33 protein-coding genes are annotated in these 45655 nt (G+C 70.6%); 19 read left to right on the top strand and 14 right to left on the bottom strand.

Translation table 11 applies throughout. From position 1 onward, the window contains the following. Positions 1–52: 52 nt before the first annotated feature. Positions 53–2242, bottom strand: coding sequence for an MMPL family transporter (locus ACWFR3_RS30730; RefSeq protein WP_453737918.1), 2190 nt, complete (start codon positions 2240–2242; stop codon positions 53–55). Between the two features lie 231 nt (positions 2243–2473). Here ACWFR3_RS30730 and ACWFR3_RS30725 point away from each other — a divergent pair, with 231 nt between their 5' ends. The 3 genes from ACWFR3_RS30725 (at position 2474) to ACWFR3_RS30715 (ending at position 5988) form a co-directional block, all read left to right on the top strand. After that, complete coding sequence (locus tag ACWFR3_RS30725; protein ID WP_453737917.1) at positions 2474–3745, top strand: sensor histidine kinase; 1272 nt, start codon at positions 2474–2476, stop codon at positions 3743–3745. Further along, entirely contained in the window at positions 3730–4380 is a 651-nt protein-coding gene (locus tag ACWFR3_RS30720) for a LuxR C-terminal-related transcriptional regulator (protein ID WP_453737916.1), read from the top strand. Before ACWFR3_RS30725 ends, ACWFR3_RS30720 begins: the two co-directional genes overlap by 16 nt. 87 nt (positions 4381–4467) lie before the next feature. Further along, positions 4468–5988, top strand: a complete 1521-nt coding sequence (locus tag ACWFR3_RS30715; protein ID WP_453737915.1) for a DUF1996 domain-containing protein — start codon at positions 4468–4470, stop codon at positions 5986–5988. Between the two features lie 47 nt (positions 5989–6035). On the opposite strand, the gene ACWFR3_RS30710 is transcribed toward ACWFR3_RS30715, so the two are convergent. Then, positions 6036–6464, bottom strand: a complete 429-nt coding sequence (locus ACWFR3_RS30710; protein WP_453737914.1) for a hypothetical protein — start codon at positions 6462–6464, stop codon at positions 6036–6038. Between the two features lie 198 nt (positions 6465–6662). Between ACWFR3_RS30710 and ACWFR3_RS30705 the strand changes: the two genes are divergently transcribed. Next, positions 6663–9788 carry an alpha-N-acetylglucosaminidase gene (locus ACWFR3_RS30705; RefSeq protein ID WP_453737913.1) on the top strand — a complete coding sequence of 1042 codons (3126 nt, stop codon included), beginning with the start codon at positions 6663–6665 and terminating at the stop codon, positions 9786–9788. A gap of 70 nt (positions 9789–9858) precedes the next feature. Next, positions 9859–11775 (top strand): hypothetical protein, encoded by a 1917-nt coding sequence (locus ACWFR3_RS30700; RefSeq protein ID WP_453737912.1) that lies wholly within the window; start codon positions 9859–9861, stop codon positions 11773–11775. A 29-nt stretch (positions 11776–11804) separates the two neighbouring features. Here ACWFR3_RS30700 and ACWFR3_RS30695 read toward each other — a convergent pair whose 3' ends face one another. The 5 genes from ACWFR3_RS30695 to ACWFR3_RS30675 all read right to left on the bottom strand — a co-directional run bounded on the left by ACWFR3_RS30695 (position 11805) and on the right by ACWFR3_RS30675 (position 16821). After that, positions 11805–12323 carry an N-acetyltransferase family protein gene (locus ACWFR3_RS30695; protein ID WP_453737911.1) on the bottom strand — a complete coding sequence of 173 codons (519 nt, stop codon included), beginning with the start codon at positions 12321–12323 and terminating at the stop codon, positions 11805–11807. Next, a complete protein-coding gene (locus ACWFR3_RS30690) occupies positions 12320–13024 on the bottom strand; it encodes a TetR/AcrR family transcriptional regulator (protein WP_453737910.1) in 705 nt (234 codons plus the stop codon). The genes ACWFR3_RS30695 and ACWFR3_RS30690 overlap by 4 nt, the downstream gene beginning before the upstream one ends. Positions 13025–13101: 77 nt before the next feature. Next, positions 13102–14172, bottom strand: a complete 1071-nt coding sequence (locus tag ACWFR3_RS30685; RefSeq protein WP_453737909.1) for a PDR/VanB family oxidoreductase — start codon at positions 14170–14172, stop codon at positions 13102–13104. Position 14173: 1 nt separating this feature from the next. Next, on the bottom strand, positions 14174–15106 hold the full coding sequence (locus ACWFR3_RS30680) for a metal-dependent hydrolase (RefSeq protein ID WP_453737908.1): 933 nt from the start codon (positions 15104–15106) through the stop codon (positions 14174–14176). 56 nt (positions 15107–15162) lie between these two features. Beyond that, entirely contained in the window at positions 15163–16821 is a 1659-nt protein-coding gene (locus ACWFR3_RS30675) for a SpoIIE family protein phosphatase (protein WP_453737907.1), read from the bottom strand. A gap of 327 nt (positions 16822–17148) precedes the next feature. On the opposite strand from ACWFR3_RS30675, the gene ACWFR3_RS30670 reads away from it, so the two are divergent. From ACWFR3_RS30670 to ACWFR3_RS30660, 3 genes are all read left to right on the top strand, one after another. Next, positions 17149–18798, top strand: coding sequence for a glycoside hydrolase family 13 protein (locus ACWFR3_RS30670; RefSeq protein ID WP_453737906.1), 1650 nt, complete (start codon positions 17149–17151; stop codon positions 18796–18798). 25 nt (positions 18799–18823) lie between these two features. Continuing rightward, positions 18824–19858 (top strand): LacI family DNA-binding transcriptional regulator, encoded by a 1035-nt coding sequence (locus tag ACWFR3_RS30665; RefSeq protein ID WP_453737905.1) that lies wholly within the window; start codon positions 18824–18826, stop codon positions 19856–19858. A 75-nt stretch (positions 19859–19933) separates the two neighbouring features. Next, positions 19934–20791 carry a phosphatase PAP2 family protein gene (locus tag ACWFR3_RS30660; protein ID WP_453737904.1) on the top strand — a complete coding sequence of 286 codons (858 nt, stop codon included), beginning with the start codon at positions 19934–19936 and terminating at the stop codon, positions 20789–20791. Here the strand turns inward: ACWFR3_RS30660 and ACWFR3_RS30655 are convergent. Further along, on the bottom strand, positions 20779–23772 hold the full coding sequence (locus tag ACWFR3_RS30655) for a bifunctional [glutamine synthetase] adenylyltransferase/[glutamine synthetase]-adenylyl-L-tyrosine phosphorylase (protein ID WP_453737903.1): 2994 nt from the start codon (positions 23770–23772) through the stop codon (positions 20779–20781). The two genes, ACWFR3_RS30660 and ACWFR3_RS30655, sit on opposite strands and share 13 nt — an antisense overlap. A 117-nt stretch (positions 23773–23889) precedes the next feature. Here ACWFR3_RS30655 and ACWFR3_RS30650 point away from each other — a divergent pair, with 117 nt between their 5' ends. Both ACWFR3_RS30650 and ACWFR3_RS30645 read left to right on the top strand, forming a co-directional pair. Next, positions 23890–24402, top strand: coding sequence for a pyridoxamine 5'-phosphate oxidase family protein (locus tag ACWFR3_RS30650; RefSeq protein ID WP_453737902.1), 513 nt, complete (start codon positions 23890–23892; stop codon positions 24400–24402). Between the two features lie 72 nt (positions 24403–24474). Further along, positions 24475–24909 carry a VOC family protein gene (locus ACWFR3_RS30645; RefSeq protein WP_453737901.1) on the top strand — a complete coding sequence of 145 codons (435 nt, stop codon included), beginning with the start codon at positions 24475–24477 and terminating at the stop codon, positions 24907–24909. Positions 24910–24980: 71 nt separating this feature from the next. On the opposite strand, the gene ACWFR3_RS30640 is transcribed toward ACWFR3_RS30645, so the two are convergent. The 3 genes from ACWFR3_RS30640 to ACWFR3_RS30630 all read right to left on the bottom strand — a co-directional run bounded on the left by ACWFR3_RS30640 (position 24981) and on the right by ACWFR3_RS30630 (position 31616). Continuing rightward, positions 24981–25535: a hypothetical protein gene (locus tag ACWFR3_RS30640; RefSeq protein WP_453737900.1), complete on the bottom strand. Its 555-nt coding sequence runs from the start codon at positions 25533–25535 to the stop codon at positions 24981–24983. Positions 25536–25539: 4 nt separating this feature from the next. Continuing rightward, positions 25540–30027, bottom strand: a complete 4488-nt coding sequence (locus tag ACWFR3_RS30635) for an RHS repeat-associated core domain-containing protein (RefSeq protein ID WP_453737899.1) — start codon at positions 30025–30027, stop codon at positions 25540–25542. A 227-nt stretch (positions 30028–30254) separates the two neighbouring features. Next, entirely contained in the window at positions 30255–31616 is a 1362-nt protein-coding gene (locus tag ACWFR3_RS30630) for a glutamine synthetase family protein (protein WP_160504710.1), read from the bottom strand. A gap of 306 nt (positions 31617–31922) precedes the next feature. Here ACWFR3_RS30630 and ACWFR3_RS30625 point away from each other — a divergent pair, with 306 nt between their 5' ends. Both ACWFR3_RS30625 and ACWFR3_RS30620 read left to right on the top strand, forming a co-directional pair. Beyond that, entirely contained in the window at positions 31923–32585 is a 663-nt protein-coding gene (locus tag ACWFR3_RS30625; protein WP_453737919.1) for a DUF3105 domain-containing protein, read from the top strand. Further along, positions 32582–33205: a DUF305 domain-containing protein gene (locus ACWFR3_RS30620; protein WP_453737898.1), complete on the top strand. Its 624-nt coding sequence runs from the start codon at positions 32582–32584 to the stop codon at positions 33203–33205. Before ACWFR3_RS30625 ends, ACWFR3_RS30620 begins: the two co-directional genes overlap by 4 nt. A gap of 119 nt (positions 33206–33324) precedes the next feature. Here ACWFR3_RS30620 and ACWFR3_RS30615 read toward each other — a convergent pair whose 3' ends face one another. After that, on the bottom strand, positions 33325–34296 hold the full coding sequence (locus ACWFR3_RS30615; RefSeq protein WP_453737897.1) for a hydroxyacid dehydrogenase: 972 nt from the start codon (positions 34294–34296) through the stop codon (positions 33325–33327). 266 nt (positions 34297–34562) lie between these two features. On the opposite strand from ACWFR3_RS30615, the gene ACWFR3_RS30610 reads away from it, so the two are divergent. The 4 genes from ACWFR3_RS30610 (at position 34563) to ACWFR3_RS30595 (ending at position 39444) form a co-directional block, all read left to right on the top strand. Beyond that, positions 34563–35558 (top strand): ABC transporter permease, encoded by a 996-nt coding sequence (locus tag ACWFR3_RS30610; RefSeq protein ID WP_453737896.1) that lies wholly within the window; start codon positions 34563–34565, stop codon positions 35556–35558. Positions 35559–35659: 101 nt separating this feature from the next. Continuing rightward, positions 35660–36523 carry a carbohydrate ABC transporter permease gene (locus ACWFR3_RS30605; protein WP_453737895.1) on the top strand — a complete coding sequence of 288 codons (864 nt, stop codon included), beginning with the start codon at positions 35660–35662 and terminating at the stop codon, positions 36521–36523. A gap of 77 nt (positions 36524–36600) precedes the next feature. Beyond that, complete coding sequence (locus tag ACWFR3_RS30600; protein ID WP_453737894.1) at positions 36601–38238, top strand: extracellular solute-binding protein; 1638 nt, start codon at positions 36601–36603, stop codon at positions 38236–38238. Positions 38239–38373: 135 nt separating this feature from the next. After that, entirely contained in the window at positions 38374–39444 is a 1071-nt protein-coding gene (locus ACWFR3_RS30595; RefSeq protein ID WP_453737893.1) for a LacI family DNA-binding transcriptional regulator, read from the top strand. A 343-nt stretch (positions 39445–39787) separates the two neighbouring features. Here ACWFR3_RS30595 and ACWFR3_RS30590 read toward each other — a convergent pair whose 3' ends face one another. Continuing rightward, positions 39788–40609, bottom strand: a complete 822-nt coding sequence (locus ACWFR3_RS30590) for an alpha/beta fold hydrolase (protein ID WP_453737892.1) — start codon at positions 40607–40609, stop codon at positions 39788–39790. Further along, entirely contained in the window at positions 40606–41391 is a 786-nt protein-coding gene (locus tag ACWFR3_RS30585; RefSeq protein WP_453737891.1) for a DUF998 domain-containing protein, read from the bottom strand. The genes ACWFR3_RS30590 and ACWFR3_RS30585 overlap by 4 nt, the downstream gene beginning before the upstream one ends. A 71-nt stretch (positions 41392–41462) precedes the next feature. On the opposite strand from ACWFR3_RS30585, the gene ACWFR3_RS30580 reads away from it, so the two are divergent. From ACWFR3_RS30580 to ACWFR3_RS30570, 3 genes are all read left to right on the top strand, one after another. Further along, positions 41463–41918 carry a hypothetical protein gene (locus tag ACWFR3_RS30580; RefSeq protein WP_453737890.1) on the top strand — a complete coding sequence of 152 codons (456 nt, stop codon included), beginning with the start codon at positions 41463–41465 and terminating at the stop codon, positions 41916–41918. Between the two features lie 135 nt (positions 41919–42053). Next, on the top strand, positions 42054–43751 hold the full coding sequence (locus ACWFR3_RS30575) for a multicopper oxidase family protein (protein ID WP_453737889.1): 1698 nt from the start codon (positions 42054–42056) through the stop codon (positions 43749–43751). 115 nt (positions 43752–43866) lie between these two features. After that, positions 43867–45624 (top strand): NAD+ synthase, encoded by a 1758-nt coding sequence (locus ACWFR3_RS30570; RefSeq protein ID WP_453737888.1) that lies wholly within the window; start codon positions 43867–43869, stop codon positions 45622–45624. Positions 45625–45655 lie beyond the last annotated feature (31 nt).

Genomic DNA, 45655 nt, shown 5'->3' with positions numbered 1-45655 from the left:
CGGGGGGGGGGGTGGCTTGTAATGTCCAGCCGACCGCCGCCCCTTTTTTTGCTTACACCCTGCCCGAGGGAACCCGCTGGGGAGCAGCCTGAGCAGGTGCCACCGGCTCCCCATGGGAGATACGAGGCAACCAGGAAAGCCCCCTGGGTGTACGCCAGTTCCGCTCCCCCAGCAGCGTCATCAGGGACGGCAACAGCACCATCCGTACGACGGTCGCGTCCAGCAGGACCGCCACGCCCAGGCCCACGCCCATCTGCTGCATGTCCTGCATCGACAGGGTGCCGAAGACCGCGAAGACCGCCACCATGATCACGGCCGCTCCCGTCACCGCGCCCGCGGTGCGCGTGATGCCCTCGCGGATCGCCGCGCGGTTGTCCAGGCCCCGGTCCCGTGCCTCGCTGATCCGCGAGACCACGAACACGTGGTAGTCCATCGACAGGCCGAAGAGGACCACGAGGACGAACAGCGGCATCCAGTTCTCGATCGCCCCCACCTGCTCCGAGCCGATCAGCTCCGCGCCCCAGCCGTGCTGGAAGACCGCGGTCATCACGCCGTAGGCCGCGCCCACCGAGAGCAGGTTGAGGCCGATGGACGTCACCGCGATCACCACGGAGCGGAAGCTGAAGAGCATCAGCAGGAAGGTCACCGCCGCGATGAAGGCGAACACCGGCACGATGCCCTTGCTGAGCTGATCGCTGAAGTCCACGGAGTCGGCGAGGTCTCCGCCGACGTACGCCTGCGCGTCCAGGCCGTCGAAGGCAGCCGGCACCACGTCGTCCCTGAGCTCGTCGAGCGCCTTCTTCGCCTCGGCGCCACTGCCGTCACCGGGCAGCGGTACGTCGATCTCGGCCACGCCCGCGTTCTTGTGGACGGTGAGTTCGGCACCCTTGCCCGCGTCCCGTACGACCTCGGCCAGCGCGTCGCGCATCTCCGGCGACCGGATGTCACCCGCATTGTCCGCCTTGACGACGATAAGAGCCGGGGCCGGACCGCCGGGGAACTCCTTGGTGATCTCCCGGAACGACACCGAGAGCGGGGCGTCCGAGCCGAACTGCTTCTCCAGGCCGAGCGCTTCGGTCTTCATGCCGACGGCGGGCGCCGCGAGGGCGAGGAGCAGGGCCACCGAGGCGACGGCGAAGAACTTCGGCGCGGCGAGCACGGGGCGCAGGATCTTGCGTGCGGTGCCGCCACTGGCGTGCGCGCCCTTCTTGTTCCTGCGGTTGAGGAAGGGGATGCGCCCCGCGTTGATCCGGTCGCCGAGCGCGGAGAGCAGCGCGGGAAGCACCGTCACCGAGCCCAGCATCGCCACGCAGACCACCAGGATCGTGGCGACGGCGAAGCCCTTGAAGAGCAGCAGCCCGGACAGGAACATGCCCGCCATCGCGACCATCACCGTCAGGCCGGAGACGAGCACGGCCCGCCCGCTGGTGGCCGCCGCGATCCGCAGCGCGGTCTCCGCGTCATGTCCGGCCGCCCGCTCGTCCCGCTCGCGCCGCAGATAGAACAGGCAGTAGTCGACGCCGACCGCGAGCCCCATCAGGAACATCACCGAGTACGTCGTCTCGAAGAGGTGCAGCTGGTGGCTGGCCAGCGAGAGCAGGCCGAAAGCCGCCACGCACGCGGTCAGCGCGAGCCCGACCGGGAGCAGCGCCGCGACCACGGCGCCGAAGGCGACCAGGAGGATGCCGAGCGCCAGCGGCACGGCGGTGAACTCCGCCTTGGTGAGGTCGTCCGAGAGCAGGTCGCCGAGCTGCTTCTCGGAGCTCGCGTCACCGAACTGGTAGACGGAGATGCCCTTCCCCGCACCGTCGTCCTTCGCCTTCTGCACCGCGTCGAGCACCGGCTGGACCCGGTCGGCCGCTTCGTCGGAGGCGCCCTTCATCTCGAAGCGCAGCAGCGCGTCCTTGCGGTCCTCGGACGGCAGCGGCGCCTGCATCTCCCGTGTCTCGCCGGTCGCCGTCAGCGCTTTGGAGAGGTCGCTCGCCGCGCCCCGCCAGCCGTCGGCGGTCCTGGAGCTGACCATGACGAGCTCGCCGGCGGGCTCCTCGACGCCCGCGTCGTCCAGGATCGCGGCGGCCCGGCCCGAGTCGCCGACCCCCATCTCGTCGTCGGACGCGGTGACCATGCCGGAGGCCCCGCCGATGGTCGTGGCGAGCACGACGAAGAGCAGCCAGCCGAGGATGGCCGTCTTGCGGTGGTGGGCACTCCACACACCGAGTCGTGCCGCGAGGTTTGGCCTCATGGCGTTTTCGCCCCCATAAGTAAGCGTCGGATAAGACGTTTGATGACGGGGACAACGCTAGAAATCCGGGGCCCGCCCGCCCAGCCGCCGAAGCCCCCACTGTCCGAAGCACAGGGCGAGGTCAGGGGGTGTCGTCAGGTACACCCCTGCTCGGGTGCCGGACCCAATGACCGGCGCCCGCCCCGGCGGCGAGAATGTGCTCATGCCACTGGAAGAGATGGGGATCAGAAAATGACGAGGGTCCGTGAATCCGTGATCGCGGGAGCCCGGGGGCTTTTCCTGTCGGTCATCATGCTCGCCGGTTCGATCACCCTCTTCGTGCTGGCGGTCCTGTCCATCGCCTTCATCCCGCTGGGCATCGGCGTCCTCACGACTCCGGTGGTGCTCACCGGCGTACGCAAGTGGGCGGACCTGCGCCGCGCCCAGGCCCGTGCCTGGTCGGACGTGCACATCCCGCGTCCCTACCGCCCCTTCCCCGCGGACCTGCGCAGTGGCGTCACCGGGCAGGTGGAGCGCACCTCGCTGATGCTGAAGGACCCGGCGACCTGGCGGGACCTGCAGTGGCTCCTCGTCGACATGACCGCCGGCTATGTGACGGTGATCTTCGCGCCGGCGCTGCTGCTCTACCCGCTGTACGGCTACGTCCTCGCCCTCGGCGTCTGGGAGCCGATCTACGACGCGGGCGGCGGCGAGTGGTACGGCTTCATCCACGTCACCTCGCAGAGCGACGCCAACATGGCCGCCCTGCTCGGCACCGCGCTCGGCGTCATCGGCATCTTCACCAGCCCCGCCATCCTCCGCGCCCACTTCCTCCTCACCCGGACGTGCCTGGCGCCCACCGTCTCCATGCGGGAGCGCGAACTGGCCCGGCGCGTGGACCGGTTGACCGAGACCCGGCACGACGCCGTGGACTCCTCGGCCGCCGAACTGCGCCGCATCGAGCGGGATCTGCACGACGGGGCGCAGGCCCGCCTGGTCGCGATGGGCATGGACCTCGGCACCATCGAGGCGATGATCGAGAAGAACCCGGCGAAGGCCAAGGAAATGATCGCCAAGGCCCGGCAGAACTCCGGCGAGGCGCTGACCGAGCTGCGCGACCTGGTCCGCGGGATCCACCCGCCGGTGCTCGCCGAGCGCGGCCTCGGCGACGCGGTGAAGGCGCTCGCGCTGCGTCTTCCGGTACAGACCGACGTGGACGTGGAGCTTTCGGGCCGGGCCGATGAGCCGGTGGAGTCGGCGGCGTACTTCGCGGTGAGCGAGGCCCTGACGAACACCATCAAGCACGCGGGCGCGGACCGTGTCTGGGTGGACATCCACCACGCCGACGGCATGCTGCGCATCGCGGTCACCGACAACGGCAAGGGCGGCGCGTCCGTCGGGGCGGGCTCCGGGCTGAGCGGGATCGAACGCCGACTCGGTACATTCGACGGCGTACTTGCCGTCAGCAGTCCCGCGGGCGGTCCGACCATGGTGACCATGGAGATCCCTTGCGAGTTGTCCTAGCCGAAGATCTCTTCCTGCTGCGTGACGGTCTGGTCCGGATGCTGGAGGCATTCGACTTCGAGATCGCCGCCGCTGTCGAGACCGGGCCCGAACTCACCAAGGCCCTGGCCGAGTTGGAGCCGGACGTCGCTGTGGTCGACGTCCGGCTTCCGCCGTCCCACACGGACGAGGGACTGCAGTGCGCGCTCGCCGCGCGGCGGGCACGGCCGGGACTGCCCGTACTCGTGCTCTCCCAGCACGTGGAGCAGCTGTACGCGCGCGAGCTGCTCGCCGACGGGAACGGCGGGGTCGGCTATCTCCTCAAGGACCGGGTTTTCGACGCCGACCAGTTCATCGACGCCGTACGCCGGGTCGCTTCGGGCGGCACCGCGATGGACCCGCAGGTCATCCAGCAACTCCTGTCGCGCCGGTCGGCGGACCAGCCGCTCGGCAAACTGACGCCGCGCGAGCGCGAGGTGCTCGAACTCATGGCGCAGGGAAGGTCGAACGCGGCGATCGCGGCGGAGCTCGTCGTGACGGAGCGGGCGATCGCCAAGCACACGTCCAACATCTTCGGGAAGCTGGGCCTTTCGGTCTCGGACGACGACAACCGGCGGGTTCTCGCCGTACTCGCCTATCTGGATCAAGGTCGCTGAGAACACCGCCCCGGGGGAATCCCGGAGATTCCCGGGTAATCCCGCGCGTGATTGAACGGGGTCGGCTCCTGTTGCGTACGTAGTCCCATGGGACGCACACCACGACGCACATCACGAAAACGATCAAAACTCGCCGGGCGCGCCATCGCCGCCTCGGCGGCGCTAATCCTGGGCGGCGGCGGAATGGTCGCGGTGAATGTCTACGCGAACGCCGGAGAGAGCTCCGATTCGCCGTCCGCCAGGACACAGGCCGGCGAGCAGCGCGGCAGAATGGGCCTGGCCACCATCAGCTGCCCGGACGTCGGCACCCAGCTGTCCGACGTGCCGGACGGCGCCCGCGAGGACGTCGACCGGCGGCTCGCGGAGCTGGACACCCAGATCACCGCCGCGTACGAGAAGTTCGCCGACGCCCGGAGCACCGAGCAGGCCAAGGCCGTGCTCGAACCCCTCGAGGAGCAGCGGCGGCCGACCATCAAGGGCATCGGCTCCTCGATCGACCAGGCGGGCGGCAGGCCGCCGCAGGGCATGGACGGCATGGCGCCGTGCACCATGCGGGCCGACGATTCGGCAGGGCAGCAGCCTCCGCAGAACGGGGACGACGGCCGGCAGCCTCCGCAGGACGGCGGCGACCAGGAGCAGCCCCCCGCCGACGGCGGTGATCAGCAGCAGCCGCCCGACGACGGCAACGGGCAGGAGCAGCCTCCGGGCCAGCAGAACGGCAACGGACCCGAGGCCGGCGACTTCGTCGACATCAACTCCGTCCAGCCCAACGTCAACCGCCCCGGCAAACAGCGCGGCGCCTCGCGCGGCACCTTCACCACGAAATGCGGGACGAACGAGAACGGCAAGTTCAATCCGGACAATGTCATCGCCGCTCCCGGCGTGAGCAATGGCGCTCACCACATGCACGATTACATCGGAAACCAGGCCACGGACGCCTTCTCCAGCGACAACGATCTCGCGAACGGCGACACCACGTGCCGCAACCAAGGAGACAAGTCCACCTATTACTGGCCGGTCCTGCGGCTGCAGAACGGAGAGGACGAGAACGACGTCGGCGCGGACGGCGGCGGCAAGGACCAGAATGTCGGCCAGATCCAGACCCCGACCTCGGTCACGCTGAAATTCGCCGGGAATCCGACGAGCAAGGTCGTCGCGATGCCGCGCTTCCTGCGCATCATCACCGGCGACGCCAAATCGCTCACCAATGGTGACGCGAACGCCAACGCCTCTTGGAGCTGCACCGGCTTCGAGGACCGGCAGCTGAAGGACAAGTACCCGATCTGCCCCGAGGGCAGCCAGGTCGTGCGGACCTTCAATTTCCAGAGCTGCTGGGACGGCCAGAACACCGACAGCGCCAATCACCGCACGCACGTGGCCTTCGCCGACGAACGGACCGGCGCCTGCCCGCAGGGCTTCAAGGCCATTCCGCAGCTGGTGCAGCGCATCGTGTACGACGTGCCGCCGGGCCCGGGATTCGCCGTCGACTCGTTCCCCGAGCAGCTGCACAAGCCGATCACCGACCACGGTGACTTCATCAACGTCTTCGACGAAGGCCTCATGAAGCGCATGGCCAAATGCATCAACAGCAATAAGCGCTGCAACTGAGCCGAGCCGATCGGCCCAGTGCGCAGGCTCCCCCTACCGCTGCGCGGTCAGCTCGTGTGGTGACCGGAGTGGCCCGAATGCCCCGGGCCTCCGTCCTCGTGATCCCCACCACCGCTACTCCCCGAGTGGTGCGAGGACTTCTCCACCGTCCCGCCGAGCCGGCCGCGCAGCCGCATGACCACTTTCTCCTCGCCGACCGCGATCCACTTCTTGCCGACGAGGTACGTACCGCCGTAATCGGTGGCCTCGTCGAACCATTCGGCCTGGCCACGGGCATTTGTAAAGGTTACTAGGACGTAGCGGCGGGCACCTTTGTCACAGGTGGCCTGCCGCAGTTCGGCCGCGTCCGTCTGGATTTCGGGCTTGCACCGCGCCTTGGCCGCCAGCTGCTCCAGGCTGCCGCTCGCCGTGTCCGGCGGCGCGTCGTCGCCGTCCGAGCCGCACGCCACGAGCATCATCAGCAGTCCCGCACCCATGCCTACCCCCATGCCCGCCCGCATGCGCCTTCGCATGCCCCTGCTCGCGCCCGCAAGCGTCTTTCGCGCTGCCTTCTTCTTCACGCCCGTCCCTCCAGTCCCTTCAGGCGAGGTGAACTCGCCATCTCCGTATGCACCGTTGAGCGCAGGACGCCGCGCGGATACCGTGCGCCGCACCATTCGACCCAGGGGGTACACATGTCCGATCCGTCTCGACGTTCCGTGCTCGGCACCGCCGGGGCCATCGGCCTCGGTGCCGCCGTCGGCGGTGTGACGGTTCCGGCCCACGCCGCCGAGGGGCCCGTCCGGGACCCCGCCCACGCCCTCGATACGGATTCCGCACGCTCAGCGCTCAACAGACTCCTGCCGCATCACGCGGAACAGTTCCGGCTCAGACTCGTCCCCGCGAAGGGCGGCACGGACCGTTTCCGGGTGACCGGTACGACGGGGCGGATCGAGGTGTCGGGCACGACGCCCGCCGTGCTGCTCACCGGGGTCCACTGGTACCTGAAGTACGTCTGCGGGGCCCATGTCGCCTGGAACGGCGATCAGCTCGACCTGCCGCGCAGACTGCCCGCCCCCGCGCGCCCCCTGGAGCGGTCCACCGCGCTGCCGCACCGGTTCGCCCTGAACGACACGAACGACGGGTACACCGCGCCGCACGCCGACTGGGCGTACTGGGAGCGCATGATCGACGTGCTCGCCCTGCACGGCTGCAACGAGGTCCTGGTGATCGCCGGTGCGGAGGCCGTCTACCACCGGGTCCTGAAGGACTTCGGCTACAGCGACGCCGAGGCGCGCGCGTGGCTGCCCGCCCCCTCGCACCAGGCGTGGTGGCTGCTGCAGAACCTCTCGGGGTACGGCGGGCCGCTGTCGCCCGAAGTCATCGCGGACCGGGCCGAGCTGGGCCGCAGAATCGTCGACCGGCTGCGCTCGCTCGGCATGGCGCCGGTCCTCCCCGGCTACTACGGGCACGTCCCCGACGGATTCGTGGCCCGCAACGGCGGGGACGCGCGGGTGATCCCGCAGGGCACCTGGCACGGATTCAAGCGGCCCGACTGGCTCGACCCCCGTACCGCGTCCTTCGGCAAGGTCGCCGCCTCCTTCTACCGGCACCAGGAGCAGCTCTTCGGGGCCGCCGAAAACTTCAAGATGGACCTGCTTCACGAGGGCGGCACTGCAGGGGACGTCCCGGTGCCCGCAGCGGCGCGCGGCGTCGAGGCCGCCCTGCAGAAGTCCCGCCCCGGCGCGACCTGGGTGATCCTGGGCTGGGAGGCCAATCCGCTGCCCGAGCTCCTCGACGCGATCGACCGGCGGCGGATGCTGATCGTGGACGGGGTCTCCGACCGGTTCACGAGCGTCACCGACCGCGAGAAGGACTGGGGCGGCACGCCGTACGCGTTCGGCACCATCCCGAACTTCGGGGGCCGTACGACGATCGGCGCCAGGGCCCACATCTGGAACGAGAAGTTCTTCGCCTGGCGGGACAAGGGCGGCAGCGCGCTGGTGGGCACGGCGTTCATGCCGGAGGCGACCGACCGGGACCCGGCCGCCTTCGAGCTCTTCTCCGAGCTGGCCTGGACGAAGGAGAAGCCCGACCTGAAGGCCTGGTTCGACGGTTACGCGGGCTTCCGCTACGGCGCGCCCGACACCGACGCCCGCCGCGCCTGGCGGGCACTGCGGGAGACCGCCTACCGGCACACCGCCGTCGAGCGGAGCGACCCGCACGACTCGCTGTTCGCCGCCCGCCCCGACCTGGCCGCGAACCGCGCCGCCGAGTACGCGCCGCGTGCGCTGACCTACGACCCGGGCCGCTTCGACGCGGCCCTCACCGGCCTCCTCGGCATCCGTGGCGCACTGCGGGGCAGCGCCGCCTACCGCTACGACGTGGTGGACGTGGCCCGGCAGGCGCTCGCCCACCGGAGCCGGCAACTGCTGCCGCAGCTCCGGGCCGCGTACGGGCGCAAGGACGCGGACACCTTCAAGACGCTGTCCACACTGTGGCTCAAGCTGATGCGCCTCTCGGACGAGTTGACGGCGACCAACGAGGCCTTCCTGCTCGGCCCTTGGGTGGAATCGGCCCGGCGGATGGGCACGAACGACGCCGAGCGCGCCGAGTTCGAGCGCACCGCCAAGGTCCTGATCACGGTGTGGGGCGGCCGGTCGACCTCTGAGGGCGGCAAGCTGCACGAGTACGGGAACCGCGAGTGGGCGGGCCTCATGGCCGACTTCTACGTCCCCCGCTGGCAGAAGTGGCTGGACGAGCTTGCCGACGCCCTCGCGGCGGGGCGCGCCCCGCGTGACGTGGACTGGTTCGCGGTGGAGGAGCCCTGGACCCGCGAGCGCAAGGACTACCCCCTGCGGGGCATCGGCGACGAGTACCGCACCGCTTCCCGGGTGCGGGACGTGCTGGCCCGCGCTCCCTACCAGGGGTCCCTCGAAGTCGTCGCCGATCCGCCGTCGCTGCCGCCGGGCGGCCACGCGCAGGTAGAGGCCGTCTTCCGCAACGTCAACGGCCTGCGGGCCACGGGGCGCGTCGATTTCAAGCTGACCGGGATCGACACGGAGCCCTCGGGCCCCACGTACCTGCCGCGGGTCGAAGCGGCGGGCACGGGCAAGGTGGCGTGGCGGGCGAAAGCACCGGGCACCCCCCTCGACGATCCGCTGCGGCCGCTCCCGTACGAGATCGAAGTGCGGTACGGCCCCGCGGGCGAGCCGCGGGTGACGGCCGTCCACGAGGGCGTGCTCTACGAGGCGGGTCCGGTGGGTCCGGACTGGAAGAAGTACACCAACAACGCGGCGGTCTTCGGGGAGTTGAACGGCCGTTACGCGATCAACGGCGCGGGCGCGGACCTGTGGAAGGGCACGACGGAGTTCGGCACGCTGTACCGCGAAGGCGCGCTGCGCAGCGGTGTGTCGGTGACGGTCAGGGTCGACACGCAGGCGGTCACGGGGCCGTGGGCCAGGGCGGGCATCATCGCGCGCAACGCGATGGGGACACCGGGATCACCGGGCATCGTCGACCTCGCGGTCACGCCGGCGAACGGGGTGGTCCTGTCGTACGACACGAACGGCGACGGCACGCTGGACACCTACAAGCGCATCACCGGGATCAAGGCACCGGTGCTGCTGCGCCTCGGCCGGGAGGGGGACGTCCTGACGGGGTCGTGCTCGACGGACGACGGGGCCAGTTGGCGGGTGGTGGCGAGCGTGAGCGTGCCGGGGGCCGCGGCCTCACAGGACGTGGGCCTCTTCATGAGCGCGACCAACGGGGGTGACGGGGCGCGCGGGACCGTGGAGTTCAGCGGCTGGAAGGTCGGCTGAGGCAGGAGACCCCGGCCGCCGGGGAGGGGTGACGCGGCCCTAGAGGTGACCATCCGAGGATTCGCTCGTTTTGCTGAACGTGTCGTCGAATGTGAAGTCCCCCTCCCCGACCCGGGATCTCTCCGGCGTCGTCGATGTCGAGCAGGCCGAGGCCGCCCTCGTCGAGCACTACCCGCGTCTGGTGCGGCTCGCCTATCTGGTCCTGCCGCCCAGCCTCGGACGCAACCGCAGAGTCCTGACCGCCCACGCGCTGACCCAGCGCGCGCTGCCCCGCAGCCGCAGGTCGGGCGACGGCGAGGACATTCCGGTGCAGCGTTCGCAGGAAGGGCGGGGCGCCGACCCCGGTTACGCGTACATCCGGCTGCGCGTGCTCAGCACCGCGCTCGACGCGGGGCTCCCGCTGAAGCGGACCGCCCTGCCCAAGCGTTCGCAGCTGCCGCCGCTGCTGCCGCAGGTGTGGGGGCTCCGGCTCTTCCCGCGGTCGGGCGGCGCCGACGAACTCGCCCTGGACCAGCGGCTCTCGGCCCTGTCCGGCCCCGCCCGTGCCGCGTACGTGCTGCGCGGCCTCGAACGGCTCCCCGACGGCGACGTACGCAAGGTCCTCGACGCCGCCGGAGTCGACGAGCCGGGCGCCGCGCTTGCCGAGGCCGACGGTGTGGAGGCGGCGTACGACCTGCTCAGGTCCCCCGAGTTCGACCCCTGCTCGCTCCAGGCGCGGCCCACCGATCTGATGCGCCGCAGGCAGCACATGAAGGCCGGGGCCGTCGCGCTCGCCGCCGTCGTGGTGTGCGGGGCGCTCCTGGGCCTGCCGGGCGACGGCTGGGGTCCCGACGGCGCGGCGGCGCCCCCGTACGCGAAGAACCCGGCCGGGGAGGCCGCACTCGATCCGGGGCAGCTGACGACGGTGGCCGCCGGCGCGTGGAAGCGTTCCGCCCGCGCCGACTTCTCCGCGTGGCCCGCCAGGGGCACCCTCACCGGAGACCAGGCCCTGCTGCGGCGCGCCCTGGCCGTCTGGGCGAGGCCCGGCGAGTCGGTGCAGGTCTCCGCGACGACCGGCACTGCCGCGGGTGCGCCCGCCGGGCCCGCGCAACTGCTCTTCGCCGGCGAGGTGGACGCGGCGCGGGTCGTGCTCCTCTACGACGGACTGCGCGTCGTGCGCTACGCCGAGCCCAAGGACGGCACCAGCGGCGCCGCGCTCGACTTCGCCCGGGTGGACGGCGCGACCAGCGCCGAGGCGAGCGCCCTGGTGGTGAGCCGCGTCGACGGCAACGTGCGGTATCTGACCGCGCCCTGGGTGGACGGTATCGGCGTACGCGATCTCCTGAAGCCCGCGGCGAGCGCCAGCGCCCTCAAGCGGGACGGCGAGGGGGTGACCGAGCCGATGGCCAGTCCGGCGCAGGCCCGTGCGTGCTCGTCCTGGAACGCGCTGCAACTGCGGGACGACAAGGGCGTGAACCGGCTCTCCACCGACCTCGGCGAACTCGTCCCCGCCCATCTCACCGCGGGCCGCCCGCAGGCTCCGCGCGAGGCCACGGCCGCGAGCTGGTCCTCGACCGCCTGCTCGCTCGGCGACGCACGCTCCAAGGGCGTGCGCTCCGTGAACTCCTGGCAGTACGCGCGTCAGGCGCTGCCGGAGGGGAACGGCGCCGCGGCCTGGCTCTGCACCCGCGCCGACACCTGGCGGGGTGCCGGAGGCCGGGCCCTCGCGCAGTTCCGGGCGGCGGGCACGGCGGCCGTCACGGGGAAGGCCGAGGACTCGGCGGCGTGCGGGGAGAGGGACCCCTCGGTCCTCGCGGGCGTGCGGTGGAAGTCCCGGGGCGGCAACTGGTACCTGCTCGGGGCCGGCAGCAACGACGTCGTCTCGGTCGGGGCCACCGGCGGGTCGCAGACCCCCGGCAACACCCTGGCCGCACCCCTGGAGCGGGGCGCCCGCGCCGGGCTCACCGGGCGGCTCGCGGACGGCTCGAAGGTGTCGACGCTGCGTTGAGCCGCTGAGGCGCCCATGTCGTCGAGTGGTCAGGCGTCGGACGGGCGGGGCTCCCGCAGGTCCTTCTCCAGGAGCATCACGCCGTACGTGCTCCCGTCCGCCGCCACCTTCCCCGGCAGCTCCCCCACGACCGTGTAACCCGCCGCTTCGTAGTACTCCCGCAGCCGCGGGTTGGTCGACACGCAGTCGAGGCGGCAGCGCTCACGGCCCGCCTCGGCTATGCGCCGTTCGGCGCGCTCCAGCATCGCGCGGCCCGTCCCCGCCGGTGCGCCGCGCCGTGTCATCAGGCGGTGCACATAGCCCGCGACGGGCGGCTGTTCGCCCCAGGCGGGCTCGTCCGCCCACCACACCTCGTACGCGCCGGTGACCATCTCGCCGTCGTAGGCGAGCCAGACCTCGTCCGAGGCGATCCGGTCGCGGAAGTGCTCGGCGCCCTTCTCGCCCGGCTTCCACTGGTCGATCCCCTGCTTGCGCATCCAGCGCGCGGCGCCGTCGTAGAGGGCGACGAGGGTGGGGATGTCGTCTTCGTCGGCAAGGCGGTGGGTCAACTGCTCTGCTCCTGAGGTGCCAGTGCGATGAGGCGGGTGATCAGTTCCGTGAACGGCCCTTCCACGGGCTCCGCGGCGAGGATACGGCGCAGGATCGCCGCCATCTCCTCGTCGTAGGCGGCGCTCACCGCGGCGAGCGCCGCGAAGTCGTGGACCAGTTGCAGTTCCAGCTCGGCGCGCGGGATGCGGCGTCCGTCGAGCCAGATGAGGGCCGTGGACTCGGCCAGGGAGATCCAGGAGCGCACCACCAGTTCGAGCCTGGCGGGCGGGTCCGTGACGCCCAGGTGCGAAAGGATCTGGACGTACGCCGCCTGCCGCACCGAGTCGATCAGCGCGTTGGTGGTCGACGAGCCGACCGCGGGGCCGCCGCGCATCAGGGCGGAGAAGCCGGGGCCGTGGCCGTCGACGAAGTCGAGGAAGCGGCCCATCACCCGCAGCAGGCGCGCGCCGAGCGGTCCTTCCCGCGGTTCCACGAAACGCTCGGCCAGATCGTCGGCGGCACGCTGCAACGCCGCTTCGTACAGGCTGAGTTTGCCGGGGAAGTAGTGGTAGACCAGCGGGCGCGAGATGCCCGCGGCCGCCGCTATCTCGTCGATGGACACGTCGTCGGGCGAGCGGTGGCTGAACAGGTCGAGCGCGACCCCGATCAACTGCTGCCGCCGCTCCTCGACACCCATTCTGCGGCGCACCCCGGTAGTCATGCGAACACCTTACCGAGCAGATCCGGCCGTCCAAGGGGCTGGTCCGCTCCAAACGTTCACATCTCCCGTCACGTACCTCACATGTCCAGGACGATTCGGTCACCGCTCGCCCTCGACACGCAGATCAGCATCGAGTCGGCGCGCTCGGCGTCCGTGAGCAGTTCGTCGCGGTGGTCGATCTCCCCTTCCAGGACGCGCTGTTGGCAGGTTCCGCAGAAGCCCTGCTCGCAGGAGTACGCGGTGTTGGGCAGCTCCGCGCGCACCGCGGAGAGGACCGTGGTGCCGGCGGCCACGGTGAGGGTCCGTTTGCTGCGGCGCAGTTCCACCTCGAAGCTGCCGTTGCCGTCCGCGGACGTGTGCGGCGAGAAACGCTCCAGGTGCAGGTCGGCGCCCGCGGGCAGGGCCGCCGCCACCGCCTCCATCAGGCCCTCGGGCCCGCAGACGTGGACCGCGGCACGGGGCGCGAGGTCCGCCAGGAAGCCGGCGAGGTCCGGTCGGCCGCCCTCGTCCTCGGCGACGACCGTGAGCCGCCCGGCGCGGTCGCCCGCCAGCTTCTCCACGTCCTCCAGGAACGGCATCGAGGCACGGGAGCGCCCCCCGTACAGCAGCCGCCACTCGCGGCCCGCCGCCTCGGCCGCCCGCAGCATGGGCAGGATCGGGGTGATGCCGATGCCGCCCGCCACGAAGACGTACGCCTCGGCGTCGGCCAGCGGGAAGCGGTTGCGCGGCCCGCGCACCTCGACCTCCGCGCCCTCCCGAAGCTGCTCGTGCACCTCGCGCGAACCGCCCCGGCCGCCCTGCTCGGCGCCGATCAGACGGGTCGCGACGGTGTACGAGGAGGTGTCCTCGGGGTCCCCGCACAGCGAGTACTGCCGGACGAGACCCGAGGGCAGGACCAGGTCCAGGTGGGCGCCCGGCTCCCAGGCGGGCAACTTCTCGCCTTCCAGGCGCAGTTGTACGACGCCTTCGGCGACGCTCTCGTGCCGGGTGACAAGAAGCCGCAGCGCGCGGGAGCGCGGGCGGCCCGAGACCGGCTCCTCCAGGGCGGGCAGCGGCCACAGCGGGGAGGCGTCGATGCGGCGCCGCATGGCCCGCTTGGCGAGCACGGCCGCGCCCGTGACGAGCAGGACGGTGCGGATGCGGGGCATGTCAGTGCGTTCCCTTCGGCGAAGGCAGCGATTCCGTCGCGGCTTCGGCGGCGGTGGCCGCCGGGGACGAGGCGAGGTAGGCGACGGCCTGTGCGGTGCTGCCCTCGTGGGAGGGGTGGTAGGCGCGGCTGAGATAGCGGGGGATGGAGCGGATCATGTCCGGCGTCGTGGGCAGCGTGCCCTTCTTTCCGCCCCGGTAGAAGTCCTTGAAGGACGCCTTGCCGCCGATCAGCGTCGGGTCGTTCTCCATGAAGAAGCGCGCGCCGCGCTGCCAGAGGAAGACCAGGGCGGTGAAGGCGGTGGCCCAGGTGCGGGCGCGGCGGCGGTAGCTGCCGTCGACGTGCATGAAGAGCTCGAAGGCGACGGAGCGGTGCTCGACCTCTTCCGCGCCGTGCCAGCGCAGCAGGTCGAGCATGGTCGGGTCGGCGCCCCTGCGGTCCAGTTCGTCGGCGTTCAGGACCCAGTTGCCGAGGAACGCGGTGTAGTGCTCGATGGCGGCGATCATCGCGACGCGCTCCATCAGCCACCACTTGCGGGCCTTGCCGGGCGGCAGGGTCCGGTCGCCGAGCATCTTCTCGAAGAGCCAGTCGACCTGGGCGGTGTAGGGCGTGGGGTCGAGGCCCTGCTCCTTGAGGTGCGGCAGGACCTCGTCGTGGGCCTGCGCGTGCATGGCCTCCTGGCCGATGAAGCCGATCACGTCCTCGCGGAGCCGGTCGTCACGGATGTACGGCAGGACCTGCTTGTACACGTGGACGAACCAGCGTTCGCCCGCCGGGAGCAGCAGGTGCAGCACGTTGATCGTGTGCGTGGCGAAGGGGTCGCCCGGCACCCAGTGGAGCGGGGTGTCCTCCCAGGAGAAGGAGACCTTGCGTGCCTTGAGCGGTATGTGCTCGGACGCGACGGGCCTCGGCTCCCGGCTCTGCGTATTAGACATGGCGTCAATGTACTGACGGGTAGGCCCGTGGGTACAGGTGCGTGCGACGGTTTCTTTCAGTCCGTCCCGAAGCCCGTACGGCGCAGGGCCAGCAGTGCGATGTCGTCCTCCCGCTCGCCTCCGAAGCAGGTGAGGAGCGTGTCGCACAGGGCGCCGACCCCCCTGGGCGCACCCCCGGCCGCCACCCGCAGTTGCTCCATCGACACCGCAAGGTCCGTGCCGCGCGTCTCGATGAGCCCGTCCGTCACCATCAGCAGGCGGTCGGTGCGCGCCAGGATCACCTCGCTCGGCTCCGGCCTGTCGAGGCCGAGCCCCATGAGCGGCCCGCACGCGTCGACGTACTCGGCCGTGCCCTCGTCGCGCACCACGAGCGGCGGGATGTGGCCCGCGTTGGCGATCCGGGTGCGACCGGTGGCCGGATCGACCAGGCTCAGGCACATCGTGGCCGTCACACCGGGGTGGTAGTGCTGGAGCATCCGGTCCAGGCGCAGCGCGAGCACGCCGGGGTCGGGGTCCTCGACGCAGTACGCGCGCAGCGCGTGCCGGATCTCGACCATGACGGTGGCCGCTTCGAGGGAGTGCCCGACGACATCACCGATGCCGGTCAGGACACCGGCGGGGGTGGGAAGCGCCGCGTAGAAGTCCCCGCCGATCTCGGCCTGGCTCGACGCCGGTTCGTAGCGGACGACGACATCCGTGCCGGGCAGCTCCGGTAACTGCGCGGGCAGGAAGCTGCGTTGCAGGGTCAGTGCGATGTGGCGCTCCTCCTCGTACCGCAGGAGGGGTTCCGCGGCGAGGGCGGTGGCGTGGGCGAGCCGCTCGACCAGGTGCCCCGTCTCGCCCGAAGGCCCTTCCTGGTACACGGGGGTCGCCAGGCACACCAGCGTGCGCCCTTCGCGCAGACGGGCCAGGACCAGACCGGCCTCCTCAAGGAGCCCGTCGCACCACGGCCCGGCGACCCCGACCGGACGGAAGAAGCCCCCTGGCCACAGCGGGGCGGGCACGACGGTGCAGCGCACGCCCGAGCGCCCCGACATGACGCGCCGCATCAGCCGGGCCACCGCTTCGTGCGCCGCGGCGTCGGGCAGCGAAGAGGCCGCTCTTCGCCGGGAGAGCCCCCGGTGGATCTCGCCGTCCTGGCCGAGCACGAACACCGTCGCGGGGCCGCCGGTCAGCCGTGCCGTGCCGGTGGCCGCCGCGTCGGCCAGCTCGCCGAGGCAGCGCGCGGACTGCACCTCCAGGATCGCGGCCGCCAGCATCGCGAGCCGTCCGACGCGCAGCTGGGCTTCGGTGCGGCAGCGGCCCCCGCGCGCGGCGGCCCGTACGACCGCCTGGATCTCCTCGGGTTCGGCGGGCACCGTCAGATAGGACTCGCCTCCCGCGTCGAGCCCCCGGCACCGGTCGGCGGGCGGGCGGGCCGCCGCCGAGAAGTGGACGACGGGCAGGGCGGCGATGGGCGGCAGCTGCTTCATGCGGCGGCACAGTTCGTAGCCGCTCATGTCGGGCAGGCCCACGTCGACGAGCGCCACGTCCGGCAGGTCGCCCGCCCGCATCCGTACGTCGAGTTCGATCAGGGCCTCGGCCGCGCTCGCGGCGAGCAGGACGCGGTGACCGTCCCTGCGCAGGACGGCGCTCAGCGCGTACCTGCTGGCCGGTACGTCATCGACCACCAGGACCGTGCTGACCGTATTCACTGCCTTGCCCTTGACGCTCACGCGGGACAGCCCCTCGGCGCGGAACGGGGCAGGCCGACTCGTGCCTGCCTCCTCAAGTTAGCGCTCCGCCGCACGCCCCGGGGGAAGACGGCGACAGCACGACCCGGACCGGTGGAGATCATCGAACTCGCACTGCCCGCAGACCGCTTGTCGCTAGAATCGTCCGCTTCCGCCCGCACGAGCCGCGGCGCGTACTGAACGTGCCCCGCACTCCCCTGCCGCAGGCGGCCGCGGCGATGTGCCCGCCGCCCGGCAGAACCTCGTGACCTTCGCCTTCCGCCGGACGTTCAACGGAGTGCCGCACCTCCCGTACTACTGAGGGACTTCATGACCCAGCACGTCACCGCCGCCCTTCCCGCCGACGCCTCGTCCGACGACTCCGCGCGCCGCGAGTGGTGGCGCGACGCCGTGATCTACCAGGTCTATCCGCGCAGCTTCGCCGACGGGAACGGCGACGGCATGGGCGATCTGCCGGGCATCACGGCCCGCCTGCCCCATCTGAAGCGGCTCGGCGTGGACGCCGTCTGGTTCTCTCCCTTCTACGCGTCCCCGCAGGCCGACGCCGGGTACGACGTGGCCGACTACCGCGCGGTCGACCCCATGTTCGGCACTCTGCCGGACGCCGCCGAGCTCGTACGGGAAGCGCACGCGCTCGGTCTGCGCGTGATCGTCGACGTGGTGCCCAACCACTGCTCGGACCAGCACGAGTGGTTCAAGGAGGCGCTGCGCGAGGGCGGCGGGTCACCGCTGCGCGAACGCTTCCACTTCAGGAGCGGGAAGGGCGATGACGGTCAACTGCCGCCCAACGACTGGGAGTCCGTCTTCGGCGGCCCGGCCTGGACGCGGGTCGATGACGGCGAGTGGTACCTCCACCTCTTCGCGTCCGAGCAGCCCGACTTCAACTGGGACCACCCGGCGGTGCACGAGGAATTCCACTCCATCCTGCGTTTCTGGCTCGACCTGGGCGTCGACGGCTTCCGCATCGACGTGGCCCACGGCCTGGTCAAGGCGGCGGGCCTGCCCGACATCGGCCACGAGGAGCAGGTGAGGCTGCTCGGCAAGCAGGCCGTCCCCTACTTCGACCAGGACGGCGTGCACGAGATCTACCGCAGCTGGCGGCGGATCCTCCAGGAGTACCCGGGCGAGCGCATCGCCGTGGCCGAGGCGTGGACGCCGACGGTGGAGCGCAGTGCGCGGTACCTGCGCCCCGACGAGCTGCACCAGGCCTTCAACTTCGAGTATCTGAGCACCGGTTGGGACGCGGCCGGGCTGCGTGACGTCATCGACCGCTCCCTGACCGCGATGAACGCCGTGGAGGCACCCGCCACCTGGGTGCTCTCCAACCACGACGTCGTGCGCCACGCCACCCGCTTCGCCGACGGGGATGCCGCGCGCGGTCTGCGCCGGGCGAAGGCGGCCACGCTCCTGATGCTGGCGCTGCCCGGCTCGGCGTACATCTACCAGGGCGAGGAGCTGGGCCTGCCCGAGGTGACCGAGCTGCCGGACGAGGTGCGCCAGGACCCGGCGTTCTTCCGCAGCACGGGGCAGGACGGCAAGCGCGACGGGTGCCGGGTGCCGATGCCGTGGTCCGGGCAGCGGGCGCCGTTCGGCTTCGGCCCGGTCGAGGGCGGCCCCAGCTGGCTGCCGCAGCCCGCGGCGTGGAAGGGCCTCACGGCCGAGGCGCAGGACGGCGATCCCGCATCCACCCTGGAGCTCTACCGCGGCGCGCTCGCCGTGCGCCGCGAGCACCCGGCGCTCGGCGCGGGCCGCGACGTGGAGTGGCTCGACGCCCCCGAGGGCGTCCTCGCCTTCCGCCGCACCTCGGCGCGCGGCACGTTCGTCTGCACGGTCAACCTCTCCGCCGCACCCGTCACGGTCTCCACCCCCGGCACCGTCCTCCTGTCCAGCGCGGACGTGACGCCCGGCGCCACCGCGACGAACCTGCCGGCAGATTCAACGGTCTGGTGGGCAGCCTGAGATGTGACCGGTACAGTCCAATCCTGTGACCGCGCGACTGGCCGACATCGCAGCGCAGGCGGGGGTCAGCGAGGCGACGGTCAGCCGGGTGCTCAACGGCAAGCCCGGCGTCGCCGGGGCCACCCGCCAGTCCGTGCTTGCCGCACTCGACGTGCTCGGCTACGAACGTCCGGTGCGGCTCCGCCAACGCAGCGCGGGCCTGATCGGGCTGATCACCCCGGAGCTGGAGAACCCGATATTCCCCGCGCTCGCGCAAGTCATCGGGCAAGCCCTGACCCGGCAGGGGTATACGCCGGTGCTCGCCACGCAGACGCCGGGCGGCTCCACCGAGGACGAGCTGACGGAGATGCTCGTGGACCGCGGTGTCAGCGGCATCATCTTCGTCTCGGGCCTGCACGCGGACACCTCCGCGGACATGCAGCGCTATGAGCGGCTGCGCGCGCAGGGGGTGCCCTTCGTGCTCGTCGACGGCTTCTCCCCCAAGGTGCAGGCGCCCTTCATCTCGCCGGACGACCGCGCCGCGATGCGCCTCGCGGTGACCCACCTCGTCTCCTTGGGGCATACACGGATCGGGCTCGCCCTGGGCCCCAAGCGGTTCGTGCCCGTACAGCGGAAGATCGAGGGGTTCGTACGCACGGTGCAGGATCTCCTCGCACTGACTCCCGGGGAGATCGAGTCCGAGTTCGTCCAGCATTCGCTGTACACGCTGGAGGGCGGGCAGGCGGCGGCATCCGCACTGATGGACCGCGGCTGCACGGCCGTCGTGTGCGCGAGCGACATGATGGCCCTGGGCGCGATACGGACGGCGCGGCAGCGCGGATTCGAGGTTCCCGACGACATCTCGGTGGTGGGATTCGACGACTCCCCGCTGATCGCGTTCACCGATCCGCCCCTGACCACGGTGCGTAAGCCCGTGCCGTCGATGGGGCAGGCGGCGGTACGCACGCTCCTGGAGGAGATCGGCGGCACGCCCGCCCCGCACAGCGAATTCGTCTTCATGCCGGAGCTGGTCGTTCGGGGTTCAACCGCTTCTTCCCCTCGGGGATGCACTCGTCCGTAGGGCGTAGAGAATGCGGCCTGAACCAGACCTTGGGATGATCGGGCGGATGGTCGGTATCTGGCAGACTCTGTGCCTATGGGTGAGATGACTGTGACGACACTGGAAGGCCAGCAGCGGCCCACCACATCACCCATCGCGGGCGAGCAAGAGGACCGCAATGGGCGGGCATTCCTGCGCCGCCTTCGCACGCCCCGACGCCCGCGGCTCTGGTTCGAGATCCTCCTGATCGCGGTGAGTTACTGGACGTACTCCCTGGTCCGCAACGCCGTGCCGGAGCAGAAGTCACAGGCCCTGCGCAACGCCGACTGGATCTGGCAGGCGGAGCAGCAGCTGGGGATCGCCGTGGAGCAGAGCGTCAACCACGCGGTGAACTCGGTGTCGTGGCTCATCGTCGGCATGAACTACTACTACGCGACGCTGCACTTCGTCGTGACGCTCGGTGTCCTCATCTGGCTGTTCCGCAAGCATCCGGGACGCTATGCGGCGACACGCATGGTCCTGTTCGCGACAACCGCCGTGGCGCTCCTCGGGTACTACCTCTACCCCCTGGCGCCCCCGCGCCTGATGAACGGCCACGACTTCATCGACACGGTCCTCGTCCACCAGACGTGGGGCTCCATGGCCTCCGGCGACCTCAAGCACATGTCGAACCAGTACGCGGCGATGCCCTCGATGCACATCGGCTGGTCCCTGTGGTGCGGCCTGACGATCTTCGCCCTGGCCTCGGTGCCGTGGGTCAAGGTGCTCGGCCTGCTCTACCCCACGGCGACCCTGATCGTGATCGTCGCCACCGCCAACCACTTCTGGCTGGACGCGGTGGGCGGCATGATCTGCCTGGCGTTCGGGTTCGCGGTGGCCTGGTTCTGGTACGGGGCGCAGCCGCACAAGCTGCCGCGTGAGGTCCCCGCCCCGGCGGCAGCTCAGGCCCCGTAGAACCTCTCCTCCATCACGGCCCGCGCCCTGCGCGTGGTCCGCCGGTAGTCGTCCAGCATGTCCCCCACGTGCCCGGGGTCGTAGCCGAGGTAGCGGCCCACCGCGGCCAGTTCCCGGCCGTCCGAGGGGAACGTGTCGCCGGCCCGGCCGCGCACCAGCATCACCGCGTTGCGCACCCGGGTGGCAAGGACCCATGCCTCGTCCAGGATCGCCGCGTCCTCGGTCGGGATCAGTTCCGCCGCGCAGGCCGCCGCAAGAGCTTCGCGGGTGCGGGTCGTGCGCAGGCCCGGTTCGACCCAGCCGTGCGTCAGCTGCATGAGCTGTACGGTCCACTCCACGTCCGAGAGGCCGCCGCGGCCCAGCTTGGTGTGCAGGGTGGGGTCGGCGCCGCGCGGCATGCGTTCCGCCTCCATGCGGGCCTTCAGGCGGCGGATCTCGCGGACCGCGTCGTCGCCGAGGCCCTCCGCCGGATAGCGCAGCGGGTCCACGAGCTCGATGAAGGCGCGCCCCAACTCGGCGTCGCCCGCGATGGGTTCGGCCCGAAGGAGCGCCTGGGACTCCCAGACGAGTGACCAGCGGCGGTAGTAGGCCTCGTACGACGCCAGGGTCCGCACCAGCGGGCCGCTCTTGCCCTCGGGGCGCAGGTCCGTGTCGATCAGGAGCGGCGGGTCGGCACTGGGGAGCTGGAGGAGCCTGCGCATCTCCGAGACCACCCTGGCGGCCGCTTTCCCCGCCTCGTGGTCCCCGACGCCCTCGCGCGGCTCGTGGACGAAGAGGACGTCGGCGTCCGAGCCGTAGCCCAGTTCGTGGCCGCCGAGGCGGCCCATGCCGATCACCGCGAACCGCACCGGGAGCGTGTCGCCCCAGCCCTCGCGGACCACCGCGCGCAACGTCCCCGCGATCGTGGCGGCCGTGAGGTCGGAGACCGCGTCGCCCACCCGGTCCACGAGCGCGCCGGGATCGGCCTCCGCGGGGCTCTCCTCGGTGCCGTACGAGCCGATGATGTCCGCCGCGGTCGTGCGGAACAGTTCGCGGCGGCGGACGCCTCGTGCCGCCGTCACCGCCTGTTCGGCGCCGTCCGCGCGGCCCACCGCGGCGAGGACCTCCTGCTCCAGGTGGGCGTGGTCGCGCGGTTCGAGGCCGCGCTGGTCGCCGAGCAGGGCCACCGCTTCGGGGGCGCGCATGAGGAGGTCGGGGGCAAGGCGTCCGGCGGACAGGACACGGGCGAGGTTCTCGGCGGCGGCGCCCTCGTCGCGCAGGAGCCGCAGGTACCAGGGGGTCTTGCCGAGCGCGTCGGAGACCTTGCGGAAGTTCAGGAGGCCCGCGTCGGGGTCCGCCGAGTCCGCGAACCAGCCCAGGAGCACGGGGAGCAGGGTGCGCTGGATCGCCGCCTTGCGGGTGACGCCGGATGCGAGGGCCTCCAGGTGGCGCAGGGCGGCGGCGGGGTCGTGGTAGCCGAGGGCCACCAGGCGTTCGCGGGCCGCCTCGGTGCTCAACCTGGTCTCGCCGGGCGCCAGTTGGGCGACGGCGTCCAGGAGCGGACGGTAGAAGAGCTTCTCGTGCAGGCGGCGCACGACCGAGGTGTGCCGCTTCCACGCACGGTTCAGCTCGGTGATCGGCTCCGTGCGCATGCCCAGGGAGCGGCCGATGCGCCGCAGGTCCGCGTCGTCCTCGGGGATCAGATGGGTGCGGCGCATCTTGAACAGCTGGATGCGGTGCTCCAGGGAGCGCAGGAAGCGGTAGGCGTCGTCGAGCTGTACGGCGTCCACGCGCCCCACGTAGCCGCCGGCGGCGAGCGCTTCGAGGGCGACCAGGGTCGAGCCGCTGCGGATCGAGGTGTCGCCGCGGCCGTGCACCAACTGCAGCATCTGTACGGCGAATTCGACGTCCCGCAGCCCGCCGGGGCCCAGCTTCAGCTCGCGGTCGACCTCGCCCGCCGGGATGTTCTCGACCACCCGGCGGCGCATCTTCTGCACGTCGGGCACGAAGTTGTCGCGCTCGGCCGCGTGCCAGACCAGCGGCGCGAGCGTGGTGACGTACTCCTCGCCGAGGGCCAGGTCACCGGCGACCGGGCGGGCCTTGAGGAGCGCCTGGAACTCCCAGGTCTTGGCCCAGCGCTGGTAGTAGGCGAGGTGGCTGCTGAGGGTGCGCACCAGGGGGCCGTTGCGGCCCTCCGGGCGGAGGTTGGCGTCGACCGGCCAGATCGTGCCCTCGACCGTGGTCTCCGAGCAGATCCGCATCATGTGCGAGGCGAGCCGGGTGGCCGCCTGGACGGCCTTGCCCTCGTCGGCGCCGTCCACCGCCTCGCCGACGAAGATGACGTCGACGTCCGACACGTAATTCAGCTCGTGGCCACCGCACTTGCCCATCGCGATGACCGCGAGCCTGCACTGCGATGCATCCGCCGGGGCCGCCGCCTCGGCCATGGCGAGCGCGGCGCGCAGGGTCGCCGTCGCGAGGTCCGCGAGCTCGGCCGCCGCCTCGGCGACGTCCGTCGTGCCGCAGACGTCACGTGCCGCTATGGCGAGCAGGCAGCGGCGGTAGGAGACGCGCAGCGAGACCGGGTCGGTGGCGTCCTCAAGGCCGCGCTCGAACTCCTCGACGCCGGGGTGCAGGTCGGCCAGCTCGTACGTGGCCAGGGCCCGCCAGTCGCCGGGGTGCCTCGCCAGGTGATCGGCGAGGGCCTCGGACGCGCCGAGCACGCCGAGGAGCCGGTCACGCAGCGGCTTGGCGCTGACCAGGGTGTCGAGGAGCTCCCGGCGGCTGAGGTCGTCGGGCTGCCCCTCGACCAGGCGCAGCAGACCGAGGAGGGCCAGGTCCGGGTCGGCGGTGGCGCTCAGGGCGTCGAGGAGCACCGGGTCGGTCCGCACCGCGGACAGCTCGGGAGCCCCGAGGAGCCGCTCGGCGGCGGACGGATCGGTGAAGCCGTGCCGCAGCAGCCGCGTGAACGTACTGCTCCTGCGCCCTTGCGGCAGTGTCATCCCCGCGCCTCCGTTCGATCTTCCTGGACCGAGCCTACGGCCTGACCGATGAGTTCTGCCCGCGTGCGGAGTCCGCACTTGGACGGGAACATTGTCGGCAGCAACAGGAGGCGGACCATGCCGAGCAGGGAACCGCGTACGGAACTGGACGCCCGGTACAGCAGTGCGGGGGCCGCCGCGACCCCGTGGTCCGACGCCGTGCGGCAGCTCAGGGCGGCCGAGCTCTTCTGGATCTCGTCCGTACGCCCCGACGGGCGCCCGCACGTCACACCGCTGCCCGCGGTCTGGCTGGACGACGCGCTGCACTTCTGCACGGGCCCCGGGGAGCGCAAGGCACGGAACGTGGCGGCCAACCCCGAGGTCGTGCTGACGACGGGCGTGAACCTCTGGGACAAGGGCTACGACCTGGTCGTCGAGGGCCCGGCGGTCCGGATCACGGACGAGGCGAGGCTGCGGCGCCTCGCTGCGGCCTGGGAGGAGAAGTACGGCAGCTTCTGGCACTACGAGGTGCGGGACGGCTGCTTCCACCACGGGGCGGGCCATGCGTACGTCTTCGAGGTGGCGCCGCGTACGGCGTTCGGCTTCGGCAAGGGAGAGCCGTTCAGCCAGACGCGGTGGCGGTTCGGGTGAGGCCGCGGCGGCGCCGGAGCGGACGCCGCCGTTCACGCTGACAGGTCCCCGGAGCCCTGATGTACTCGGCCCATGGAATACACACTCGAGGTGATCCCGCTCCCCGTCAGTGACGTCGACCGGGCCAAGGAGTTCTACCGCGACAAGCTCGGGTTCCACGTGGACATCGACACGGAGGTCATGCCGGGCATGCGCATCGTCCAGCTGACCCCGCCGGGCTCCGGCTGTTCCATCGCCCTCGCCGACACCCTCTGGGACACGATGGACGGTCCCACCCCGGCCCCCGGTTCCTACCAGGGCCTGCAGCTGTGCGTGGCCGACGCGAAGGCGGCGCACGCGGAGCTGACGGCGCGCGGCCTTGACGTCAGCGAGCCGGTGGCGCACGCACCGCAGGACGGCGGCACGTTCATGTACTTCAAGGACCCGGACGGTAATGGCTGGGCGATCCAGGAGTACCGGGTGCGGGCGGAGACGCCGTTGCGGGCGGCGATCGTCAGCTCCCTTTAGGGGCGGGCGGACGGGTGGCCCGGCGGACGCGTCCGCTGCTCGTGTGCGGACCGCCCGTCGGCGCCGTCGGCTCATTCCGTTCTCAGCTCGCGGCTGTTGGCCCGGTTCTTCGCGATGTTCCGTGTCTTCTTGGTGCGCGCCGACTCGGCGACCACGGCGAGTACCGCAGGCGACATCGACCACTGGGCGAGGTGGCGCTGCATCCAGTCCGTGACCTCCGCCAACTCGTCCGGTGTCGGCACGTGACCGTCCTTGACGGACAGGTAGAACAGCCAGTCCTGGATGCGACGGCGGATGAACTCACGGAAGGACTCCACCGTGAGCTGATCGAGCTCCGGCAGCAGCTCGTCCGACCACTGCCGGAACTCGTCAGGACCGGTCACCTTCCACGCAATCTCGTCCACGAGGGCGACCACCGCCCCCTTGGAGATCGACTCGAAGGGGTCCCGCAGCATCGTGGCCACCACCGCACGGTCCCGGTCACGGCTCCGTGAGGAAGCGATCACCGAGACAACGCGTCGGTACGCGGACCCTCGCACGTGCTCGTCCGCAACGGCTTCGTCGACGTCCACGTCGGTGATGCCGGCCTGCGCCAGCAACTCGGCCACATCGGAATGCAATGTCATCGCTTCATCCCTTCTCGCAGGCCTCCTTGGCGGCCTTGACCTGCTTCGCTTCCTCCTGGTCCCGCTGACTTCGCCAGCCGAGCTTCCTGACGGCGGTCCTGATCTGCGGCTTGAAATGCTCCACCGCTTGTCGCTGTTTGCGATTGAGCTCCGGTTCGCCCTTACGGGGGTGGCCGTTCTGCCCGATTCTCACCTCGCGGCCCCCACCACCGGTGACATGGGCGTGCGCCGGTGGGTCGACGTCGTACTCGTGCACGACGATGCGCACGCCGTTCTTGCTGACGTCGAGGAGGGAAAGGCCGAGCGGGTCGATCCACATGAACGGGTTGGGCACGTAACTGTGCGGCGCGAAACCACCGTTCAGACCGATCGGGTCCGAGGTGAGGTAGCGGGCGGTCTCGGGGTCGTAGTGCCGGAAGAAGTTGTAGTGCATCTCCGTCTCGGGGTCGTAGTACTGACCGGGGAAGCGCAGGGGTGTGTAGGCGGTGGCGCCGCGGTTCCAGACCGTGCTGCCCCAGAGGGTGGTCCTGGTGCGCCAGGCGATGTCGCCCTGTTCGTCGAGGAGCTCGGTCGGGGTGCCGACGATGTCGGTGACGATGGCGTAGAAGCGGGCGTCCACTTCTTCGTCGGTGAGGTGTTTGCGCTCTGTCTGGGCCAGGGGGCGCAGGCCGATGTGGTCCCAGGTCAGGGTCACTGATTCCGGTGTGCCCGGGGTGCGGCTCGTCTGTTCGCAGAGGGTCATGCCGTCCCAGGTGAAGTCGACCTGTTCCGCCACCCCCTGTTCCGTCGTGCGCTGTTTGGACACCCGGCGCCCCAGGGGGTCGTACAGGTAGCGCCACCTCGTGCCGTCGGGGGTCACCACGGACGTGAGGCAGTCATCTGCGTCCCATTCGTAGTGCCAGGTGTCGGGCTTGCGGGACAGGCGGGTCTTCTGGCGCAGGGTGGTGCGACCCGCTGTGTCGCGTTCGTAGCGGACGTCGCCCGCCGCGGTGATACGGGTGCCGGTGTAGGTGCGGGGGCCTGTCGCCTCCTGGCCCGGCATCGCGGCCGGCCAGGACGCGGCGGTCTGGTTGCCCGCCTCGTCGTAGGCGTAGGTCTCCGTCCAGCCCGACGCGCGGACCGCGGTGACCCGGCCCGCCACATCCAGGTCGAAGTGCCGCGTGCCGCCAAGGCGGTCCTTCATGCCGGTCAGATGGCCGTCCGCGCGGTACGCGTAGGCACGGTGCTGGATACGCGCACCGGCCGGGCCCACCAGATCCTGTGTCGAGAGGCGGCCCATGGCGTCGTACACGTTCGTCAGGGTCAGAGCCTCGCCGACCGTGCGGGTGAGTTCCCGGCCCGCCTCGTCGTGCGTGAACGCCAGCCTCCGGCCGGACGAGGTCATTTCGATGCGGTTGCCGGCCGCGTCGTAGGTCCAGGTGCTCGTCGCGCCGGAGGGTGTCGTGCGGCCGGTCCGGCGGCCCAGTGCGTCGTAGGTGTAGGTCATGGTTCGGCCGTTGACCGTCTCCGAGAGGAGATGGCCGGACCTGTCCCACTCCAGGGTCAGTGTCACGTCCGGGCCCACCGCCTCGGTGAGGCCGCCTGCCGCGTCGTAGGCGTAGCGCGTGATCGCGGCGCCTGCCACGCTCTTGGTGACCGTCCGGCCGAGCACATCCCGTTCGAAGGCGATCTCGTCGCCTGCGGCTGTCGTACGGGTCACCAAGTCGCCCACCGCGTCATGGGTGTAGGTCAGGGTGCGGTCGTCGAAGTCCGTCTCCGCCACCAAGCGGCCCGCCGCGTCATATTCGTAACTCCAGGTCAGACCCTGCGGGTTGGTGACCTTGCGGAGCTGGAGCTGGGTGTCGTGGGCGAACTCGTAGCGGACGCCGTCGGGGTCCGTGCGGGCCGCGATCAGGTCGAAGTGCGAGTGCTCGTACGTCGAGGTCGCGCCCATCCCGTCCGTGTGCGAGGTGCAGTTGCCCTCGGCGTCGTACGTCCACGACTCGGTCGAACCGTCCGGCTCCGTACGCCGTGCCAGTTTGCCCTCCACCGTCCACTCGAGCCGCGAGATCGCGCCCGTCGGGTCCGTGATCGTGTGCGCGCGGCCGAAGGCGTCACGGTCATAGCGGGACACCGCGCCCAGCTGGTCCCTGACTTCCAGTGGCAGGCCCGCAGCGTCACAGCGCTGCTCGATGGTGTGGCCGAGGGGGTCCGTGACGGTGGACACGGCTCCGTTGGCGTGGTGGGTGAAGTGGTGGGTCGTGCCGTCGTGGGCGGTCATGCTGGTGCAGTTGCCGTACTCGTCCCAGGTCTGGCGCTGGACGGTGCCGTCCGTGCCGACCATCTCGACCGGCAGGTTGAGGTCGTTGTACACCGCGCTGGCGCATGTGCCGTCCGCAGGACGTATCGCGGTCAGATTGCCGCGCTCGTCCCAGGTGTTCTCGGTACGGCGCCCCAGCTCGTCGGTGCGGGCGAGCAGGTTGCTCCAGCTGTCCCACTCGGTGTGAACGGTGCCGCCCAGTGGGTCCGTCTCGGACAGGAGCTGGCGGAGGTCGTTGTAGCGGTAGACGGTGGTGTGGCCGAGGGCGTCGGTGTAGCGGGTTTCCCGCTCATCGGGGCGGTACTCGATGGTGCAGGCCAGGTGCCCCGCGGTGCTCTCGCCGCGGACGCAGCGGTCCTCGTCGTCGTAGGTGAAGCGGTACCAGGAGTCGTTGCTGTCGGTCCAGGACGTGATGCGGTCCCGGTCGTCGTAGTCCAGACGCAGCCGCGGGCCCGCCGAGTTGTGGACCTCGGCCAGATTGCCGACCTCGTCGTAGCCGTACGCGGCTACGAGGGTGCTGCCGGTACCGGCGCCGGGGGTGAGCAGACGCAGTGCGGTGACGCGGTCGTCGTCGGTGTCCACCTTCAGGTGGTAGCCGCCGGTGTGGCGTACCGCCGTGGGTGCGCCGGTGGCGTCGTGGTCGATGTCGATGCGGTTGCCGTTGCGGTCGGTGATGGCTCGCAGGGGCAGGGTTTCGTGCCGCTCTCCGGCAAGGGGGTCCTTGTCCACCGTGTCGGGCGTGTCCGTCGCCTCTGTCGCGTCGGGCATGACCGGGAGGAAGTGACGGACGCGGCCGGTGTGCGGGTCGGCGGCCGTGACCGTGCCCGCGTCGTCGATGGCCAGCGGCCAGCGGGGGCCGTGGGCGGGGAGCACCGGTTCACCGCCGGGTTCGGGGTGGGGATAGGACAGCAGCTGGCCGTCCTCGGTAACGTAGATCAGCCCCTTGTCGTCGATCACGACCCGCTCGTCCAGCGTCGAGGCCCATGAGTCGCCGTACCAGTGGCCCCAGCCGTACGTGGACAGGTGCGTGCGCTGGAGGACGAGGGGGAGCAGACCCGGCAGTTCGACGTCGGTCTTCTCCATGAGCATTTCGCCGGAGATCATGTCGATGGGGTCGCCGTTCTTGCAACGTCCCTTGGCGGGCTTGCCCTTGCCGACGACGTCGTCGGCCCCCTTGCGCAGCCCGCCCTTGCCGAACCCCTTGCCGAGTCCCTTGAGGCCGGCCTTGAGGCCCTTCATGCCCTTGGCGAGGCCGCGGAGGGAGGTCAGCCCCTTCATGCCGGGGATGCAGTCCAAGGCGGCGAAGGCGACGTCGAGCAGCCCTGCTTCCCCCTTGGCGTATTTGTTGAGGGTGTCGGCGAGGACGACGAGAGCGGCGACGAGGACGATGGCGGCGAGGATGGGCCCGCCGATGATCATGGCGATGACGCCGAGGACGGCGACGACGACCTTGCAGACGGCGACGATGGTGTCCCAGTTGTCGGTGACCCAGTCGCCGACCTCCTCCCACCACTTGCGGTTCTGGATCCCGGCGTCGGAGGCCTCTTCCAGCTTCTTCTTCGCCGTACCGGCCGCGCCCTCGCGCATCTTGCGGGCGTCCTCGGCCATCTTCTTCGCCGCGTCCAGGTTGCTCTGCGCGGCGGTGACGTCGGACTTGGCGGCGGTCTGGGCCTTCTCGGCGGAGTCGGCGTTGCGGGTGGCGGCCTTGACCTTGTCCGGGTCGGGCTTGGGCACGTCCTTCCCGGAGTCCTTGTCGTCCTTGTACTTGTCGGCTTCCTTGCCCGCCTTGTCCACCCACGAGTCCGCCGAGGTCAGACGGGTCTGGGCGGCGGAGAGGCTGGTCTGCGCCTCGCGGCCCTTGGCGAGGGCCTTGTCGGCCAGGGCCTGGGAGCGTTCCAGCTCCGGCCAGTACGTGGACAGCGCGTCGCCGGCCATCTCGTAGCTCTTCTTGAGCTTCTTCAGCTTGCCCGGCGCGTCCTCGAACTCCGCCGTGAACGACTCGGCCGTTTTCCCGGCCCAGGTGAGGATCGCGTCCTCGCCCGCCATCCCCTTGATGTCCCGGAGCACCTTCGACACGTCGTCGGCGAAGTCGTGCAGATTCTTGGCCAGGTTCCGCACCCGGTCCGGATCACCGGGGGTCGGGTCCTTGTCCAAGTCAAGTACATGCCAATCCGCCGGACGATTCCCCGCCATCCTGCAACCCCCGTCACGCGTTCCCCGCTAGCCACTCCGTGCGGAACGGTAAGTTACTAGATTTGCTGGTGGGGAGGGGTGCCGGAGGTTGATCGGTTACCAGATGCGGACGTTGGCGCCCCGCCCCGGCGCCCACGGCCCTCACCCCCGCCTAACGCTTCGGGGCCACCGGTCCCAGACCGGCGGCCCCGAAGGCGTGATGCGGTGAGAACCGCTCCGACCCGCGCTTACAACACCGGCAGGTTCTTGCGAAGCTCGAAGGCCGTGACCTCCGACCTGTACTCCTCCCACTCCTGCTTCTTGTTGCGCAGGAAGAAGTCGTACACGTGCTCCCCCAGCGTCTCGGCCACGAGCTCGCTGCGTTCCATCAGCGCGATCGCCTCGCCCAGGTTCTGGGGAAGCGGCTCGATGCCCATCGCGCGGCGTTCCGCGTCGCTCAGGGCCCAGACGTCGTCGTCGGCGCCCGGCGGGAGTTCGTAGCCCTCCTCGATGCCCTTGAGGCCGGCGGCGAGCAGGACCGCGTACGTCAGGTACGGGTTCGCGCCCGAGTCGATCGAGCGGACCTCCACCCGGGCGGAGCCGGTCTTGCCGGGCTTGTACATGGGCACGCGGATGAGCGCGCTGCGGTTGTTGTGGCCCCAGCAGATGTACGAGGGTGCCTCGCCGCCCGCGCCTGCCGTGCGCTCCGAGCCGCCCCAGATGCGCTTGTAGGAGTTCACCCACTGGTTGGTGACCGCGGAGATCTCGGCGGCGTGCTTCAGGAGGCCCGCGATGAAGGAGCGGCCCACCTTGGAGAGCTGGTACTCGGAGCCGGACTCGTAGAAGGCGTTGCGGTCGCCCTCGAAGAGGGAGAGGTGCGTGTGCATGCCCGAGCCGGGGTGCTCGGAGAACGGCTTCGGCATGAAGGTCGCATTGACCCCCTGCTCAAGCGCGACCTGCTTCATGACCAGGCGGAACGTCATGATGTTGTCCGCGGTGGAGAGCGCGTCCGCGTAACGGAGGTCGATCTCCTGCTGGCCCGGCGCGCCCTCGTGGTGGCTGAACTCGACCGAGATGCCCATGGATTCGAGCATGGTGATCGCCTGGCGGCGGAAGTCCATGCCGACGTTCTGCGGGGTGTGGTCGAAGTAGCCGGAGTTGTCGGCGGGGGTGGGGCGCGAGCCGTCGAGCGGCTTGTCCTTCAGGAGGAAGAACTCGATCTCGGGGTGGGTGTAGAAGGTGAACCCGAGGTCGGAGGTCTTGGCCAGGGCACGCTTGAGGACATAGCGCGGGTCCGCGAAGGACGGGGAGCCGTCGGGCATCAGGATGTCGCAGAACATACGGGCGGTGCCGGGGGCCTCCGCGCGCCAGGGCAGTACCTGGAACGTCGACGGGTCCGGCTTGGCGATCATGTCCGACTCGTACACCCGGGCGAATCCCTCGATCGCCGAGCCGTCGAAGCCGATGCCCTCGTCGAAGGCCTGCTCGAGCTCAGCGGGAGCCACCGCGACCGATTTCAGGAAGCCGAGGACATCCGTGAACCACAGGCGTACGAACCGGATGTCGCGCTCCTCAAGAGTCCGGAGCACGAATTCCTGCTGCTTGTCCATCTTCCGATTCCACCCATCCTTGCTGGTCAGGCCGCCTGCGTCCACGCTGTGCCAACGTTCGGGGACACATCGGGGCACATGAGCATCCCACCACACGGTTTCGAGCGCGTTGCGGGCCATGTGCCGCCCTGTGCCCATAGTGCCTGCTGATCGGCGCGCCCGTAACAGCGGGCGGCTCCGACTACCCCTACAGCCCGCCGGGCTCGCCCATTACGATCAGCGAACCGCTCCACCTCGTTCCGCATGTTCCACATGTTCTGCCCCGCGCGTCCCGCCCTTTACGTCGTCACCGCCGAAGGACACACCATGGGTTCCGCCAAGAAGTCGAGCACCGCGTCCCGCAAGGCCCGAATAGAGGAGATGCGCAAGGCAGAGCGCGCACGCGACCGCCGGGGGCGGATCATCACGATCACCCTGAGCACCGTGGTGGTCGCCGCGCTCGCCGTGGGCGGTGTCATCCTCTTCCAGAAGGGCGACGACTCCGACACGGCCGGGGACGGGAACGCGGCGCCCACGTTCAAGACGACCGCGGACGGCGAGAAGGTCTGGGACGCCAAGAAGCTGGGCCGCACGCACGTCACCAAGGACGTCAGCTACTCGATGACCCCGCCGGTGGGCGGCGACCACGACCAGGTGTGGATGAACTGCAACGGCGACGTCTACAAGGACGAGCTCCCGGAGCGCAACGCCGTGCACTCCCTGGAGCACGGCGCGGTCTGGGTGACGTACAACGACAAGGCGAAGCCCGCGGACCTGAAGAAGCTGGAGCAGAAGGTGAAGCAGACGCCTTACTCGCTGATGAGTCCGGTCAAGGACCAGAAGGACCCGGTCATGCTGTCGGCCTGGGGTCACCAGCGCACGGTGACCGGCGCGGACGACCCGAAGGTCGGCTCCTTCTTCTCCACGTACGTGCAGGGCAAGCAGACCCCTGAGCCGGGCGCCGCCTGCACGGGTGGCAAGTCCCAGTGAGGCGGCACACCTGCTGGGCCGTGGGGGCCGTGGCCGCGGTGGTGGTGGCCGGCGGCGGGATCACGGTCGCGGTCGCCTCGTCGAACGGCTCGTCCGGCGCGTCCGTCCCGGCCACGGAGTCGGCCGACGCGGGCTTCGCCAGGGACATGGCCACGCATCACCAGCAGGCCGTGGAGATGTCGTACATCGTGCGCGACCGCACGAAGGACGAGGAGATCCGCCGCCTCGCGTACGACATCGCCCAGACCCAGGCGAACCAGCGGGGCATGCTGCTCGGCTGGCTCGACCTGTGGGAGCTGCCGAAGGTGCCCGCGAATGCGCCGATGGAGTGGATGGGCATGGGCGACATGCCGCCCGGCGAGGACGGCGCCCTGATGCCGGGGATGGCGACGAACACCGAGCTGAAGAAGCTCGGGAAGCTGGACGGGCGGGCCGCCGAGGTGCGCTATCTCCAGCTGATGATCAAGCACCACAAGGGCGGGGTCCATATGGCCGAGGGGTGTGTGGACCGGTGCGAGGTGGGGGCGGAGGTGCGGCTCGCGAAGGGGATGGTGGCTTCGCAGGAGTCGGAGATCGAGCTGATGACGGATCTGCTGAAGGCGCGGGGCGCGAAGCCGTAGTCGTAGTCGCGGGGCCTTGTGCGCACCGTTATCACCGGCTCCGCCGAGTTCGTCCTCAAACGCCGGACGGGCTTGATTCGTCATCCCGTCCGGCGTTCGAGGACATCCCCCGAAAAGCGTCAAGCCATCCGCGGCAGCTCCTCCCTGAGCAACCGCCCCCGCAACTCCTCCCCCCGCACGAACCGCTCGACCTCCCCCACCGCGTACTCCCCGAGCCGCCGCACCTCGCTCCCCTGCGCCCCCGCGACATGCGGGGTGACAAGGACGTTCGGCAGCACGAGGAGGGGATGCCCGGCAGGCAGCGGCTCGGGGTCCGTCACGTCCAGGAACGCGTCCAGGCGCCCCGCCCCGCATTCGCGGGCCAGCGCCCGGGTGTCGACCAGTGAGCCCCGCGCCGTGTTGATGACGGTGCCCCCGTCCGGGATCAGCTTCAGCATCTCCTCGCTCACCATGCCCTGCGTCTCGGGGAGTTGGGGCGCGTGGACGCTGACGATCGAGCTGCGCCGGCACAGTTCGGGCAGGTCGACCAGTTCCACGCCGAGCCCTGCCGCCTCCTCCCGGCTGACGTAGGGGTCGGTGAGCAGCACGCGCCAGCCGGCGTCGGACGCGCGCAGCGCCGCGATGACCCCGCGGCCGATGCGGGAGGCCCCGATGATGCCGACGATGCGGGCGTCGGCGCCCGTCCGTTCGGTGAAGGGCGGCCACCCGGAGGAGTAACCCGCCGCTGTCGGGAGCGCACCCTTCGCCGCGAAGGTGATCGCGGCGAGCGTATAGGCAACGACGGGCCCGGCGTTCGCGTCGGCCGCCGAGGAGACCACCACGCCCCGGTCCCACAGCGCGTCCGTCACCACGGGTTTCACCGATCCTGCGGCATGCACGAGGACCCGCAGACGGGGAGCGTGGGCGAGGACATCGGCCGTGAGCGGCGGGCAGTTCCAGCCGGTGACCAGGATCTCCGCCTCGGCGAGGACGGCGCGGGCGTCGGCATCGGTGAGGGAACCGCTGAGCAGCCCGGGCGCCAACTCCACGCTGCGGGCCAGGCGTTCGCGGATGTCGGGGGCGAACACCCGGTCCGCCACGTCAGCGCTCATGGCGAGTGCCGTGATCGGTGCGCCGACCGCCGGACTGGCCGTCGGACCGATCGCCGGACTGGCCGCCGGACTGATCGGTGGAGCCTTCAACTCTGCCTGGTCTGCCACGCGTGACCATCCCTCGTAGTAACCGGTTACCCAACAGCGCCTGGAGGCTAGGCCGAAGTCGGGACGCCGGTCAAGAGATCGCGGGGTCAGGGGGGTTGACCGGCGGTAGTAACCGCTTTAGATTCCGGTCACCTTGTTCCGACGACGGAGGGGCTGCCGTGTCAGCGGTGACGAAGGACCGGACGGAAACCGAGGCGGTGAAGCCGCCCGGCAAGCGCATTAATCGCCCAAATGGCAACGAACTCAAGCGTGATGAGCGCTGGAAACGGTTTCGCTCCTCGCGAGTCCTGTTGCTGCTCATGGTGCCGGGGGTCGCGTACTTCCTGGTGTTCCACTACGGCGCGTTCATCGGGAACGCCGTCGCCTTCAAGGAGTACGTCCCCTTCGACGGCCTCTGGGCCAGTCCCTGGGTCGGCTTCGAGAACTTCGACCGGATGTTCGGCGACCCGGACTTCTGGCACGCGACCTGGAACACGCTCTTCCTCGCGGTGCTCCAGCTCGTCTTCTTCTTCCCGGTTCCGCTGGGCCTGGCCCTACTCCTGCACAGCCTGACGTCGGACCTGACGCGGCGCTTCGTGCAGTCGGTGGTCTACCTCCCGCACTTCCTGTCGTGGGTCATCGTCGTCGCCCTGTTCCAGCAGGTGCTCGCCGACACCGGCCTGCTCAACTCCGTTCTGGGGCAGGCGGGTCTGCACTCCGTCGACATCATCGGCAACCCGGACGCGTACCCCGCGCTCGTCGTCGCGCAGGTCGTCTGGAAGGACGCCGGCTGGGGCACGATCATCTTCCTCGCCGCGCTGATGCAGGTGGACGAGCAGCAGTACGAGGCCGCCGCCATCGACGGGGCGGGCCCCTGGCGCCGCTTCTGGCACGTGACGCTGCCGTCCATCCGGCCGGTCGTCATCCTGCTGCTGATCATGCGGCTCGGCGACATCCTCTCCGTCGGCTTCGAACAGATGCTGCTGCAACGCCAGTCGGTGGGGCCCGAGGCCGGTGAGGTGCTCGACACCTTCGTCTTCTGGCAGGGCATCGTCGGCGGCGACACCGGATACGCCGCGGCGGCGGGCCTGTTCAAGGGCGTGGTCGGCGCGATTCTCGTCTTCGCGGCCAACAAGGTCGCCCATCGCCTCGGCGAGCAGGGGGTCTACAAGTGAGTACGAGCACGAAAACCGCCGCGATACGCCCCGGGCGAGCGGCACGCCCCGTGCGACCTGCACGCCCCACCCGCACCGCACGCCCCCCACGCCCCTCCTGGATGGAGAAGCCGAAGCCGGTCACCCAGGTGGCCAAGGCCCTGGCGATCGTCACCATCCTGATCATGGTCTTCGTGCCGTTCCTCGTCATCATCTCGACGTCGTTCGCCTCGAACCGCGAGGTCATCGCCAACGGCGGCTGGGTCCTGTGGCCCACGCACCCGACCCTGCGCGCCTACGAGCAGGTCTTCGAGGGCGGCATCGTCACCAAGGCCCTCGGGGTCAGCGCCGCCGTCACGATCATCGGCACCCTCGCCTCGCTCGCGTGCACCACGTTCCTCGCGTACGCGCTGAGCCGTCCCAAGGTGTACGGCGGAAAGCCGATCCTCCTCGTCGTCCTGTTCACGTTCCTCTTCCCGCCCGGCATGATCCCCGCGTTCCTGCTCGTCAAGGGCATGGGAATGCTGGAGAGCTACAGCGCCCTGATCGTCCCCGTCCTCATCAACGTCTTCAATCTGGTCGTCCTGCGCGGCTTCTTCCAGGGCGTTCCCGAGGAGCTCTACGAGGCCGCGCGGCTCGACGGCGCGAACGACTGGCAGATCCTGTGGCGGGTCGTCCTTCCGCTCTCCAAGGCGGCCCTCGCGGTGGTCGGCCTCTTCTACGCGGTGAGCTACTGGAACGCCTGGTTCCATGCCTCGATCTATCTGGAGTCCGATCACTGGCCGCTCCAGCAGGTCCTGCGCACGTACGTCATGGGCGGCTCGCAGATCGCGGACACCGGACTCAGCGACGCCGCGAACGTCTCGGCGCCGCAGACGATGCAGATGGCGGTCCTGGTGATCGCGACCGTGCCGATCCTGATCGTCTACCCCTTCCTCCAGAAGTACTTCACCAAGGGCGTGCTCACGGGCGCCATCAAGAGCTGAGCCACCCCTCTCCAGACTCCGTATGTCCAAGCATGTCCGAGCATGTCCGAAAGGTTGACACTGTGTCCGGTTCCTCGATGTCGCGCCGTACGCTGCTGCGCTCCATCGCCGTCGGCGGGGCCGCGGTCGCGGCCCCCTCCCTGCTCACCGCCTGCTCCACCGGCTCCGGCGGCGGCGGTTCGGTCAGCAACGCCAACAAGAAGGCGGCGCCCTGGCCGACGTACACCCCCGCCAACGGCCCGAAGCCGGACCTCGCGCCCACCACCGAGGGCGTGCAGCCCGGCTTCACCAAGTACCCGGAGAAGCTGGTCGCCGCGACCGCCGAGAAGCCGGGCAACGGCAAGCAGAAGATCAAGGTCATGACCATCACCTACGGCACCCCGCCGAAGCCGGTCGGATCGAACAAGTTCTGGCAGGCGATGAACGAGGCCCTCGGTGTCGAGGTCGAGTTCTCGGTCGTCCCGGACGCGGACTTCCGCTCCAAGATGTCCACGCTGATGTCCGGCGACGACCTGCCCGACATGATCAACTTCGGTGGCGGCTACGTCCTGCCGCGCGAGTCGCAGTTCGTGAAGTCACGCTGCGAGGACCTCTCGGACCACCTCTCCGGGGACGCGGTCAAGGACTACCCGAACCTCGCCAACATCCCCACGTACGCGTGGGAGGGCATGGGCCGCGTCTCCGGCGGCATCTACGGGCTTCCGATCGAGCGCGCCAAGGTGCAGGGCGCGATATTCATCAACCGCGAGGCCTTCGACAAGGCGGGCTACAAGCCGGGTATGGCGGCGGCCGACTTCCAGTCGATGGCACGCGAGGCCTCGCGGAACAAGAAGTACGCGCTCGGCGGCTCGTCCGTCGGCTTCTTCGGCTACCTCTACCACGCGATGTGGCACGGCGCGCCGAACCAGTGGCAGATCAAGAACGGCAAGGTCACCGACATGTACGGGACCGACGAGTTCAAGGCCGCCCTGGAGTACATGTCCAAGATGCGCAAGGACGGCTCGTACAACTCCGACGCCACCTCGATCTCCCAGGTCGACCTGAAGACGCAGTTCTACAACGGCACGGTCCGCTCGATGAACGACGGCTGGGGCGCGGTCATCTCCAACGCGCAGGGCATCAAGGACGAGTTCACGCTGGACGCCGCCGTGCCGTACGTGGTCGACGGCGCGACGCCCGTCTACCAGCAGAACCGCGGCTGTTTCGGCTACACCGTCATCAAGAAGGCGTCCAAGGACCGCGTCAAGCTGATGCTGCGGGTCCTGGACTGGCTGGCATCGCCGTTCGGCTCCAAGGAGTACGAGCTGATGCACTCGGGCGTCGAGGGCACGCACTTCGAGTACGACAAGAGCGGCGACCCGATCCCCACCTCGCTCGGCCTGGTGGAGAACAAGACGAACCTCCCCTTCGCCTACCTCATGGACGCGCCGCAGCCGCTGTACTTCCCCGGCTTCGCCGACCTCACCGAGCGGCTGCACACGTGGGAGAAGGCGGTCGTGCCGAACCTCGTGCGCGACGACCACTGGGGCCTGATGTCGGACACGTACAACCGGCAGGGCGCGTCAATGCAGCAGGTCGTCGAGGACGGTGTCACGGCGATCGTCTCGGGCCGCAAGAAGCTGTCCGACTGGGACGCCGTCTACAAGAAGTGGCAGACGCAGGGCGGCGAGAAGTCCCGCGAGGAGTTCGCGAAGGAGTACGAGGCGGCGCACTGATCCCCGGCGGGCGCCGGATGCGCGCGGGCGCGGGATGATGGGTCCGGGGCAGGCTGCGGACAGGCTGCCGTGGGGGCAACCCCGCCCCGGATTCGGTTACTTGTACCTGAGGACTCGAGGACTTGAGGAGACACAGTGGGTGAGCGGGTCACCATCCGCGATGTGGCGGCGCGGGCGGGCGTCTCGGTCGCGACCGTCTCGCGGGTCCTCGCGGGCAACTACCCGACGTCCACGGCGTCGCGCGCGAAGGTGCTGCGGGCCGTCAAGGACCTCGACTACGTCGCCAACGCGCACGCGCGCGCGTTGGCGGGCGCGGGCCGCAAGACGATCGCGGTGCTCATGTTCGACGTGGTGAGCTCCTTCTACGCGCAGGTGGCGCAGGGCGTGGAGATGGAGGCCGCCCAGCGGGGCCGGCTCACACTGATCTCGTCGACGAACAGCGATCCGACCCGTGAGCTGGCCCTGGTCCAGATGATGCGTGAGCAGGCCGCGGAGGCGGTGGTGCTCGTGGGCGGGGTCATCGAGGACGACGAGTACCGCGAGCGGATGGCGCGGTACGCGGAGGCGCTCGCTGCGGCGGGCTCCCGGCTCGTCCTGTGCGGGCGGCCCGCGCCCGCGCCGGACGTTCCCGCGCTGGTCGTCGAGTACGACAACGAGGCGGGCGCGTACGCGATCACGAGCCACCTGCTGGGGGCGGGCCACCGCAAGATAGCCCTGATCGGCTACCAGCCCGGCCACACCACGGGCGACGCCCGTGTCGCCGGGTACCTGCGTGCCCTTTCCGACCACGGGGTGCCGCGCGAGGAGGCGATCCTGCACGGCATCGGCTTCGGGCAGAACCACGGTTACGAGGCGATCATGGACCTCTTGAAGAAGGCGGAAGGCCGACCCGACTTCACCGCGGTCTTCGCGGGCGACGACAGGGTGGCGGCGGCCACGGTGATCGCGCTGCGGGAGCACGGGCTCCGGGTGCCGGAGGACATCTCGGTGGTCGGCTACAACGACGACCCGGTCGCCGCGGACATCACTCCCGGCCTCACGACCGTGCACATCCCCGCGGAGGAGATGGGCCGCACAGCGGTCCGCCTTGCTCTGGCGGGGGCGCCTCGATCGGGCCAGGAGAGGCATCTCCTGGGAACGCACATCGTGATCCGGGAGAGCGTACGGGGGCTCCGGGGGAGCCGGGGGGACGGGGCTTCTTCTTGACGCGGGTCTCGGATCCGCTGGCCCGGAGGAACGCTGCATCTCCTGAACCGCCGCTTCGCGGCGGGTGTCTCCCGCCCACCCACCCGATTGCCCCGCATCGGGCAGTGCCGACGCAGCTGATCCGCTTGCGGTAGGGGGCGCGGCGCGCACAGGGCCGGGTGATCGGGCGGGTGGGCGGCGGGCCGAAGACCACCGGCAGCCGGTGACACGCTCGGACACGGGGTGATCGGGCGGGTGGGCGGCGGGCCGAAGACCACCGGCAGCCGGTGACGCGTTCGGACGCGGGGTGATCGGGCGGGTGGGTGGGAGACGTCCGGCGCGGAGCGGCGGGCTTGGGGTTGCTTCAGTGTGGGGTGGCCAGGATCGCCTCCGCCAGGGCCCGCGGCGCGTCCCGCATCAGGAGGTGCCCCGAGGGTGCCGCCACGCGGAAGGCCGCTTCGAGTGACGCGGCGAGGTTCCGCTGCCGGGTGAGCCAGGACGTCTCGCCCCGCGAGTACGCCGCGGCCACTACCGTCACCGGGAGGTGCTTCCGGAGGGGGAACTCCCGGCGGAGGGCGATGAGTTCGGCGGCCACGTCGCCGTACGTCACGTACTCAAGGAGCGAGCCCCGCAGCACACGGCTCGCCCCGTAGACCCGCCGTACCGCAGCCGCCCGCGCCGAGTCCCCCCGTACCGCCGCCCTCCGCAGGACGGGCCCCGCAGCCCGCGGCAGCCCCACCCCGCCAAGGACCGCCCCGCACACCCGCGCCGCCCCCACCCGCACCCCGCGCGGAACCCGCACCCGCGGCTGCTCCTCGACGCTGGAGTCGGCAAGGACCAGGCCCGACGTACGCTCCGGAAAGAGGCGGGCGAACGCCTCGCAGTGGAAGCCGGCGAGCGAGTGTCCGACCACGGTGGCCGGTCCTGGGAGGCCCACCGCGTCGAGGATCTGCCCGATCCGCTCGGCCTCGCCCGCGAGCGTGGGCGGCACGCGCGCGTGCCCGCTCAGTCCCGCCCCCGGCCGGTCGAAGCGGACCACCGTCCGCCACGGGGCAAGCAGCTCCACCACCGCGTCCCAGTCGAACCACGCGAGCCCGAGCCCCGCGCTCAGCACACACACCGGCCCGCTCCCCGTCACCTCCACGTGGTGCGGTACTCCCCCGGCCCCGAACCGTACGAAGGTCATCGGCGCCGTACCACCGCACTCGCCAGCAGCCCCAGCCAGGCCGCGATCAGCAGCACCTGGAACCGCTGCCCCAGCCCCAGCGCCCACGTGCCGTACCCCGCGTCGAACGCGCCGATGGCAGCCAGGGTCCAGATGGTGGCGGCCAGTTCGAGGAGTACGAGGAGGCGGCCGGGGGCGCCCGCGAGGGAGGGCAGGACGGCGTGTCTCCGTGCCGCCAGCGTCAGCGCCGCCATCGCCACCAGCGCCCCCGTCACCGCGACACTGCTGCTCACCACGTGCGCCGCGTGCGACAGGGGCACGAGCCCCGCCCGCTCCCTGGCCTCGCAGAGCGCGTCGGCGGTCGGCGCGCAGCTCATCGGCAGCCGGGAGTCGACCGCGGTGGCCGCCCCGTACAGCGCGAGCGCCGCCCACCCCACGACCGTCACCCTCCGGCGCGGCAGCCACAGCAGCGCACCCGCCGCGCCCGCGAGGATGAGCAGCCCGGCGGTCAGGTCGGTGCTGCGGAACAGCGTGCCGTACGGCTGGTCGAGGGCGGCGAGTTCACTGACGTACGAACTCACCGGCGAGAGCGCCGTCCCGATGAAGGCTTCGAGAAGCCACGCGCTGTAGGCGACAGCGCCGAGCGCGAGCAGGAGCGCGACGGCACCGAGGGGGCGGGCTCCGGTCCGGCTCGCGACGGATCCGACACTCGCGGCAGACCCGACACTCGCGACGGACCCGGCACTCGCGACACCGCCCTCCAAGACTGATGCCGTATGTACCGTTTTATCCATGTTCGCCATGGAGTCATGATCAGTGGAGCACCAGGGGCCCGCACGTCACCGAATACCCGCCAGGGGTAAGGTTCCGTCCAATGGTGGCCACGAAGAGATCAGCGAACGGCAGGCAGCTCCTGCTGCTCGCCGTCCTGCTCTTCGGCATCGTGACGATGCATACGCTGGGCCACCCGACGGGGCACTCCGCGAGCCACCCGACGAGCCGGTCGACGGGCCACTCGGCCGGTCACGCAAGCCAACAGGCCGCCGGTCAGCACGAGATGAGTGCGGCCGACCCGGCACCGGGCACGGCGGCGCCCCCGGACGAGAGCGTCGGCAGCGGAGCCGACGGCACGGGCGGGATGGACCCGCTGTCCGTGTGCCTGGCCGTCCTTGCCGCGCTCACCCTCGTACTGCTCCTGAAAGCGGGCCTGCTGCGGCCCGGCGGGTTCGCCGCCGTCGCGCGTCCGCTCGCCCGGCTGCTCGACGGTCTGCGGCCCAACCCGCCGCCGCCCCGCATACTCCTGTCCCGCCTCTCCGTGCTGCGCATTTAGGCCGACGCACCGGCTGTTTCGTGCTGCCCGCGTACCGGTGTGGTCCCTTTTGGGAACCTCCGGGCGTCGAGCGGTGTATCAGAAGCAGCAGATGCGCCCATCTGCACGCACCACCACGACGAGGTGTACTCAGCCATGCGCAATCAACCCCCGCGCACCCCTTCGCGCCGCGCCCCCTCGCGCCGCGCTCTGCTCGGCGCGGCGACCGCCGTCGCCGGTTCGGGAATCCTGACGGCCTGTTCCGGCTCCGGCCAGGGCTCCGGTCACGCCGGTCACAGCGGCGACTCCGGACCCAAGGGCCGCCCCGAGGGTTACGTCGACCCGGCCGGCAAGGAAGTCGCCGCCGCGGAGAAGAAGCGACCCGGCGGCGGCCCGGTCCGCGAGGTGAAGCTCACGGCCACGACGACCGAGCTCGACCTCGGCGGCCGTTCGGTCAGGTCCTGGGCGTACGGCGACCAGCTGCCCGGCAGGGAAGTCCGCGTCACCGCGGGCGACACCCTCGCCCTCACGCTGGCCAACCACCTCCCTCAGGCCACGTCCCTGCACTGGCACGGCCTGGCCCTGCGCAACGACATGGACGGCGTCCCCGGCCTCACCCAGAAGGCGATCAGGCCCGGCGCCGACTTCACCTACCGCTTCGCGGTGCCGCACCCGGGGACGTACTGGTTCCATCCCCACTCGGGCACACAGCAGGACCGCGGTCTGTACGCACCACTGATCGTCGAGGACCCCAAGGAGCCCCTGAAGTACGACAAGGAGTGGGTCGTCGTCCTGGACGACTGGGTCGACGGGGTGGACGGCTCGACGCCGGACGGCGTGCTCGCGGAGCTCAGCAAGGGCATGAGCGGCCACGACACGGGCGACGGCGACGAGGGAGGCGGCACGGGCGGCATGGACCACGGCGGTCACGACATGTCGAACATGGCGAACACGTCGAGCACGACGAACGCGGCACCGCGGACCGGCGCGACACCCGAGCCCGGGGCCAAGCCTTCCGGCCCCTCCCGCATGATGATGGGCGCCAGGAGCGACCTCCTCGGCGGTGACGCGGGTGACGTGGCATACCCGTACTACTTGGTCAACGGCCGCACACCGGACGCCCCTTCCTCCTTCAAGGCCCGCCCCGGCGACCGCATCCGCCTGCGCATCATCAACGCCGGCGGCGACACGGCCTTCCGGGTGGCGCTCGGCGGCCACGAGATGACGGTGACGCACACGGACGGCTTCCCGGTGGAGCACGCGAAGACGGACGCGCTGCTGCTCGGCATGGGCGAGCGCTATGACGTCCTGGTCACCGCCGGGGACGGCGTGTTCCCGCTGACCGCGGCGGCCGAGGGCAAGAAGGCGGCGGCGCTCGCGGTCCTGCGCACGGGCGGCGGCGCGGCGCCTTCACCCTCCACTCGCCCCAAGGAGCTCAAGGGCCGCCTCCTGACGGCGGACAAGCTGCGGGCGGCGCGGTCGGTCGCCCTCCCGTCCCGCAAGCCGGACCGGACGATCAGGATCCAACTGACCGGCGGAATGGCGAAGTACGACTGGGCCTTCGACAAGAAGCCCTACTCCCCCGACCGGCGCCACCCGGTCCGTGCGGGTGAGCGCGTCCGGCTGGTCTTCGCCAACTCGACGTCGATGTGGCATCCGGTCCATCTGCACGGCCACACGTTCGGCCTGGCGAACGTGGCGGGCGGACCCCGCAAGGACACCGCGGTCATCCTGCCGAACGGCACCCTGACGGTGGACTTCGACGCCGACAACCCGGGCCTGTGGATGATCCACTGCCACAACGTGTACCACTCGGAGGCAGGAATGATGACGGTCCTCGGCTACCGCACCTGACCCGGCGGCGAGTCCGGGGGGCGCCCCGCGTGGTCCCCGCGCGGGCGCCCCGCGTGGGGCGCCCCACACTCGCTCCGCAGGACATCGCGTCGCTCTGACGATTAGACTGGACCCCGTGCCTCAACTACGCCTCGCCCTGAATCAGATCGACTCGACGGTCGGCGATCTCGCCGGGAACGTGGAGGCGATCGTCCGCTGGACCCGGCACTCCGCCGAGCAGGGAGCGCACCTCGTCGCGTTCCCCGAAATGGCGCTGACCGGCTACCCCGTCGAGGACCTCGCCCTGCGGGCGTCCTTCGTCGATGCCTCGCGGGCGGCGCTGCGCACGCTCGCCGCACGGCTGAACGACGAGGGGTACGGCGAGCTGCCGGTCGTCGTCGGCTATCTCGACCGCACCGAGGAGGCCAAGCCGAAGTACGGCCAGCCCGCGGGCGCGCCGCGTGACGCCGCCGCCGTGCTGCACCGGGGCGAGGCAGTCCTGACGTACTCCAAGCACCACCTTCCGAACTACGGCGTCTTCGACGAGTTCCGCTACTTCGTGCCGGGCGAGACCCTGCCGGTCGTGCGCGTGCACGGCGTCGACGTCGCGCTCGCCATCTGCGAGGACCTCTGGCAGGACGGCGGCCGGGTACCGGCGACGCGCACCGCGGGGGCGGGTCTCCTGCTCTCCATCAACGCGTCGCCGTACGAGCGGAACAAGGACGACCAGCGCCTTGAGCTGGTGCGCAAGCGCGCGCAGGAAGCCGGCTGCACCACCGCATACCTCGCCATGATCGGCGGCCAGGACGACATCGTCTTCGACGGTGACTCGGTCGTCGTGGACCGCAACGGCGAAGTCATCGCGCGTGCGCCGCAGTTCTCGGAGGGCTGTGTGGTCCTCGATCTGGAACTGCCCGCCGCCGCTCCCGAGCCGCCGTCGGGCATCGTGGACGACGGGCTGCGCATCGAGCACGTCACGCTCTCGCAGGAGCCCCTCGCCGCCTACCGGCCGGAACTCGCCGGCGGGTACGCGGAGCGGCTCGACGACGACGAAGAGGTGTACTCGGCGCTGGTCGTCGGGCTGCGGGCGTACGCCGCGAAGAACGGATTCAGCAGCGTTCTGATCGGCCTCTCCGGAGGCATCGACTCCGCGCTCACCGCCGCGATCGCCTGCGACGCGCTCGGCGCCAAGAACGTGTACGGCGTCGCCATGCCGTCCCGCTACTCCTCGGACCACTCCATCAGTGACGCCCAGGACCTCGCCCGTCGTACGGGGCTGAACTTCCGTACCGTGCCGATCGCGCCGATGTTCGACGCGTACATGGGGTCCCTGGGTCTGACCGGGCTCGCCGAGGAGAACCTCCAGTCGCGGCTGCGCGGCACGATGCTGATGGCCCTCTCCAACCAGGAGGGCCACATCGTCCTGGCGCCGGGCAACAAGTCCGAGCTCGCGGTGGGGTATTCGACGCTCTACGGCGACTCGGTCGGGGCGTACGGGCCGATCAAGGACGTCTACAAGTCCGTGATCTTCCGGCTCGCCGAGTGGCGCAACCGCGCGGCGCTCGACCGCGGACAGACGCCGCCGATCCCGGAGAACTCCATCAGCAAGCCGCCGAGCGCGGAACTGCGGCCCGACCAGGTGGACACGGACTCGCTGCCGGACTATCCCGTGCTCGACGCCATCCTGGAGATGTACGTCGACCGCGACCAGGGCGCGGACGCGATCGTCGCCGCCGGGTACGACCGGGAGCTGGTCGTCAAGACGCTGCGGATGGTGGACACCGCCGAGTACAAGCGGCGGCAGTACCCGCCGGGCACGAAGATCTCCGCGAAGGGCTTCGGCAAGGACCGGCGGCTGCCGATCACCAATCGGTGGCGGGAGAAGTCCGACTGACGGTAACGGGTGGGTGGGCGGGAAAGATCCG

The organism is Streptomyces sp. NPDC055189 (genome assembly GCF_053606765.1).
This window is presented reverse-complemented; position numbering and strand designations above follow the sequence as displayed.

Excerpts from the sequence above, each read along its gene's own strand:
- ACWFR3_RS30600 (WP_453737894.1), top strand. The coding sequence starts at position 36,601 with ATGTCGCGCCGTACGCTGCTGCGCTCCATCGCCGTCGGCGGGGCCGCG.
- ACWFR3_RS30690 (WP_453737910.1), bottom strand. The coding sequence starts at position 13,024 with ATGACTACCGGGGTGCGCCGCAGAATGGGTGTCGAGGAGCGGCGGCAG.
- ACWFR3_RS30645 (WP_453737901.1), top strand. The coding sequence starts at position 24,475 with ATGGAATACACACTCGAGGTGATCCCGCTCCCCGTCAGTGACGTCGAC.
- ACWFR3_RS30590 (WP_453737892.1), bottom strand. The coding sequence starts at position 40,609 with ATGACCTTCGTACGGTTCGGGGCCGGGGGAGTACCGCACCACGTGGAG.
- ACWFR3_RS30685 (WP_453737909.1), bottom strand. The coding sequence starts at position 14,172 with ATGCCCCGCATCCGCACCGTCCTGCTCGTCACGGGCGCGGCCGTGCTC.
- ACWFR3_RS30585 (WP_453737891.1), bottom strand. The coding sequence starts at position 41,391 with ATGGCGAACATGGATAAAACGGTACATACGGCATCAGTCTTGGAGGGC.
- ACWFR3_RS30650 (WP_453737902.1), top strand. The coding sequence starts at position 23,890 with ATGCCGAGCAGGGAACCGCGTACGGAACTGGACGCCCGGTACAGCAGT.
- ACWFR3_RS30710 (WP_453737914.1), bottom strand. The coding sequence starts at position 6,464 with ATGGGTGCGGGACTGCTGATGATGCTCGTGGCGTGCGGCTCGGACGGC.
- ACWFR3_RS30730 (WP_453737918.1), bottom strand. The coding sequence starts at position 2,242 with ATGAGGCCAAACCTCGCGGCACGACTCGGTGTGTGGAGTGCCCACCAC.
- ACWFR3_RS30655 (WP_453737903.1), bottom strand. The coding sequence starts at position 23,772 with ATGACACTGCCGCAAGGGCGCAGGAGCAGTACGTTCACGCGGCTGCTG.
- ACWFR3_RS30670 (WP_453737906.1), top strand. The coding sequence starts at position 17,149 with ATGACCCAGCACGTCACCGCCGCCCTTCCCGCCGACGCCTCGTCCGAC.
- ACWFR3_RS30580 (WP_453737890.1), top strand. The coding sequence starts at position 41,463 with ATGGTGGCCACGAAGAGATCAGCGAACGGCAGGCAGCTCCTGCTGCTC.
- ACWFR3_RS30705 (WP_453737913.1), top strand. The coding sequence starts at position 6,663 with ATGTCCGATCCGTCTCGACGTTCCGTGCTCGGCACCGCCGGGGCCATC.
- ACWFR3_RS30640 (WP_453737900.1), bottom strand. The coding sequence starts at position 25,535 with ATGACATTGCATTCCGATGTGGCCGAGTTGCTGGCGCAGGCCGGCATC.
- ACWFR3_RS30635 (WP_453737899.1), bottom strand. The coding sequence starts at position 30,027 with ATGGCGGGGAATCGTCCGGCGGATTGGCATGTACTTGACTTGGACAAG.
- ACWFR3_RS30625 (WP_453737919.1), top strand. The coding sequence starts at position 31,923 with ATGGGTTCCGCCAAGAAGTCGAGCACCGCGTCCCGCAAGGCCCGAATA.
- ACWFR3_RS30575 (WP_453737889.1), top strand. The coding sequence starts at position 42,054 with ATGCGCAATCAACCCCCGCGCACCCCTTCGCGCCGCGCCCCCTCGCGC.
- ACWFR3_RS30680 (WP_453737908.1), bottom strand. The coding sequence starts at position 15,106 with ATGTCTAATACGCAGAGCCGGGAGCCGAGGCCCGTCGCGTCCGAGCAC.
- ACWFR3_RS30660 (WP_453737904.1), top strand. The coding sequence starts at position 19,934 with ATGGGTGAGATGACTGTGACGACACTGGAAGGCCAGCAGCGGCCCACC.
- ACWFR3_RS30630 (WP_160504710.1), bottom strand. The coding sequence starts at position 31,616 with ATGGACAAGCAGCAGGAATTCGTGCTCCGGACTCTTGAGGAGCGCGAC.
- ACWFR3_RS30725 (WP_453737917.1), top strand. The coding sequence starts at position 2,474 with ATGACGAGGGTCCGTGAATCCGTGATCGCGGGAGCCCGGGGGCTTTTC.
- ACWFR3_RS30715 (WP_453737915.1), top strand. The coding sequence starts at position 4,468 with ATGGGACGCACACCACGACGCACATCACGAAAACGATCAAAACTCGCC.
- ACWFR3_RS30605 (WP_453737895.1), top strand. The coding sequence starts at position 35,660 with ATGGAGAAGCCGAAGCCGGTCACCCAGGTGGCCAAGGCCCTGGCGATC.
- ACWFR3_RS30615 (WP_453737897.1), bottom strand. The coding sequence starts at position 34,296 with ATGAGCGCTGACGTGGCGGACCGGGTGTTCGCCCCCGACATCCGCGAA.